The following is a 57,278-nucleotide window of genomic DNA, read 5'->3' on the forward strand; positions in this document are numbered from 1 at the left end:
GTCGCCAACCAGGTGACGGTGCACGAGGTCGTCGGTGACGTGAAGGGTCGCGTCTGCGTCCTGGTGGACGACATGGTCGACACCGGCGGCACGATCTGCGCGGCGGCCGAGGCGCTCTTCGCGCACGGTGCCGAGGACGTGATCGTGACGGCCACGCACGGCATCCTGTCGGGTCCGGCGGCGGACCGTCTGAAGAACTCGAAGGTGAGCGAGTTCGTCTTCACGGACACGCTGCCGGTGCCGGGTGCGCTGGAGCTGGACAAGATCACGGTGCTGTCGATCGCGCCGACGATCGCGCGCGCGGTGCGCGAGGTGTTCGAGGACGGTTCGGTGACGAGCCTCTTCGAGGAGCACTGAGCCTTTCCGTTCCCGTGCCGGAGGGCCGTCTTCCCCGAGGGGGAGGCGGCCCTCCGGCGTTCCCCGGTGGGTGATCCATTTGGGGGGCCGGGGGCGGGCGGGTAGACTGCCGGGGTTGCTCGGCGAGGGAGGCCGGTGCCCGTTCTCGGGTCGGCGCTCCGTTATCGACGCGCTCTTCGTAGCAGGCCATCGCCAGTCGGCGGCCGGGTGACAGTCACGACCGTCACCGCCCCCTACGAGGAGTGCACATGTCCGAGGTCAAGCTCGCCGCCACCGTCCGTACCGAGTTCGGCAAGGGTGCCGCGCGCAAGATCCGTCGCGCCGCCGCCGTTCCGGCCGTTCTCTACGGTCACGGCTCGGACCCGATCCACCTGACCCTGCCGGCGCACGACACCGCCATGGCGCTGCGTACCCCGAACGTCCTGCTCGCGCTGGACATCGAGGGCAAGGGCTCCGAGCTCGCCATCCCGAAGGCCGCCCAGCGTGACCCGCTGAAGGGCAGCCTGGAGCACGTCGACCTCCTCCTCGTGAAGCGCGGCGAGAAGGTCACCGTCGAGGTTCCGGTCGTCGCCGAGGGCGAGCTGGCCGCCGGTGGCAACCTGCTGGAGCACGTCCTCAACACCCTCTCCGTCGAGGCCGAGGCCACCCACCTCCCCGAGGCCGTGACGGTTTCCGTCGAGGGCCTGGAGGCCGGTGCCTCCGTCACCGCCGCCGAGATCGCCCTGCCGAAGGGCGTCACCCTGGTGACCGAGGCCGACGCCGTGGTCCTCCAGGTCCTGGCCGCCCAGGCCGAGGAGCCGGCCGCCGAGGCCGCCGAGGGTGACGAGGCCGCCGAGGCCTGAGCCGTAGGCTCTTGTCCGACGTGACGGGGTGACGGGCCGTGCGGCCCGTCGCCCCGTTTCTCTGTGTCCGGTGCGAATGGCGAATGAGGAGATCTCGATGACCGACGACGCGAACGCGCCCTGGCTGATCGTCGGCCTCGGCAATCCGGGGCCGGAGTACGCGGCCAACCGTCACAACATCGGTTTCATGGTGGTGGATCTGCTGGCGGAGCGGATCGGCGGGAAGTTCAAGCGGGCGCAGAAGGCGCAGGCGCAGGTCCTGGAGGGCCGGCTGGGTCCGGTGGGTCCGGCGGGGCGGCGGGTGGTGCTGGCGAAGCCGATGTCGTACATGAACCTGTCGGGCGGTCCGGTGACCGCGCTGCGGGACTTCTACAAGGTGCCGACGGCGCACGTGGTGGCGGTCCACGACGAGCTGGACATCGACTACGCGACGCTGCGGTTGAAGCTCGGGGGCGGGGACAACGGGCACAACGGTCTGAAGTCGATGACGAAGGCGATGGGCGCCGACTACCACCGGGTGCGGTGCGGAATCGGTCGTCCGCCGGGCCGGATGCAGGTGGCGGACTTCGTGCTGAAGGACTTCTCCTCGACGGAGCGCAAGGAGCTGGACTGGTTCGTGGACCGGTCGGCGGACGCGGTGGAGTGTCTGGTGACCGAGGGTCTGGAGCGGGCGCAGTCGGCGTACAACTCCTGAGTCCGGCGTGCGGCCCGTACGACTGTACGATCGCGGGTCATGACGCACGTCCGTAACGCCGCCATGGTCCTCGTCGCCGTCCTGCTCGTGGTGGCGGGGGTGTGGGCGTCGTGGGGTTCGGCGCAGCACGTCCTGCTGGCGAAGGGGCGTGAGCACGGGACGCTGACGGTGACGGGGTGCACGGACGAGCGGTGCAGCGGGACGTACGCGCCGGAGGATCCGGGGTCGTCGCGGCGGACGCTGACGATCGGGCGGTCGGTGGCGGCGGGTCCGGGGTCGGTGATCCCGGTGGTGGTGAAGCCGGGGACGGACGAGGGCGTGCGGACCGGCTGGGGCGGTGGGCTGCACGCGTGGCTGCCGCTGGGCGGGGCGCTGGTGCTGGCCGCGCCGCTGGTGGCGGGGGGTCTGCGGTTGCGGCGGACGGCGTGGTCGCTGGCGGGTGCGGGGGCGGCGTTGTGGGTGGCGGCCTTCCTGACGCTGTGAGGGGCGCCCGGGTGTGGCCGGGTCGGCGCCTGTTTCCGGCGGGATCGTTATGTGCCTCTGGGTTAAGCGGGGCTTAAGGCTGCGGATAGGCTGCGAGCGCCACCTCCCACGGCATCCCTCATTCCACAGATGGACGATTGCACATGCGACGCTCCCTCATACCCGCCGCCACGCTCGTCGCGGCCCTGGCGGGCTCCCTTGCTCTGGCGCCGATCGCCTCCGCGACCGGTGGCAAGTCGACGTACGAGCTTCCGCTGCACCAGCCGACGCCGATCACGGCGGCCGGCTTCAAGCAGGGTGAGTGCCCCGACACCATCCCCGCCGACCAGGACGGGTGGCACTTCGTGATCCCCGGCGGTGGCGTGAACTTCGTCAAGCTGACGGTCACGTTCAACGACGGTGCCCCGATCGAGATCACCTCGTTCGGTCCGCCGAAGGACGACCACGCGTACGTGGCCTCGGAGGCCGGTGCGAAGCTGACCTCCGCCGTGGCGATCGTGGACGGCAAGGTGGACCAGGGCTTCTTCAACCTCTCCCACACCTGCGCGGCGGAGGGCGAGGAGACCACCGGGGGCAACTCCACCGGTGAGACCTCGACCGGCGGGACCACCACGGGTGGGACCACGACGGGTGAGACCTCGACCGGCGGGACCACCACGGGTGGGACCACGACGGGTGAGACCACCACCGGCGGGACCACCACGGGTGAGACCACCACCGGCGGGACCACCACGGGTGAGACCACCACCGGCGGGACCACCACGGGTGAGACCACCACCGGTGAGACGACCACCGGCGAGTCCACCGCCACGGGTGAGACGACCGCCACGGGTGGGGCCTCCGCGACCGGTGGCTCCTCCGCCACCGGTGAGACGACCGCCACGGGCGGCGACGCCGCCACCACCGGTGACGTCAAGGGCAAGACCGACACCAAGGGCGGCTCCGAGGAGGGGAACCTCGCGGAGACCGGGGCCGGTGCGCCGATCGGCGTGATGGCCGGCGTCGCCGCCGCGCTCGCCGCGGCCGGTGCGTTCCTGGTGATGCGCCGCCGCAAGGCCGCGCAGAACTGACGCGCCCCGTCGTAGGACGGGAAGTGCCCCCGCGGGAGAGCCCGCGGGGGCACTTCTTCGTGTGCGGGGGTCAGCCGGTGTTGCGGAGGCCCGCCGCCACGCCGTTGACCGTCAGGAGCAGGGCCCGCGCGAGCAGCGGGTCCGGATCCTGGCCGGCCTCGGCGGCCGCGCGCTGGCGGGCGAGGAGGGCGACCTGGAGGTAGGAGATCGGGTCCAGGTAGGCGTCGCGGATGGCGAAGGTCTGCTGGAGGACCGGGTGGGAGTCGAGGAGCTTCTCGCCGCCGGTGACCCTGAGGACCTCCTCGACGGTGAGCGCGTGCTCCGCCTCGATGGCCTCGAAGACGTGCTTGAGCTCGTCGGGGACGAGGGTGTCGACGTAGTGGCGGGCGATCCGCAGGTCCGTCTTCGCGAGCGTCATCTCGACGTTGGAGAGGAAGTTGCGGAAGAAGTGCCACCGTTCGTGCATCTCGCCGAGGACCGCTTCGAGGCCGGCCTCGCGCAGGGCCTTGAGGCCGGAGCCGACGCCGTACCAGCCGGGGACGATCTGGCGGGACTGGGTCCATCCGAAGACCCAGGGGATGGCGCGGAGTCCGTCGAGGGAGACGCCGGAGCCGGGGCGGCGGGAGGGCCGCGAGCCCAGGTGCAGGTCGGCGAGCTGGTCGACGGGGGTGGAGGCGAGGAAGTACGCGGGCAGGCCCGGGTCCTCGACGAGCTTGCGGTAGGCGGTGTGGGCGGCCTCCGAGACGGTGTCCATGGCGGCGTCCCAGCGGGCCAGGGCCTCGTCGGACTGGCGGGGCGCCGTGTGCAGGGCGGAGGCCTGGAGGGTGGCCGCGACGGTCAGTTCGAGGTTCTCGCGGGCCAGCGACGGGATGAGGTACTTGTCGGAGATGACCTCGCCCTGCTCGGTGACCTTGATCTCGCCCTCCAGGGTGCCCCAGGGCTGGGCGAGGATCGCGTCGTGCGAGGGGCCGCCGCCGCGGCCGACGGTGCCGCCGCGGCCGTGGAAGAGGCGGAGGCGGACGCCGTAGCGGTGGGCGACGTCGCGGAGCCTGCGCTGGGCGCGGTGGATCTCCCACTGGGAGGTGGTGATGCCGCCGAACTTGGAGGAGTCCGAGTAGCCGAGCATGACCTCCTGGACGTCGCCGCGCAGGGCGACGAGGCGGCGGTAGGAGGGGTCGGCGAGCATGTCGTTGAGGATGACGTCGGCGGCGCGGAGCTCGTCGGTGGTCTCCAGGAGCGGCACGATGCCGATCTTGGCCCAGCCGGCGTGGAGGTCGATCAGGCCGGCCTCGCGGGCGAGGACGGTGGCGGCGAAGACGTCGTCGGCGCCCTGGCACATCGAGATGATGTAGGACTCGATGACCTCGGGGCCGAAGCGCTCGAAGGCTTCCTTGATTGTGTGGAAGACGCCGAGGGTCTTCTGGCCGTCGGCGTCGAGCGGTGCCGGGGTGGGGGCCAGGGGGCGGCGGGAGCGGAGTTCCTTGGCGAGCAGCCGCTGCCGGTAGTCGCGGGGCATGTCGGCGTAGCGCCAGGACTCCTCGCCGAGGCGGTCGAAGAGCTGGCCGAGGGCGTGGTGGTGGGCGTCGGCGTGCTCGCGGACGTCCATGGTGGCGAGCTGGAGGCCGAAGGCGGCGAGGGTGCGGATGGTGCGGTCCATGCGGCCGTCGGCGAAGAGGCCGCCGCGGTGCTCGCGCAGGGAGGTCTGGATGAGGGTGAGGTCGCGGATCAGTTCGGCGGTGCCGAGGTAGTCGCGGCCGTCCTGGTGGGGGGTGCCGGCGGCGAGGCGTTCGCGGGTGTTGAGGAGCTTCTGGCGGACGCAGGTGGCCTTGAGGCGGTAGGGCTCCTCGGCGTTGAGCCGCTTGTAGCGCGGGCTGATCTCGGGGAGGAGGTCGAGGTCGCGCTGGAGGGAGTCGAGGAGTTCCTGGGTGGCTCCGGTGTAGCGGATGGAGTTGGAGAGCAGGCCGCGGAGGAAGTCGATGAGTTCCAGGGCGTCGGTGATGCCGTGTTCGTGCTGGAGGATCAGGACGTCCCAGGTGACCTGGGGGGTGACGTTGGGGTTGCCGTCGCGGTCGCCGCCGATCCAGGTGCCGAAGGTGAGCGGGCGGGTGCCGGCGGGCAGCTCGTAGCCGACGCGTTCCAGTTCGGCGGCGAGGTCCTCGAGGACGTCGCCGACGGCGCCCGCGTGCAGCTCGTCGAGGTAGTAGATGGCGTTGCGGGCCTCGTCGGAGGGCTCCGGGCGGACGACGCGGAGTTCGTCGGTCTGCCAGATGAGGTCGATGTTCTCGGCGAGCCTGAGGTCGTGGCGGCGCCGGTCGGACTCGATGACCGGGCTTTCCAGGAGGGTGCCGATGCGGCGGAGCTTGTTGAGGACGGAGCGGCGGGCGGCCTCGGTGGGGTGCGCGGTGAAGACGGGGCGCACGTTGAGGTTCTTGACCGTCTCGCGCACGTGCGCGGGGTCGCCGTCCTTGAGCATGTCGGCGGTGCGGGCGAGGAGGCCGCCCTCGGCGGCGCGCTTCTCGCGGAGTTCGCGGCCGCGGTGGACCTGCTCGGTGACGTTCGCGAGGTGGAAGTAGGTGGAGAAGGCGCGGACGAGCTTGGCGGCCGTCTCCAGTTCGACGCCGCGCAGGAGCTCGGCGGCGGCGTCGCCGTCCTCGCGGGTGAGGCGGCGGACCTTCTCGACGAGGTCGAGGAGCTCGTGGCCCTCCTGGCGTACGAGGGTCTCGCCGAGGAGGTCGCCCAGTCGGCGGATGTCGGCGCGCAGCTCGGCGTTGGTGGTGGGAGTCTGGTCGGCACTGCTCACAGGTGCGGCTCCTTGCAGTGTTCAAGCACGTCTGGAGGGTTCTGGAGGCTTGCGGACCGCGCTGTCCGACGCTCCCAGGATAGGTGTCCATTCCCTGGACGTGGGGGAGCCCCCCGCTTGTGCCCTCTTGCCGCGTGCCGCCGCGCTGCCATACTTACGTCGCCGTAGGTTACGCATCCGTAGCCTCGGCCGGTCTTTTCCGGCCTCACCCTTCCCCTCACCCTCCAGGGACACGTATGACCATCACCCCCGAGGCGCCCTCGGCGTCCGAGTCGTCCAGTCAGGTCCGGGCGCTGCCCCCCGCCACGCTCGGCGGCGACAGCAAGGGCTCCGTCGAGCAGTTCGCGCTGGGGCTGTTCATCGTGGTGCCGTTCGTGGCGCTGCTCGCGGCGGTGCCGCTGGCCTGGGGCTGGGGGGTGAGCTGGCTGGACCTGGGGCTGATGACGGCGATGTACTTCATCGGCTGCCACGGCATCACGATCGGTTTCCACCGGTACTTCACGCACGGGTCGTTCAAGGCGAAGCGGCCGCTGCGGATCGCGCTGGCGGTCATGGGGTCGCTGGCGGTGGAGGGGCCGCTGGTGCGCTGGGTGGCGGATCACCGCAAGCACCACAAGTTCTCGGACGCGGAGGGCGATCCGCATTCGCCGTGGCGGTTCGGGGACACGGTCCCGGCGCTGCTGAAGGGCCTGTGGTGGGCGCACATCGGCTGGATGTTCGACGAGGAGCGGACGCCGCAGCACAAATACGCGCCGGATCTGATCAAGGACCCGGCGATCCGGCGGATCTCGCGGCAGTTCGTGCTGTGGACGGTGGTGTCGCTGGCGATTCCGCCGGTGGTCGGCGGTCTGGTGACGTGGTCGTGGTGGGGGGCCTTCACGGCGTTCTTCTGGGGTTCGCTGGTGCGGGTGTGTCTGCTGCACCACGTGACGTGGTCGATCAACTCGATCTGTCACGCGGTGGGCAAGCGTCCGTTCAAGTCGCGGGACCGTTCGGGGAACGTGTGGTGGCTGGCGGTGCTGTCCTGCGGCGAGTCGTGGCACAACCTGCACCACGCGGATCCGACGTCGGCGCGGCACGGCGTGCTGAAGGGGCAGGTCGACTCCAGTGCGCGGCTGATCCGCTGGTTCGAGCTGGCGGGCTGGGCGTCCGACGTGCGGTGGCCGGCGCAGTCCCGTATCGACGCCCGGCGGCAGGCCGCGCCCTCCGACGCGGCATGATGGAGGACGTGGCGATCGACGGCAGTTCCAGCAGCCCCAGTGGTACGAGCGGTTCCGGAGCGAAGCCCCGGCGGAGCCGCCGGGTGCGGATGACCGGTGCCGAGCGCCGGGAGCAGCTTCTGGACATCGGTCGGACGCTCTTCGCCGCGAAGGGTTTCGAGGGCACGTCGGTGGAGGAGATCGCGGCGAAGGCCGGGGTCTCGAAGCCGGTGGTGTACGAGCACTTCGGCGGCAAGGAGGGGCTGTACGCGGTCGTGGTCGACCGGGAGATGCGGCAGCTGCTCGACGGGGTGACGGGGGCGTTGACCGCCGGTCATCCGCGGGAGCTCCTGGAGCAGGCGGCCTTCGCGCTGCTGGACTACATCGAGAACTACACGGACGGGTTCCGGATCCTGGTCCGGGATTCGCCGGTGGCGCAGTCGACGGGTACGTTCGCGTCGCTGATCAGCGACATCGCGACGCAGGTCGAGGACATCCTGGGGCTGGAGTTCAAGGCCCGCGGCTTCGACCCGAAGCTGGCGCCGCTGTACGCCCAGGCGCTGGTGGGCATGGTGGCGCTGACCGGCCAGTGGTGGCTGGACGTCCGCAAGCCGAGGAAGGCCGAGGTGGCGGCGCATCTGGTGAACCTGGCGTGGCACGGCCTGGACGGCATGGAGCAGAAGCCCCGGCTGATAGGGCACCGGAAGAGCTGACCCTCTGCCGGGTCCTGCCTCCCGCCCGGTCCGGGCCGGTCCGGGCCGCCGGTGCCGGGCCCCGGCGCCGGACCTGACGGATCCCGAAAAGATTCGTTGCCGTCTCAACGATCAAGGTTATGATCCCCCCACATCCGGGGGGGTGTCCGCCCTCCGCACGTGCCGTTCCGCCGTGCGGAGCAGGCGCGGAGCCCTGCCCTGGAACCTGTTCTCACGTTCCCCAGGGGGGGATCACTTTGCGTACCGCTTTCTCCCTGCGCGGCCGCCGTCTCGCCGCGTGCACCGCGCTCGCCCTCTCCGCCGGCATGCTGCTGGCGACCCCCGCCGTGGCCGAGCCCGCGCCCCGGCCCTCCGCGGAGCAGCCGCGCCGCTCGGCGGAGCCGCTGCCCGAGCTCGACCTGTCGAAGCTGCGCGACGGCGCCCCGGCCCGGGCCGCGCAGGCCGCCCAGACGGCTCCGTCCCGGTTCGACGTGGACGGCGACGGCCTCACCGACCTGCTGGTCCGCAACTGGAACGGCGGGCTCGACGTCGTGACGAGCGGTTCGGGCGACGGCGGCGCGTGGGCCCGCTACGGCGCCGAGGAGGTCCCGCTCGACCTGGTCCCGCTCGGCGACCTGAACGGCAGCGGCCGGCCCGAGGTGCTGGTGCTGACCCAGTACGGCAAGGCGGAGCTGCACGGCGAGTCCTTGCTGGACGGCGGCTCGCACTACTGGACCGGCGGCGGCTGGGGCGTCTACAACAAGGTCTTCACGCCCGGCGACGTCGACGGTGACGGGCGCGCCGACCTGCTGGCCCGCAAGCACAACGGCGAGCTGTACTTCTACCGGAGCACCGGCAACCTCTACGCGCCGTTCTCGGCGCCGGTGAAGGCGGGTGTCGGCTGGGGCGCGTACGACCAGCTCGTCGGCATCGGCGACAACGACGGGGACGGCCGGGGCGACGTGGTGGCGCGGACGCCCCGCGGCGAGCTGTTCTTCTACAGCGGCACCGGTGTGAAGACCAGCCCGTTCAAGCCGAAGCGGTCCATCGGCCTCGGCTGGAACGCGTACAACCAGATCTTCTCCGTCGACGACGTGAACGGCGACGGCGTCGCGGACCTGTTCGCCCGGCGGGTCGACGGTTCCCTGTGGGTGTACAACGGCCGGGGCAACGGCACGTTCCTCGCCCCGGGCCGCCTGTCGGACGCCGGCGGCTTCATCGGGGTCGACCAGTTCGCGGGCTCCGGCTCGATCCCCTCGTCGGGCAAGAACGCGCTGCTGGCCCGGACGGCCGGGGGCGCCCTGTACTGGTACGGGGCGAAGAACAACGGCCGGCTGACCGCGCGCGACCCGCTGGAGGGGGGCGACTGGTCCGGTCTGGCGCTGGGCTACGCCTCCTCGCTCGACGCGGACTCGTACCCCGACCTCTACTTCACCCACGAGGGCACCTTCTACAAGAGCAACTTCACCGCCGGCGGCTGGGGTCCGTACAACCACGTCTTCGGTCCCGGTGACCTGAACGGCGACGGCAAGGGCGACCTGCTGGCCCGGGACCGCTCGGGCGTGCTGTACCTGATGCGCGGCAACGGCGAGGGGACCGGTTTCGCGTCCCGGATCCGGGTCGGTGCGGGCTGGGCCTCGTACAACCGCCTGGTCGGTGCCGGTGACGTCTCCGGCGACGGGCGGGCGGACATCCTGGCCCGGGACGGCTCGGGCACGCTGTGGCTGTACAAGGGCACGGGCGTCTCGACCCGTCCCTTCGCCACCCGCGTGAAGGTCGGCGGCGGCTGGAACGCGTACCGGCAGATCGTCGCTCCGGGCGACGTGGACGGCGACGGCCGCGCGGACCTGCTCGCGACGACGTCCGGGGGCACGCTGTACCGCTACCACTCGACGGCCGCGGCCGGCGTCTTCTCGGCGCGGGCCAAGGTCGGCGACGGCTGGCAGATCTACCCGAACCTGTACTAGGCCGGGGCTCCGGGGCCCTGTCACCGTCCGGTGGCGGGGCCCTCTCGTTCGGAAACCGTTCGCCTGGATGTCGGGGGCGGGCGTTACACTCACGCACACATCCGGGAGGGTGTTCGCCCTTCGGGCGCAGGTGCGCGCGGAGGCGGTGCGGAACCCGTCCCGGTACCCACATCTTCACGTTTCCCCAGGGGGGGATCCTTTGCGTTCCATGTTCTCCGGGCGTGGCCGCCGCGTCGCCGCGTGCACCGCTCTCGCCCTCTCCGCCGGCATGCTGCTGGCGACCCCCGCCGTGGCCGACACCCCGGCGCCGCGCGCCTCGGCCGAGAAGCAGGACCCGTCGTTCACCCCGCCGCAGCAGCTGCCGCGCGCCGGCCAGGACGGCGCCCGCGCGGGCGTCGCCGCCGCCGGGGCCGGCTCCTCGCTGCTGTCGGACCTGGACGGCGACGGCATCGACGACCTCATCTTCCGCGCCCTCGACGGCCAGCTGTACACGGACCTCTCCGAGGACCCGTTCGAGCTGTACCGCTACGAGTCCGGTGTCGCGAAGGACATCATCCCGATCGGCGACCAGGGTGGGGACACCACCCAGCCCGAGGTGCTCGTCGTCTCCGAGGACGGCACGCTCACGCTGTACCAGGACGCCGACCCGACGGGCACCCCGTACGAGCACCGGGTGGGCGGCGGCTGGCAGGTCTACAACAAGATCGTCTCGCCCGGTGACGTGAACGGCGACGGCCTCGCCGACGTGATCGCCCGCGCCTTCGACGGCCAGCTGTACCTGTACCCGGCCACCGGCGACCTGGACAAGCCGCTCGGCGGCCGCATCCCCGTGGGCGGCGGCTGGCAGGGCTACGACCAGCTGGTCGGCCTGGGCGACGGCAACGGCGACGGCCTCGGCGACCTCTACGCCCGCGACACCACCGGCACCCTCTGGTGGTACGCCGGCACGGGCAACACGACCCGCCCGTTCGCCACCCGCAAGTCCATCGGCGCCGGCTGGAACGCGTATAACCAGATCCTGCCCGCCGGCGGCGGCAGCCTGTTCGCCCGCACCCCCGCGGGCACGATGTACCTCTACCTCCCGAACGGCAACGGGACCCTCGGCGGCCGCACGATGTACGGCGAGGCGGGCCTCTTCGCGGGCATCGCGCAGTTCGCGGGCGCCGGCAGCATCCCGTACACCGGCAAGGAGGGCGCCATCGGGCGCGACTCCCAGGGCACCCTGTGGTGGTACGCCAACAACACCAAGGGCGGCCTCTACTCGCGCGACATGCTCTTCGACACGGGCTGGTTCCTGGGCGCCACCTACGCGCACCTGTCCTCGATGAACCCGGACGCGTCCTCCGACCTCGCCGTGGTCGAGGACGGAGAGCTGTACGTCGAGGGCAACCTCATCGGGGCCGGCTGGGGCGCCTACAACACCCTCGTCGGTCCGGGCGACCTGAGCGGCGACGGCAAGGCCGACCTGCTCGCCCGCGACAGGAGCGGGGTCCTGTACCTCTACAAGGGCAACGGCCAGGGCGACAAGTTCTCCGCGCGGATCCGCGTCGGCGCCGGCTGGGGCGCGTACAACAAGATCCTCGGCGCCGGCGACTACACCGGTGACGGCCGCACCGACCTGCTGGCCCGCACCACCGGCGGCGACCTGTACCTGTACGCCGGCACGGGCAAGGAGAGCGCCCCCTTCGGCGCCCGCAAGCTCATCGGCAGCGGCTGGAACACGTACAAGCAGCTGGCCGCCCCCGGCGACCTCAACGCCGACGGCAAGGCCGACCTGCTCGGCGTCGCCTCCAACGGCGACCTGTACCGCTACCTGGGCACCAGCCCGAGCAAGTTCTCCGCCCGTCTGCGGATCGGCACGGGCTACCAGATCTACAACAACTTCTCCTGACGCCTCACGGCTCCCGACGGGCCCCGCACCGGATTCCTCCGGTGCGGGGCCCGTCCGCGTCCCTCACGCCGGGGTGCGGGCCACCGCGAAGACGCGGCGGAAGGGGAAGACGGTGCCGTGCGGGCCCGGGGGGTAGGCCTCGCGGAGGAGGTCGCGGTACTGGGCGAGGAAGGCATCCGTCGCTTCGGGGTCGTCGGCGAGGGCGGTGAGGACGGGGCGCAGCGCGGTGCCCTTGACCCAGTCGAGGACGGGGTCCTCGCCCTGGAGGAGCTGGCAGTAGACGGTCTCCCAGACGTCCGTCTCGCAGCCGAGGGCGGTGAGCCGGGCGAGGTAGTCGGCGGGGGTGAGGATGTGGACGAAGCGCCGGCCCTGGCCGGCGAGGCGGGCGCGCCACTCGGGGCGGGCGCAGAGTTCGCCGAGGAGGGCGTGGCTGGGGGAGGTGAAGTTGGCGGGGACCTGGAAGGCGAGGACGCCGCCGGGGCGCAGGCCCCCGGTCCAGGCGGCGAAGGACTCGGGGTGGTTGGGGACCCACTGGAGGGCGGCGTTGGAGACGATCAGGTCGTAGGGCTCGGCGGGGGTCCAGTGGGCGGCGTCGGCGGGGCGGAAGTCGATCCAGCCGCCGCCCGAGGTGGTGCCGGACCAGTCCTTCCCGGCCCGTTCGAGCATCTCGGGCGAGAGGTCGAAGCCGGTGATGTGGGCGTCGGGCCAGCGCTCGGCGAGGAGGGCCGTGACGTTGCCGGGGCCGCAGCCGAGGTCGGCGATGCGGGCGGGGCGGTCGCCGTTCGGGAGCCGGGGTATTCGCTGGAGGAGGTCGAGGAAGGGGCGGGTGCGGTGGTGGGTGTGGCGGAGGTACTGCCGCGGGTCCCAGACGGGTGCGGCGACGGTTTCCACGGAATGCATGTTCGATGTCCCCTTGCAGGCGTGAGTCGGCCAAGCGGAACCGGGTTTCGGCCGGGTCCCTTCCCCTCTCACCCGGAAATTATATCTCGAAATCAAGATTCATGACATCGAGATACTCGAATGCAAGAGACTTTATGTCAACAGACCCACTACACTGATCACATGGAGGACGAGGTCGACCGGCTGGTCGCTGCATGGCGCCGTGAGCGCCCGGACCTCGACGTGGAACCGTTGGAGGTCCTCAGCCGCGTCTCCCGGCTGGCCCGGCACCTCGACCGCGCCCGGCGGCTCGCCTTCTCCGAGCACCAGCTGGAGCCGTGGGAGTTCGACGTCCTCACCTCGCTGCGCCGCGCCGGAGCCCCGTACCAGCTCTCCCCCGGCCAGCTCCTCACCCAGACCCTGGTCACCTCGGGCACCATGACCAACCGCATCGACCGGCTCACCAAGAAGGGCCTGGTCGAGCGGCTGCCCGACCCCAGCGACCGGCGCGGGGTGCTGGTCCGGCTCACCCCCGAGGGGCGGGACCGGGCCGACGAGGCGCTCGCCGGGCTGCTCGCCCAGGAGCGGGCCATCCTCGCCCAGCTCTCCCGCCCCCAGCGCGCCGAACTGGCCGCCCTGCTACGCCGGCTGACCGCCCCGTTCGACAACGTCCCCGGCTAGGGCCCGCTCCGGGAGCGGCGCCGGGCCCACGCCCGCCCGCCGGGCCAGCGCCACCGCCGCCAGCGTCGAGTGGACGCCCAGCTTCCCCAGCACGTTCTGCATGTGCGTGCGGACGGTGTGCGGCGAGAGGAAGAGCCGCTCGGCGACCGCCTTGCGGCCCAGGCCCGCCACCATGCAGCGCAGCACCTCCCGCTCGCGCGGGGTCAGCGACTCCACCAGCCGCTCGCTCTCCGTCCGGTGCTTCCGGACCGCCGTCAGCTCCCGCAGCACCCCGGTCAGCAGCGCCGGCGGCAGGTGCGTCTCGTCCCGCAGGACGCCGCGGACCACGGCGAGGAGCCGCTGGAGCGAGCAGTCCTTCGCCACCCAGCCGCAGGCCCCCGCCTGGAGCGCCAGCGCGGCGCGGCGGGCGTCGTCCTTCTCGGCGAGCACCACCGTGCGGACCGCGGGCTGGACCTTCCGCACCCCCGCGACCAGCGAGATCCCGTCCACGACGGGCCCGCCGTCCGGCCCCGGGGGCACGGCCGCCGGGGCCGCGGGCAGCCCGCCCAGGTCGGCGTCGACCAGCAGCACGTCGAAGCGGCGCCCCTCGGCGGCCGCCCGGTCCAGACAGCGCATGGCGGCGGGGCCGCTGCCCGCCGCGGCGACGTCGACGTCGGGCTCGGCCGCCAGCGCGGCCGCCAGCGACTCGGCGAAGACGCGGTGGTCGTCCACCACCAGGACCCGGATTCGTGCCACGGACACCCCCAAGTGTCGAGGAGAGACCGGCGCGGTACGGCGCCGGGGGCGGGTCCGTCCGGCGCACGGCCGCCGCCGTGCCCAGACTGCTACCCCCGCTCCCGGCGCCGTACCCGACGGGTCTCGCTCCCCTGAACGGCACCGGCCCCCACCGGTGCTGCCCACACATTAGGGGGGCGGCACGGCACTGCGGGGGCCGATTGGCGGAAGTGTCCGAACTCGGCGGTCCTTGGGGGTCCGTCGGACGCGGCCGGGCGTCGCCCGGCGTCAGAGGCGGCGGGCGCCCGCCGAGGGGACGGCCGGGAAGATCCCGGGCTCCGCGTACCCGGCGGCGGCGAAGGCCTTCCGCACGGCCGCGCCGATCTCCTCGGCCCGCTCCGCCTCCACGAGGACCACCGCGGAGCCGCCGAAGCCGCCCCCGGTCATCCGGGCGCCGAGCGCCCCGGCCCCGTTCGCCGCCTCGACGACGAGGTCCAGCTCCGGGCAGGAGACCCGGAGGTCGTCCCGGAGCGAGGCGTGCCCGTCGGTGAGGACCGGGCCGACCGAGCGGGTCGCCCCGGCGTCCAGCAGGGCGATCACCCGGACCACCCGGTCGTTGTCCGAGACCACGTGCCGGACGTACCGCAGAATCGTCTCGTCGGTCAGCCGATCGAGTGCGGCGGGCAGATGCGCGGCGTTGACGTCGCGCAGGGCGCGCACCCCGAGCGCCCGCGCGCCCGCCTCGCAGCCGGCGCGCCGCTCGGCGTACGCGCCGTCCCCGAGCGCGTGCTTCACCCGGGTGTCGACGACCAGCAGGGCCAGCCCCTCGGCGGCGAGGTCGAAGGGCACCTGCCGGTACGACAGGTCCCGGGTGTCCAGGTGGAGGGCGTGGCCCTCCCGGGCGCAGGCGGAGGCCATCTGGTCCATGACCCCGCAGGGCACGCCGACGAAGGCGTTCTCGGCACGCTGGGCGATCCGGGCCAGCTCGGGGCGGGTGAGTCCGAGGCCGAAGAGGTCGTTCAGGGCGAGGGCGGTGACGACCTCCAGGGCGGCAGAGGAGGAGAGCCCGGCGCCGGTCGGCACGGTGGAGACGAGGTGCACGTCGGCGCCGGACACCGGGTGCCCGGCCTCCCGCAGCGCCCAGACCACGCCGGCCGGGTAGGCGGCCCAGCCGCCGCCGGAGAGCGGGGCGAGGGTCTCGACGTCGAGCTGGACGATGCCGCCGTCGACGTCGCCGGAGTGCAGGCGCAGCACGCCGTCGTCGCGGCGGGAGACGGCGGCGACGGTGGTGTGCGGCAGGGCGAGCGGCAGCACGAAGCCGTCGTTGAAGTCGGTGTACTCCCCGATCAGGTTGACCCGCCCGGGGGCGGCCCAGACCCCGTCGGGCGCGGCGCCGTACAGCGCCTCGAAGTCGGCGGCGACGGTCACGGGCGGTCTCCTTCGCGCCGGCGGGCGAAGGCCCAGGCGTCGGCGACGACGTCGGCGAGGTCGGGGCGGGACGGCGTCCAGCCGAGCCGCTCGCGGGCGGCGTCGGCGGAGGCGACCAGGACGGCCGGGTCGCCGGGGCGGCGGGCGGCGGTGATCTCGGGGATCGGGTGGCCGGTGACCTTGCGGACGGTCTCGATCACCTCGCGGACGGAGAAGCCGTTGCCGTTGCCGAGGTTGCAGATCAGGTGCTCGCCCGCCGGGACGGTGCCGGCGGTCATCGCGTCGAGCGCCAGGAGGTGGGCCTCGGCGAGGTCGGCGACGTGGATGTAGTCGCGGACGCAGGTGCCGTCGGGGGTGGGGTAGTCGTCGCCGTAGACGGAGATGGCCTCGCGCTCGCCGAGGGCGACCTGGAGGACGAGCGGGATGAGGTGCGACTCGGGGTCGTGGCGCTCGCCGAGCCCGCCGTACGCCCCGGCCACGTTGAAGTAGCGCAGGGAGGCGGCGGCGAGGCCGTGGGCGGCGCACTCGCCGGTGATCATGTGGTCGACGGCCAGCTTGGTCGCCCCGTACGGGCTGGTGGGGGCGGTCGGCGCGGTCTCGGTGATCGGGACGGTCTCCGGCTCGCCGTAGGTGGCGGCGGTGGAGGAGAACACCAGCTTGCGGACGCCGGCCGCGCGCATGGCGGCGAGCAGCGCCAGGGTGCCGCCGACGTTGTTCTCCCAGTACTTCTCCGGCTTGGCGACGGACTCGCCGACCTGCGAGGAGGCGGCGAAGTGCAGGACGGCGTCGTAGGAGCCGTCGAGCCACCGGGCGGCGTCCTGGATCCGGCCCTCGACGAACTCGGCGCCGGCCGGGACGCCCTCCCGGAAGCCGGTGGAGAGGTCGTCGAGGACGGTGACCCGGTGGCCCCGCTCCAGGAGGTGGGCGGCGACCGTGCCGCCCACGTAGCCCGCTCCGCCCGTGACCAGGTACTTCTTGGCAGTCGTCATGCGCTTGCCACCTCTCGGATGCGCCGGGCCGCGTCCTCCGGCCGGATGTCGTTCATGAACGCCCCCATGCCGGACTCGGTGCCCGCGAGGAACTTCAGCTTGCCGGAGGCGCGCCGGACCGTGAACAGCTCCAGGTGCAGTCCGAAGTCCTCCCGCCGCTCGTCCGTGAACGGCGCCTGGTGCCAGGCGGCGATGTAGGGCGTCGGCGGCTCCGCCGGGCCGAAGATCCGGTCGAAGCGCCTCAAGAGTTCCAGATGGACCTGTGCGAACTCCGCGCGGGCCGCCTCGTCGAGGCCGAGCAGGTCGGGGACGCGCCGCTTCGGGTGGAGGTGGACCTCGTACGGCCACTTGGCGGCGTACGGCACGAAGGCGATCCAGTGCTCGGTCTCCAGGACCACCCGTTCGGCGTCGGCGCGCTCGCGGGCGACGAGGTCGTCGAAGAGGTTCCCGCCGGTGGCCCGGCGGTGCTCGTCGATGCGGCGGCGCGTCAGGGCCGTGCGGGGGGTGACGTAGGGGAAGGCGTAGATCTGGCCGTGGGCGTGCGGCAGGGTGACGCCGATCTCCCGGCCCCGGTTCTCGAAGCAGTAGACCTGCTGGACGCCGGGGAGGGCGGAGAGCGCGGCGGTGCGGTCGGTCCAGGCGTCGAGGACGAGCCGGGCCCGCTCCTCGGTGAGGTCGGCGAAGGAGGCGGTGTGGTCGTCGGTGAAGCAGACGACCTCGCAGCGGCCGACTCCGCCGGAGAGGGAGGGGAAGCGGTTCTCGAAGACCGCGACCTCGTAGTCCGGCTCGGGGATCTCGCTCTCGTGGCCGTCCCTGGCCGGGCAGAGCGGGCAGGCGTCGGCCGGCGGGAGGTAGGTGCGGCTCTGCCGGTGGGAGGCGACGGCGACGTGGTCGCCTGTCAGCTCGTCGTACCGGATCTCGGAGCGGGAGGCGACGGGGGCGAGGGGGCGCGGGTCGACGGCGGTGCGGACCGCGTCGTCGCGGCTGTCGTAGTAGATCAGCTCGCGCCCGTCGGCGAGCGTGGTGACGGTCTTCTTCACGGGGGTACCCTCCGGGCGCGATCAAACAGAACCAAGCACAAAGAACCACAACCGAACATCGAGGTCAAGGGCGGAGCGCGGCCCGCGGCTCCGCGGGCCCCGGGACCCCGCGGGATCAGCTCGGAATCGGCGTGGAATCGGCGCGGGATCAGCGCGGTCCGCGCTGCCCCGGCACCGCCCGGTCCAGGAGGCCCGTGCGGGCCGCCAGCGCCGCCGCCTCCAGCCGGGACCCGACGCCCAGCTTCATCAGCACCCGCTGCACGTGCGTCCGCGCCGTGCTCGGCGCGATCCCCATCCCCGCCGCGATCAGCCGGGTGTCCTCCCCCTCCGCGACCCGCACCAGGACCTCCACCTCCCGGTGGGTCAGCAGCCGCAGCAGCCGCTGCGCCTCGTCGTCCGGCTGCGCCGCCGGGTTCAGCAGCTCCGCGAAGGCCCCCGCGAGCAGCTGCGGCGCCACCGCCACCTCCCCCGCCCGGGCCTTCAGCAGCGCCCGCTCGACGCCCTCGATCCGCTCGTCGTGCCGGACGTACCCCGACGCCCCGGCCGCGAAGGCCGCCGCGATGCCGCGCGGCGAGGGCACCGGGCCCAGCACCACCACGGCCACCTGCGGACGCTCCCGCTTGATCCGCGCGACCGGCTCGAAGGTCCCGGGCTCGGCCGGCGCGGCCGTGCCGAAGAGGCAGACCTCCGGCGCCCGGCCCACCACCACCTCCGCCGCCCCCGCCGTCGGCGCGGCCGCCGCGAGCACCCGGTGCCCGCGCAGCTTCAGCGCCGAGGCGAGCGCCTCCGCGAGCAGGCGGTGGTCGTCCACGACCACGAGCCGAACGCCCATCCCGTCCTCCCCCGTCCCCCGGGCGTGCCGTCCCCCGGCACCCTGACCCGGCAAGCTACACGCTCCCCCGCCCCGCGGCGCGTCAACCTCCGCCGCACGAAAGGGGGACGGGCACGCGCGAAGGGCCTCCCCGGTGTGCCGGGGAGGCCCTTCGCGTCGGTCGCGGGCGTCAGTTCCGCGTGCTGAACGACACCGCGTGGTACTTCTTCGAGAGGCCGGAGTCGCCCTCCCGCGCCTTGCTCGCGTAGGTGGCCGAGATGAAGAACCGGCCGTCGCCGTAGAGGAGTTCGGCGCCGGTGATCGAGAAGCTGGTCTCGATGTCCCGGTTCGCCTTGTCCGACGGGTTCTCCAGGAGCAGGGTCGTCTTCATCGTGCCCGCGTGGACGGAGACGATCTGCCCGCCCTTGGAGTACGGGGGCACCTTGTACGCGATGAGGTCGCCGCCGTCCATGCGCAGCGGCATCAGCGTGTAGCCGTCGCCGGCGTCGGCCTTCTCGGGCGCCGTCCGGCCGTTGGCGAGGTCGAAGGCGATGATCTCGTTGGTCTCGTCGCCGTACTCGCCGGTGGAGCCCTCGTGCTCCTCGGTCGGCACGTAGAGCCGGTCGTTGCCGACGAGGACCTGCGAGCAGTCCTCCACCGAGGTGGAGCCGCAGCGGGCCGCGTAGCGGTCGGCGTTGGCCGTGATCTTGGTGCGCAGCTTCCCGGTCTTCTCGTCGATGGAGAAGAAGTCCGAGATGCCGCTGCCGTCGTCGGCGGCGTCGCCGACGTTGGCCGCGACCACCAGCGGCTTGGTCGAGACGACCGCCGCGTACTTCACGCCCTGCGGCATCTTGAACTGCGAGAGCGGCTTGCCCGACTTCGGGTCCAGGTTCTGGACGAGGACGGACTCGGCGCCGTACTGGCCGCACTTGCGGACGGCGACGAGGCCCTCGCCGCCGCCGTAGCCCATGTCGTAGCAGTTCTGGTCGTTGGACTGCGGCTTCCAGCGGACCTTGCCGGTGGCCGCGTCGAAGGCCGCGCCGCCGTCGGTGCCGCCGGCCGCGACGGTCGCGCCGCTGAGCGTGACCTCGCTGAAGCGGGCCTTCTCGTCGCCGCCGCCGCTGACGGAGGCGGACCAGAGCAGCTTGCCGGTGTTCAGGTCGACCATGCCGACCTGGTTGCAGCTCTGGTAGTAGCGGGGGGCGACCCGCTTGGACTGCTCGAAGAGGATCGGCACCTTGTTGTCGGCGGTCTTGTGCCGGGACGCGCCGCAGACCTGGCCGGCGAGCGGGAGGGTCCAGGAGACCGTGCCCTTGTCGATGTCGTAGCCGACGATCGAGTTGACGCCCGTCTTCACGAAGGTCTTGTCGGTGAGCCAGGAGCCGTCGACGGGCGTGGTGTCGGGCACCTTGGGCACGTCGACGCGGAAGGCCAGGGTGGCGCCGGTCTTGCCGCCGGGCTTCTCCTTGCCGTCGCCGCCCAGGCCGTTGCCGGCGCCGCCGTCGGTGCCGGTGTCGCCGCCGCCGGAGGGGGACTGGCCGGTGCCGCCCGTGGGCTTGGCGTCGGGCTCCGGGTCCGACCCGGAGTTGGCGTACCAGATGCCGCCGCCGACGATCAGGGCGACGGCCACGACCGCCGCGACGATGATCTGCGTCTGCGCGGACAGCTTGCCCCGCCCGCCCGGCGCGGGGACCTGCTGCTGGGGCGCGGTCGGGTAGCCGTACGACTGCTGGGGCTGGGCCGGGTAGCCGTACGGCGGCGGCACCGGCTGCTGGTGCCGGGGGTCCTGCTGCGGGTAGCCGTAGCCGGGCTGCGGGGTCCCCGGCGCGGCCGGGTAGCCGTAACCCGGCTGGCCCTGCGGCTGCGGCGGCGCGCCGTAGCCGGGCTGGCCCTGCGGCTGTGCCGGGGCACCGTAACCGGGCTGGCCCTGCGGCGGGGGCGGGGGCGTCGGCGCGCCGAAGCCGCCCTGCCCCTGGGCCGGGTCCTGCGGGGAGCCGAAGCCGCCCGGCGGCGGGTAGCCGCCGGGGGGCTGGTTCGGCGGCGGAGGGGGTGGCTGCGTCATCGGTCCGCGTACCTCACTTGCTGAAGCCCATCATCGTCTTGGTCTCCTTCTCCTCGGTGTCGTTGGACGCCGAGACGCGGCCCGCCGCGATCACGAAGGTGCCGTTGCCGTAGGCGTAGCCCGCGCTGAAGAAGCCGCTCTCGATCTGCGCGACCGAGACGGGGTGCTTGAGGAGGATCTTCGGCGCGCCGCCGGCCGGGGCGATCGTCGCGACCGCACCGCCCTTGTCGTACTTGGGCGCGACGTAGACGAGGACCTCGCCGCCCTCCATGCGCAGCGGCGACATCTGCTGCTCGTCGGGGGCCTTCGAGCGCCACTTCGGCTTGCCCGTGTCGAGGTTGAAGGCGATGACCTCGTTGGAGGTGCCGTAGTCGGTGTCGGTCGACATGTAGAAGGTGTCGCCCGCGGCGGCGACGCCGGAGCAGCCCTGGAGGTTGCGGCCGAAGATGATCAGGCCGCCGCCGCAGCGCGGGGCGAACGCGTCCTTGCCGCCCTGGAGCTGGGAGCGCACGGTGCCGTTCGGCTTGAGCGCGACGACCGCCCGCTTCTTCTGCTCGCGCTGGAAGATGGAGACGACCAGCGGGTTCACCGAGTAGACCTTGTCGACCTCCCAGGTGGCGGGCAGCCGGTAGGGCTGGTACTTGGGCTTGCCCGTGTTCGGGTCGACCTCGCCGATCGTGTGCTGTTCCTTGCTGGCGTCACCGGTGCGGCACTGGCTGGCCGCGACGAGCTTGGTGGCGTCGCCGGCGTACGCGTACGGCTTGCAGTCACCGGTGGGGCCGGTGAAGAGCTGCTTGCCGTCGGTGAGGGAGAAGCCGTAGGCGCTGCTGCTGCCGGCCGCGGTCACCGTGTTGCCGCCGATGGCGAGGGTGTTGTCGGAGAAGGCGAAGAGGCCCGTCGGCTTCGGGACGGCCTTCTTCCAGCCCGCCTTGCCCGTCTTCAGGTCGATCTGCTGGAGCATCGTGCACTTGGCGCCGTCCTTGGCGCTCTCCTCGTACCCGAAGACCATGAGACCGTTGGCGCCGGGCTGGGCCGGGGCCGCGCACAGCTTGAAGGGCAGGTCGACGGTCCACTTCTTGGCGCCGTCGGCGAGGCTGTAGCCGGAGACGCCCTTGTACATCGCCTTGACGACGGTGTCGCCGACGATCCAGGGGCCGAAGACCTCGGAGCCGTTGCGGGGCAGGTCGACGTCGTTGGTGGTGAGGAAGTTGACCTTCGCCTCACCCTCCTGGCGGGCCGCGTTGAGGTCGTCCTCGCCGCCCTTGTCGCCGTCGCCGGAGCCGTCGCCCTGGTCCACGGACTCGGTCGGCTTCGGGCCGGTGGTGGCGCTGGAGCTGCTCGTCGTCGGGTTCGCGACGGTCGGCTTGCCGTCGTCGCCCTTGCCGACGACGGCCCACGTGGTGACGGCCGCGACGACCACGACGGCCGCCGCGACGGCGGCGACGAGCGCGGTGCGGTTCTTGAACGGGCCGCCGCCCGAGCCGCCGGCCGGGGCGGGCGCGGCCGGGTACATCGGCTGCGTCTGACCCGGGTAGCCGCCGTAGGGGCCGGGCTGCTGGCCGTACGGACCGGGCTGCTGCCCGTAGGGGCCCGCCGGCTGCGTCGGCTGCTGCGGGTAGCCGTACGGTCCGGGCTGCTGGGGGTAGCCGTAACCGGGCTGGGCCTGCGGCGGCTGGCCGGGCGCCTGCGGCGGCTGGGCCGGGGCCTGCGGCGGGACCGGCGGCATCTGCGGCGGCTGACCGGGCATCTGCGGCGGGACGGGCGGCACGCCACCCTGGTTCGGGTCCTGGGGCGCTCCGAAGCCCCCCGGCGGCTGGTTGCTGGGCGGCTGGGTCATCAGCGCTTCCCCCTTGCTGTGAGCGGGTTTTCTTTCTACCACTCACGAGGTGGCGCAAAAGCGACCGGTCCGCCCCTTGTGCCCAAGGGAGGACCGGCCCGTGATGCCCTCGTTATGCGTTCTCCGCCAGTTCGAGCCAGCGCATCTCCAACTCTTCACGTTCTCCCGACAGTTCCCGCAACTCCGCGTCGATCTTCGCGACCTTCTCGAAATCGGTCGCGTTCTCGGCGATCTGCGCGTGGAGTTTCGTCTCCCGCTCGGAGAGCTTGTCGAGCTGCCGCTCGACCTTCTGGAGCTCCTTCTTCGCGGCCCGGGCGTCGGCGGCGGAGACCCCGGTCCTCGGCTGCTGCGCGGGGGCGGCGGCGGGCGCGGGCGCGGCCTCCTCGGTCATCCGCCGGCGCCGCTCCAGGTACTCGTCGATGCCGCGCGGCAGCATCCGCAGGGCGCGGTCGCCGAGCAGGGCGAAGGTGCGGTCGGTGGTGCGCTCCAGGAAGAAGCGGTCGTGGGAGATGACGACCATGGAGCCCGGCCAGCCGTCGAGGAGGTCCTCCAGCTGGGTCAGGGTCTCGATGTCGAGGTCGTTGGTGGGCTCGTCGAGGAAGAGGACGTTCGGCTCGTCCATCAGCAGGCGCAGCAGCTGGAGGCGGCGGCGCTCGCCGCCGGACAGGTCGCCGACGGGCGTCCACTGCTTCTCCTTGCCGAAGCCGAACTGCTCGCAGAGCTGGCCCGCGGTCATCTCGCGGCCCTTGCCGAGGTCGACCCGGTCGCGGATCTGCTGGACCGCCTCCAGGACGCGCAGCTGGGCGGGGAGCTCGGTGACGTCCTGCGAGAGGTAGGCGAGGCGCACGGTCTTGCCGACGACGATCCGGCCGGCCGGCGGCTGCTTCTCCCCCTGGGAGGCGGCCGCGTCCGCGAGCGCCCGCAGGAGTGAGGTCTTGCCCGCGCCGTTGACGCCGACGAGGCCGATGCGGTCGCCGGGGCCGAGCTGCCAGGTGAGGTGCTGGAGCAGCGTCTTCGGGCCGGCGGTGACGGTCACGTCCTCCAGGTCGAAGACGGTCCTGCCGAGCCGGGCGCTGGCGAACTTCATCAGCTCGGTGCTGTCGCGGGGCTCCGGCACGTCCGCGATGAGGGCGTTGGCCGCCTCGATGCGGAAGCGGGGCTTGGAGGTGCGGGCGGGCGCGCCGCGGCGCAGCCAGGCCAGCTCCTTGCGCATCAGGTTCTGCCGCTTGACCTCCTCGGTCGCGGCGATCCGCTCCCGCTCGGCCCGGGCGAAGACGTAGTCGGAGTAGCCGCCCTCGTACTCGTACACGTCACCGCGCTGCACGTCCCACATGCGGGTGCAGACCTGGTCGAGGAACCAGCGGTCGTGGGTGACGCAGACGAGCGCCGAGCGGCGGGTCTGGAGGTGGCCGGCGAGCCAGGCGATGCCCTCGACGTCGAGGTGGTTGGTCGGCTCGTCGAGGACCAGCAGGTCCTGCTCCTCGATGAGCAGCTTGGCCAGCGCGATCCTGCGGCGCTCGCCGCCGGAGAGCGGGCCGATGACGGTGTCGAGGCCGTGCTCGAAGCCGGGCAGGCCGAGCCCGCCGAACAGGCCGGTGAGCACGTCGCGGATCCTGGCGCTGCCGGCCCACTCGTGGTCGGCCATGTCGCCGATGACCTCGTGCCGGATGGTGGCCTTCGGGTCGAGCGAGTCGTGCTGGGTGAGCACCCCGAGCCGCAGCCCGCCGCTGTGCGTGACGCGGCCGGTGTCGGCCTCCTCCAGGCGCGCGAGCATCCGGATGAGGGTGGTCTTGCCGTCGCCGTTGCGCCCCACGACCCCGATCCGGTCCCCTTCGGAGACGCCGAGCGAGACCCCGTCGAGCAGGGCACGGGTGCCGTACACCTTGCTGACGTTCTCGACATTGACCAGGTTGACGGCCACGTTGACTCCAGTGCGGGGTGATCGATCGACGTACCAGGGTACGTCGCCGCGCCCGCCCGCGGCCCGGCCGTCGGCGTCAGGCCCGGGTCCGGCCCGGCCGGTCGACCAGGAGCCAGCCGGTCAGGGCCATGGCGATCGCCGCCGGGGCGGTGACCCGCACCGCGACCAGGGTCGCCGTGTGGCCCTCCAGAAGGCCGCCGAGGCCGGTCGTCGACAGGCCGAGGATCCCCAGCAGGGCGAGGGTGATGCCGAGGGCGGCGAGCGGGCCGGAGCCGCCGGCGCGGGGCACCGGGGACGGGGCCTCGAAGCGGCGGAAGACCGCGACGAGGAGGGCGGTCACCGCGACCGCGGCGAGGAGCCTGAGCGGCAGCTGCGCCCACCAGGCGGCGGTCGCCGGGGCCGGGAGCCGTACGCCGAGGCCGAGCACCGCCCCGTACACGCCGAGCATCGCCGTCAGGTGCCAGAGGAACGCGGTCATCGCGATGCCGTTCGCCGCGACCACGCCCCGCCAGACCCGCGCCCGGGCCGCGAACCGCGTCCCCGGGCCCCTCAGCAGCTCCACCGCGCCGACCAGCCACAGGCCGTGGCAGAGCAGGGCGAGGGTCGGCGGGGCCATGTTGGAGACCTTCTCGCCGGGCATCCCGACCATGGACAGCGGGTACGGGCCGAGGGCCACGAGCAGGGCCGCGCCCGCGAGGCCCGCGCCGGCGAGCAGGGCCGGGCGCCGGATCATGCCGTCGGCGCGGAGGAAGCCGAGCTGGTGGACGGCGAGCCAGACGAGGGCGAAGTTCAGGAACTCGACGTACGGCACGCCGGCGGCGAAGCGCAGGACGTCGACCGCTGCCGCCGCACCGGCGAGGGCCGCGAAGGCGCCCCAGCCGTACCGCTCGTGGGCCCGCAGCAGCGGCGGCGTGAAGGCGACCATCGCGAGGTAGATCCCGATGAACCACAGCGGCTGGGTGACCAGCCGCAGCGCGACGCCGGTCAGTCCGCCGTCCGCGCCGGCGGTCTGGAGCGCCAGCGCGGCCGCGCCCCACACCGCGACGAAGACCATCGTCGGCCGCAGCAGGCGGCGCAGGCGGGCCCGCAGGAAGTCCGCGTAGCCCGGGCGGGAGCGGTGGGCCAGGGCGTGCGCGAAGCCGCCCACGAAGAAGAAGACCGGCATCACCTGGAGCGCCCAGGTGGCCGCCTGGAGCTCCGGCACGACGGCCAGCAGGTTCCCGACGCCGTCGGCGGTCACCGCCGCCATCAGCCAGTGGCCGAGGACGACGACGCCGAGCGAGGCCACCCGCAGCAGGTCCACGTACCGGTCCCGTGCCGCCGGGGTGGCGGCGGCGAGTTCACGCGCGCTGATTCCCATGCGGGCACGGTCCCGCGCCAGGCCCCGGCTCCGACAGGGCGCGGATACTCATCCGGCCGCTGAGTACGGGGCCCGGCCGGGTCACGGGACGCTCGGCGCGGGGCGCGGGGCGCGGGGGCGGCGGCCCGGGCGTGGGGTCCTCGGCCCGGGCAGGGGCGCGGGGGATCCGGGCGCGGGGCCCGGAGGCGGCCGGCCCGGGCGGGGGCCCTCGGCGCGGGGCCCGGGCAGGGGGGCGGGGCGGCGGGGTCTAGAGGACCGTCGCTCCCGGGGCCGGGGAGGTGGCGGTGTGGGTGGCACGGCAGGTGCCGGAGGCGCGGAGGGCCCGCGCCACCTGCTCCGCCGACTCGGCGTCCTTCACCAGGAAGGCCGTCGTCGGGCCCGAGCCGGAGACCAGGGCCGCGAGGGCACCCGCCTCGGTGCCGGCCGCCAGGGTCGCGGCGAGCGAGGGGCGCAGCGAGAGCGCGGAGGCCTGGAGGTCGTTGGCGAGAGCGCCGGCCAGCGCGGTCGTGTCGCCGGTGCGCAGGGCCTCCAGGAGCGCCGGGGAGGCGGCCGGCGCGGGGACGTCGACGCCTTCGGTGAGGCGGTCGAACTCGCGGAACACCGTCGGCGTCGACAGGCCTCCGTCGGCGACCGCGAAGACCCAGTGGAAGGGCCCGCTCACCGGCAGCTCCGTCAGCTGCTCGCCGCGGCCGACGCCGAGCGCCGCGCCGCCGACGAGGCTGAAGGGCACGTCGGAGCCGAGTTCGGCGCAGAGGTCGAGGAGCACGTCGCGCGGGGTGCCGAGGGCCCACAGCGCGTCGCAGGCGAGGAGGGCGGCGGCGCCGTCCGCGCTGCCGCCGGCCATGCCGCCGGCCACCGGGATCGCCTTGGCGATGTGGAGGTGGACGTCCGGGGAGATGCCGTGCCGGGCGGCGAGGAGCGTGGCGGCGCGGGCCGCGAGGTTGGTGGCGTCCAGGGGGACCCCGTCCGCGTCGGGACCCTCGCAGGTGACCGTCAGCCGGTCGGCGGGGGCGGCCGTGACCTCGTCGTACAGCGACACCGCGAGGAAGACGGTGGCGAGGTCGTGGAAGCCGTCGGGGCGGGCGGCGCCCACCGCGAGCTGCGCGTTGACCTTGGCCGGGACCCGTACGGTCACGGCCGCCGTGCCCGTCGCGCCGCCGTTCACGCCTTCGCCTCGGCGATCCGCGCGAACTCCTCCACCGTCAGCGACTCGCCGCGCGCCTGCGGCGAGACGCCGGCCTTCACCAGGGCCTCCTCGGCGGCGGCGGGCGAGCCGGCCCAGGTCGCGAGGGCGGCCCGCAGGGTCTTGCGGCGCTGCGCGAAGGCGGCGTCGACGACCGCGAAGACCTCGGTCTTGGAGGCGGTGGTCGCGACCGGTTCGGCGCGGCGGACCAGGGAGACGAGGCCCGAGTCGACGTTGGGCGCGGGCCAGAAGACGTTGCGGCCGATGGAGCCGGCCCGCTTGACGTCGGCGTACCAGTTCGCCTTCACCGAGGGGACGCCGTACACCTTGTTGCCCGGTCCGGCGGCGAGCCGGTCCGCGACCTCGGCCTGGACCATGACGAGGGTCCGCTCGATGGTCGGGAAGCGGTCGAGCATGTGGAGCAGGACGGGCACGGCCACGTTGTACGGGAGGTTGGCGACGAGCGCGGTCGGCGCCGGGCCCGGCAGCTCCTGGACGAGCATGGCGTCGGAGTGGACCAGCGCGAAGCGGTCCTTCCGCTCCGGCATCCGCGCGGCGATCGTCGCGGGCAGCGCGGCGGCCAGGACGTCGTCGATCTCGACGGCGGTCACCCGGTCGGCGGCCTCCAGGAGCGCCAGGGTGAGGGAGCCGAGTCCGGGCCCCACCTCGACGACCACGTCGTCCGGGCGCACGCCGGCGGTGCGGACGATGCGCCGGACGGTGTTGGCGTCGATGACGAAGTTCTGGCCCTTCTGCTTCGTGGGGCGCACGCCGAGGGCGGCGGCCAGCTCACGGATGTCGGCGGGGCCGAGGAGGGCGTCGGGGCCGTCGGGGCCGGTGGTGGTGCTCACCGGTACAGCCTAGGCCCTGTCCCGCCCCGCACCCGAAAGGCCCGCGCCCGGGGCCCGGAGTGCGGGCCCGGGCGCGGGCCCGCACCGGCCGGGGGGACCGCCCCGGCCGGCGGCTCATCCGAAGAGGCGGCGTCCGCAGTGCGGCCAGGGGCCGGCGCCGCGCTGGACGTACAGCTTCTTCGCCCGGAAGGTCTGCTCGGCGGCGGGGGCGTCCTGGGCGACGCCGGTGCCGCCGAGGGAGCGCCACGTACCGGGGTCGAACTGGTAGAGCCCGCCGTACGTCCCCGAGGGGTCGACCGCGTTCGGCCGGCCGCCGGACTCGCAGGCGGCGAGCGCGCCCCAGTCGAGGCCGTCGGCGCCCTCGACGGAGGTGGGCAGCGGGCGGGTGCCGACGCGGACCTTGCGGGAGACGGGGTCGCGGACGATCTCCTCGCCGGTGCGGCGGGGCCGCTGCTCGACGCCGTTGACGGAGCGCAGGTGGTACGTGATGCGGCGCAGGCCCGGGACGCCCTGGCGTTCGACGACCTCGGTACCGGCGAAGAGCCCCGGGTCGCGGATCCGCTCGACGGCGTACGGCACGGCCTCGTCGCGGGTCCGGGTGGAGCCGGTGATCCGCAGCACGGTGACGGTCTGCCCGTCGCGGGGGAAGGCGTCCCGGGGCACCGAGGTGGTGTCCTCGCCGCCGAGGGTGATCCCGGCCTCTTCGAGGGCCTCGCCGACCGTGGCGGCGTTGGTGCGGACGGTCCGCTCGCGGCCGTCGGCGAGGAAGGTGACCGCGCGTTCGGTGCGGACGTCGAGCGCGAGGCCGGTGCGGGAGATCGCGGCGGACCGGGAGACCGACAGGTAGGCGCCCTCGGCGCGGACGCCGAGCTGGCGCAGGGCGCCGTCGACGGTGTCGGCCGTGGTCCACACCTGGCGGCGGTGCCCGTCGAGGGTGAGGGAGACGGGCCGGCCGTAGCGGAGGACGACCTCGTCGCCGCTGGCCAGCGCCTCGCCGGGGGCGGGCGCGACGAGGTCGTGCTCGCCGATCTCCAGGCCCTCCTCGGCGAGGAGTTCCCGCACGTCGTCGGAGAACGTGTGCAGGGTGCGCGGGACGCCGTCGACGGAGAGCCGCACGGCCTTGTCGTCGGCGACGAAGGCGCTGGTGCCGCCGGCCAGGAAGGCGACGACGAGGGCCTGCGGCACCAGCCGCCGCAGCCCGTCGCCGGCCGGCCGGGCGGCCTTGCGGCGGCGGGCCCCGCGCCGGGCGGCGGCCCGGCCCTGGGCGGGCACGGCCGGGGGCGCGGCGACGGGCAAGGCGGCGAGGGTGGGCGGGGGCCCGGGCGGCGGGGCGGCCCGGGTGGGCGGGGGCGCGATCAGCGGGGCGGCCTGGGTGGGCTGCTCGTGGACGGGCAGCGTGGCCGAGGCGCCCCGCCGTGCGGCGCGGTGACTGCCCTGGGAAGTGCTCACGAGGCCGGGACCCTAGCCCCGGTGGCGGTCACTCTCCACGGCGACGCGACTACACCACGTAACCGTTATGGATCGGTGATGCTCCGCCCCGCCCTGCCCGGTGGTCGACCGGCTCGGTGGCCGCCCGGCTCGGTGGCCGTCCGGCTCGGCGGTCGACCGGCTCGGTGGCCGTCCGGATCGGCGGTCGACCGGCTCGGCGGTCGACCGGCTCGGCGGTCGACCGGATCGGCGGTCGACCGGATCGGTGGCCGTCCGGATCGGCGGTCGTCCGGATCAGTAGTCGAAGGCGCGGGCCGTGTTCACCGCGAGCGCCTCCGCCATCGCGTTCTCGTCGATGCCGCGCACCGCCGCCATCGCCCGGACGGTGACCGGGATCAGGTACGGGGCGTTGGGGCGGCCGCGGAAGGGCGCGGGGGTGAGGAAGGGCGCGTCGGTCTCGACCAGGACGAGGTCGAGCGGGGCGACGGCGAGGGCGTCCCGCAGCGGCTGGGCGTTCTTGAAGGTCACGTTGCCGGCGAAGGACATGTAGTAGCCCTTGGCGGCGCAGATCTCCGCCATCTCCGCGTCGCCGGAGTAGCAGTGGAAGACGGTCCGCTCGGGGGCGCCCTCCTCGTCGAGGACGCGGAGCACGTCGGCGTGGGCCTCGCGGTCGTGGATGACGAGGGTCTTGCCGTGCCGCTTGGCGATCTCGATGTGGGCGCGGAAGGAACGCTCCTGCGCGGCCGTGCCATCGGGGCCGGTGCGGAAGAAGTCGAGGCCGGTCTCGCCGACGCCGAGGACGTGCGGGAGGGCGGCGAGCCGGTCGATCTCGGCGAGCGCGTCGTCGAGCGCCGCGTCGCCGCCCGCGTCCCTGGCCCCCTGCCGCGACCAGCCGTCGGGGTCCCCGAGGACGATCCGGGGGGCCTCGTTGGGGTGCAGGGCGACGGCGGCGTGCACGCTCGGGTGGGCGGCGGCGGTCTCGGCGGCCCACCGCGAGCCCTTCACGTCGCAGCCGACCTGCACGACCGTCGTCACGCCGACGGCCGCGGCCCTGGCCAGCGCCTCCTCGACGGTGCCGGACTGCATGTCGAGGTGGGTGTGCGAGTCCGCGACCTCCACGAGGAGAGGTTCGGGCAGCGGCGGCGGGGCGTCCTTGGCACTCATGGCCCCGATCGTACGAGGGCCATGAGCGGGACCGCGCGGCGGTTCCGGCGCCGGGGCGCGGTCTCAGTGACGGGAACGGGACGGTCTCAGTGACGGGAACGGGACGGTCTCAGTGACGGGAACGGAAGGGGTGGAGCAGGTCGGAGAGGTGCCAGTGGTGCGGGACCGGCGGCGGGGCCTCCTCGCCCTCGGTGAGCTCCTGGCCGATCGGTCCGGCCGCCGAGACGGGCCTGGTCTCCTTCGCCCCGCGCCCGTGGTGCTCCATGGACGCGATCAGGTCGAGCACGGTGGACACCTGGCCGGCGCGCATGATGCGCACCACGTGGCCGCCGCAGTTCATGCAGGTCGGACTCGACAGCGGGGAGGGGACCCGCTCGCCTTCCGCCTTGTACACGACGAACGCCTGACCCCGCGCGTCCGTGTGGTGCTCGATCTCGTAGGACTGCTCCCAGCCGTACCCGCACCTCATGCAGGCGAAGGCGTAGGCCTCATGGGCGACGGGCGTTCCGGTGCCGGTGGTCTCGCTCATGCCAGCTCCTCTCCACTGGTCCAGTGGACGCCTTTTCGGGCCGGAGCGCATCAGCACGGAAGAAACCATGGAAGGACCGTGGAGCGGTTTTTGGCGTTCCCTTGCCAAGCGCCCCGCACAGCTTCCCGGCGCCGGTTTCGGCTTTGCCTTTCAGATTAGCCCTTTACCGTTTCCGGGGCTCGCAGACCTTTTTCACGACGCGTTCTTTGCCGCCACCACCGCATCGAAGACCTCCCGCTTGGGCAGCCCCGCATCGGCGGCGACCGCGGCGATCGCCTCCTTGCGCCGCTCCCCCGCCTCCTCGCGCACCCGCACCCTGCGCACCAGCTCGGCCGCGTCCAGCTCCTCCGGGCCGGTCTCCGGGGCTCCCTCGACGACGACCGTGATCTCGCCGCGCACCCCTTCCTTCGCCCAGGCCGCCAGCTCGCCCAGCGGGCCCCGCTTGACCTCCTCGTACGTCTTGGTCAGCTCGCGGCAGACGGCGGCCCGGCGGTCCGTGCCGAAGACCTGGGCCATCGCGTCGAGGGTGTCGTCGAGCCGGTGCGGGGCCTCGAAGTAGACGAGGGTGCGCCGCTCGGCCGCGACCTCCTTCAGCCGGCCGAGCCGCTCGCCCGCCTTGCGCGGCAGGAACCCCTCGAAGCAGAACCGGTCGACCGGCAGCCCGGAGAGCGCAAGCGCGGTGAGCACGGCGGACGGGCCGGGGACGGCCGTCACCCTGATGTCCGCCTCGACGGCGGCGGCGACCAGCCGGTAGCCCGGGTCGGAGACGGACGGCATGCCCGCGTCGGTCACCAGGAGCACCCGGGCGCCGCCGGCCAGCGCCTCGACCAGCTCCGGCGTCCGGGCGGACTCGTTCCCCTCGAAGTAGGAGAGGACCCGGCCCGTCGTGTGCACGCCCAGCGCCCGGGTCAGCCCGCGCAGCCGGCGGGTGTCCTCGGCCGCGACGATGTCCGCCCCCTCCAGCTCGGACACGAGCCGCGGCGGCGCGTCCGCGATGTCGCCGATGGGGGTCCCTGCGAGTACCAGCGTTCCAGTCACCCACCCATCCTCCCAGCCCGCGCGCGCCGGGGGGCACGCCCCGCGCGCCCGGACCGGCCGGGAGGCGCGCCCCGCGCCCCCGGACAGGCGACGCGCACAGGCGCAGTCCCTACGATGGCGCGGTGACCCGTACCGCACCCGAGGCCCTGGAGGGCCAGCACCCCGTGGCGCCGACCGTGGCAGAGCCCTCGTCGTGGCAGCTGCGGCTGCGGCGCTTCGGTTACCGTCCGCCCGCCGCCGGCACGCTCTCCATCGGCACGAGGGACCGGCTCGACCCGCCGTACACCCGGCCCTCGCCGCGGGTCATGTCGCTGCTCGGGCTCGGCCCCGCCGCGGCCGACCGGCTGTGGCGGCTGGCCGCCTGGGGCGGTCCGCTGCTGGTCGCGGCCGTCGCGGGCGTGCTCCGGTTCTGGAACCTGGGCAAGCCGCACGCGGTGATATTCGACGAGACGTACTACGCCAAGGACTCGTGGGCCCTGATCAACCAGGGGTACGAGGGGGCGTGGCCCAAGGACATCGACAAGACGATCCTGAAGGACCCCGGTTCGGTCCTGATCCCGACCGACCCCGGTTACGTCGTCCACCCGCCGATGGGCAAGTGGGTCATCGGCCTCGGCGAGAAGGTCTTCGGCTTCGAGCCGTTCGGCTGGCGGTTCATGGTGGCGCTGCTCGGGACGCTCTCCGTCCTGATGCTCTGCCGCATCGGCCGCCGCCTCTTCCGCTCCACCTTCCTCGGCTGCCTGGCGGGCCTGCTGCTCGCCGTCGACGGCCTGCACTTCGTGATGAGCCGCACCGCGCTCCTCGACCAGGTGCTGATGTTCTTCGTGCTGGCCGCGTTCGGCTGCCTGGTCCTCGACCGGGACCGCACCAGGAAACGGCTCGCGGCGGCGCTCCCGGAGGACGGGGAGGGCGTGCTGCGGCCCGACGCGGAGGTCGCCGAGACCCTGCGCCTCGGCCGGCGCCCGTGGCGGATCGCGGCCGGTGTGATGCTGGGCCTGGCGGCGGCCACCAAGTGGAACGGCCTGTACGTGATGGTCGGCTTCGGCCTGATGACGGTCCTGTGGGACGTCGGTGCCCGCCGTACGGCCGGCGCGGTCCGCCCGTACCTGGCGGTGATCAAGAAGGACGTGCTGCCCGCGTTCGTGTCGGTGGTGCCGGTGGCCCTCGTGACGTACCTGGCGACCTGGACGGGCTGGCTCGTCACCGACAAGGGCTACTTCCGCGACTGGGCCGAGAAGCAGGACGCCCTGCCGAACGGCGGCGGCACCTGGTCCTGGCTGCCGGACTGGCTGCGGAGCCTGTGGCACTACGAGACCGAGGTCTACAACTTCCACGTGGGCCTGACCTCGCCCCACACCTACGAGTCGAACCCCTGGTCCTGGATCGTCCTCGGCCGCCCGGTCTCCTACTTCTACGAGTCCCCCGCCCCCGGCACCGGCGGCTGCCCGGCCTCCGCCACGGAGAAGTGCGCCCAGGAGATCCTCGCCCTCGGCACCCCGCTCCTGTGGTGGGCCGCCTGCTTCGCCCTCGTGTACGTGCTCTGGCGCTGGGCCTTCCGCCGCGACTGGCGGGCGGGCGCGATCGCCTGCGCGGTCGCCGCGGGCTGGGTGCCCTGGTTCCTCTACCAGGAGCGCACGATCTTCCTCTTCTACGCCGTCGTCTTCGTCCCCTACCTGTGCCTGGCGGTGGCGATGATGATCGGCGCGATCATCGGCCCGAAGGGCGCCACCGAGAAGCGCCGCACCTTCGGCGCGGTGGCCGCGGGCTGCCTGGTCCTCCTGATCGTCTGGAACTTCATCTACTTCTGGCCGATCTACACGGCGACCCCGATCCCGCTGGACCAGTGGCGGGCACGGATGTGGCTGGACACGTGGGTCTAGCGGGGCGAACGTGACGAGAGGGCGCGGCCACTGGCCGCGCCCTCTCGGTTGTTATCGGTGGCCATTGGTGAGTGCTGGCGGCCCCCGGACGGCCCACAGACGGCCCAGCGCAGCGGCCCGCTTTCCGGCCTGGTCAAAGGACGCGTCCAGTGGACGTGCTGCTGGTTCAATAACAGTCCACGCGACTGAGGGGGGACACATGACTCAGCAGGTGGTCCTTAAGTACGTCTGGGAGGACGGCACTTCAGGGCAGCACACGTGCAACAACAGGGCCGACGCTGAGAGGCTGCGCCAATCGATCGTCTCCCACGCAGCGAGCACCAAGAAGAAGGTGTCCATCGACATCACGGGCGTTGGCCCGTCGAACCTGACGCCGCCCTCGAGCGCCCCCCAGGCGCAGCCGCTGGCGGCCGGGAGACCTCACCTCCTCCTCGCCGTGCTCGTCTTTGTGGTTCTTGCGGTCGCCATCGCTGTCAGCAGCGGCAACGACTCGGATCCGCGCCCCACCAAGCCGCAGAACCGAGAAGAGTGCGAGCGGGCCTACGAAGGCGTTGGAGATGGGACCGTGGACTGGCGCGGCATCTGTCCTGCCATGCACCCATGAGACCTGCCGTTGATAGCAGGTGCCCCCGCTAACGTTAGCGAGAGCGCTAACGGCTCAAACCACCCGTGAGCAGGGCGGTAGCGGTTAGCGGCCGGTCCTCCCGGCAGGCCCAGGCAGGCGTCAGGCCGGGAAGGGGCCGCGTCGACATGCCGCTATCGCTCGGTCTCTGGACGAGCTGGAAGGGCCGCACCCGGAAGCCGATCGACGTTCTGTTCGCCCCCGCCGAGGGACCGCAATCTGCTACAGCAAAACCTCGCGTCTTGTATCCCGGTTGGGTAGAGACTTCACTCGTGGACCAAATCGCAGAACCCGACTGGGCTGTGGAACAGCTCACGAACTTCATAGTCGTGGCGGAGAGCTACCGCCGATCGCCAAACGGTGTGGCTACTACTGCCGCAGCAGCCCTTGCGCTGGAGGCGCTCGGCGGAGGCCGCAGCGTAGACGAAGCAATCCTCGAAATGGCGCACGTGGTCGAGCAAATTTTCGACCGCGTGGATCCCCGGTGGCGCGAGACTCAAACTGAGTGGTTCGGCCCTCAGAGGCGCTGGGAGGGGCATCGCGAGACCGCGATCCGGGCGCGCACGACCATCCTGCGCGATGCCGAAATTCGCGAGAAACTGGGTGATAATGCACCACGATTGAGTGCGGGCTCCATGCATCCCTGGGCATGGGAGGGCGCGAAGTCACTCTGGCAGAGCGGACACTACCGCGAGGCCATCACGGGAGCCGCCAAGAAGGTGAACGCCGAGACTCAGAACAAGCTCGGCCTTCGCAACCTCTCCGAGAAGAACCTCTTCGTTCAGGCCTTCTCGGAGGATGCGCCAGCCGTAGGTAGGCCTCGCCTTCGCATCGTTCCCGACGACGGCGGCGACACGTATCGCAATGTGCATCGCGGGGCGCGTGCCCTGGCTGAGGCCTGCTTCGCGGGAATCCGGAACCCTAATAGCCATGAGGCAGACCTCGCTGATCTGCCAGAGCATGAAGCTTTGGAACAGCTGGCTGCGTTCAGTCTCCTTGCCAGGTGGGTCGATGGAGCAGCGATTCTTACCGCGTCTTAGATGAGCCCGGACGGCCCACAGGCGGCCCAGCGCAGATTCCGCTTGCACCTTTTGGAGGTATCTGTGCTGGTCACACGACTGACGGGGGCTGCACAACGCACTTCATCTACTTCTGGCCGATCTACACGGCGACCCCGATCCCGCTGGACCAGTGGCGGGCGCGGATGTGGCTCGATACGTGGGTCTAGCTGCGGGGACGTGAGAAGAGGGCGCGACCGGTGGTCGCGCCCTCTTTCCGTCGCCCGGGTGCGTCACTTCTCGGGGGTGTCCGCCGGGATCGTGCAGCGGGCGTCCTCGTGGGCCTGCTCGGCGGCGATCCCGGCGAGGCGGCGGAGGTCGTCGAGGCGGTCGGCGGGGGCGGGGCGGTCGAGCTCGACGGACGTGCTCAGACCGGCGTCCTGGTCCGGCAGGCAGGCGGAGAAGACGGCCCCGACCCGCAGGATCTCGGGGGTCGAGGTGAAGGCCCAGCGCCCGGCGTCGAAGGGCTCCGGCCGCCTGCCGTTGGTGGTGTCGAGCACGTCCTTCCGCCAGCTCTCCTCGCTGCTCCAGGAGGCGAGTTCCGTGCGGAGGGTCAGCAGCCGGCCGCCGTCGCCGCTGATGGTGCAGCTCGACGTGTGGTGCGCGTCGGTGGGGGCGGCGCCGCGGGGCGTGCCCTCCTCCCGGGGGATCCGGTAGGAGGAGGCGTACGGGAGGAGTCGGTTCAGGATGTCGGCGGCCTCCTGCGACTGCCCGAGGGACGGGCAGAGGTCGGCCGCCTCGATCGTGCCCCGCGGCTTCTTGAAGGGCGGGGTGTTGGTGGCGTAGCTGATGCCGGCCCAGACGGCGACCAGCACCAGGACGACGAGGGCGACGATGCCGCGCTTCTTCGTCGGGTTCACGGTCACTTGTCCTTCTCCAGCTCGTTCGGGACGCCCACGCCCTCGCAGTAGTCGCGGATGTTCGTCTGGGCGGAGGTGAAGCCCGCCTCGGCCTGTCCCGCGATCGAGGACACCACGCTCGGGTAGGACACGCCGGTCTTCTTCTCCGACTCCTGGGCGGCCTTCTCCACGAGGGTGAAGGTCGACTCGCGGGTCGCGTTGATCTCCTCGCCGTTGCGGTAGATGACCTCGCCCGAGCTGTCCTTCATCAGCCCGTCGGTGAGGCTGCCGATGATCTCGCCCGCCACCGTCTCCGCGACGCCGCCGACGATGACCCCGCCCGGGCCCACCATCGAGGCGGTGCCGACGCCGACGCCGATGCCGACGAGGGACTCGCCGAGCTCGCCCGCCTTCGTGATGGCGTCGTTGAACTCGGCGTCCTTGTTGCCCGCGTCCAGCTCGGCGGCGTACGCGCGGCCGGCTCCGAGCATGCCCTGGATCTCGCCGGCGTTGTGCGCGATGGCGCCGGTGGCCTTCTCCAGGTTCTGCGCGGGGGTGTTGCCCTTCTCGTCGACGAAGGCGTCGGGGTGGGCGAAGTGGTACTCCAGCATCCCGGAGGTGTAGGCGTGCTGGCCGACGCTGACGGCCGCGTACCCCTCGGGGTTCTGTCCCACGGTGTAGAGGAAGCGGGTGAGGTCCTGCTCGTTGAGGGGCGCGGCCGCTCCCGCGATCGGGTAGAGCCTGTCCTCGCCGGCCTCGCCGGCGCGCAGCCCGCGGTGGATGTCCGCCATGTACTCCGCCGAGATCTGGCCCATGCTGTCCGACATGAAGCTGTTGTCGGTGAGGCGGGAGGGGTTCTCGGAGACGGACTTGACGATGTCGCCGTACAGCTTCGCCTGCTCCTCCGAGTGGATGCTGGTCGCGGAGGTGGGCAGTTCGCCGGCCGGGTGGCCCGTCGTCGCCGCCTCCAGCGCCGCCGCCAGGTAGTTCTTGCCGGAGATGCTGTCCTCGCCCTTCGAGTCCTCCTCCTGCATCCACTCCCGCTCCTCGAAGAGGTACTGGAAGTTGGAGAGGCCGATGTGGCCCTTCTTGCCGTTCCCGTCGGTGTCGCGGGTGAAGGGGTTGTTCTCGGTGTCCTTGGCGATGAACTCGGAGTTGAAGAACTCGGTGGCCGCGTCGGGGCTGTTGGAGAGGGCCTTCATGTAGCCGGTCATCGGGTCGAAGCCGAAGTCGGTGCCGGTGGTGTTCAGGTGGGGCCAGAGGCCGCCGCCGTGGTAGCCCCAGATCTGCTCGGGGCGGGAGCCGTTGCGCACGCCCTCCTGCTCCTTGGCCAGCATGTTGCTGCCGTAGCTGGTGAGGAAGTCGTCGTCGAAGTCGCCCCAGCGCATGAGGTTGCTCATCACGACGTAGCCGGAGACGCCGTAGTTGCCGCCGACCGGCTTCTCGACGGCCTGGAGCATGTCGAACTTCCAGCGCGACATGTCCGTGCTCGCGCTCTGCGTGGCGTTGGCGAGGGTGAGGCCGAGCTGCTTCTGGAGGTCCTTGTACTGGTCGTAGCGCTTGCCGTCGGCGGCGTGGTCGCGGCTGTTGGGGTCGTTCAGCTGGGACCAGAAGTCGAGGGTGCCCTGGGCGCCGAGCTTGTGGGCGAAGGTGGAGGCGAAGAGGTCGTCGCCGCTGTACTTGGTGAGGCCGGCGAGCAGTCGGTCGAACTCGGCCTCCGACATCTTGCTCGGGTCCTTCTTCGCCAGCGCCGCGAGGTCCTCCGCGGTCTTCATGGCGTCGGCGGCCTGGTCCCGGTCGGCGTACTTGGCGTCGCCGAAGCCCTTCTCGGCCTGGTCGACGAGGGCGCGCAGGACCTTGGCGGCGGAGCTGTCGCTCTCGGCGGCACTGTTGATGATCTTGTCGATCTCGTCGCGCACGCCGTCGACGGTGGCCTGGGTGACGTCCTTGCCGGCGTCGCCGTCGGCGGCCTTGGCCATGTAGTTCTTCCCCGAGGGGACGACGGAGACGTTGCGCTGCCGGGCCGAGGAGATGGCCTGCTCCAGGTCGCCCTTGAACTTCTTCAGCTCGCCGAGGGTGTCGCGGAGGATGTTGCGTATGGAGGTGGCCTGGGTGTGCGCGTCGCCGAACTCGCCGGCGGTCTTGTCGATGAACCTCCGGCCGACCTCGGAGTTCACGCCCTGCCAGTCGGCCTTGGCGGCGGCGCCCTTGAGGCCCTCGTTCGCGTCCTTCTCCAGCTTCTCCAGGTTGGTGACGAGGGTGTTCCAGTCGGTCAGCGCGGTGTCGAGCGTGCCGAACTTGGCGTGCAGCAGGGTGTCGAAGTCCATCACTCGCCGTCCTTCTTGTCGCCCTTGTCTTCCTTGTCGCCGTAGACGAGGTCGTTCGGCTTGCCCGGTTCGGACGCCCGCTCGTCGAAGCCGCCGTCGAGCATGGCGATGCTGCTCATGCGCCGTTCGATGAAGATCTCGTCGCCCGCGTGGGCGTTCTTCGTGTAGTCCATGTGGTTCGAGATGTGGGCGCAGGCGTCCATGAGGTCCGTCAGCGCCGACATCCACTTGATGGAGACGTGGGACAGCGCGCCGCCCAGTTCGAAGCCCTGCCCGGAGAGGTCGGAGGCGGCGGAGTCGGTGGTGGCCTCGGCCACCCGGCCCTCGCGCCACAGCCGGTTGTAGAGGCCGAAGGCGTGGTCGCCGATCTTGGAGAGGTGCTCGTTGACGACCTTGAGGTCGCCCTGCCGGTTCGTGGGCATCGACTTGCCGTCCGGGTCGTCGGGGACCCGGTTCAACTGCATCCGGGTCGATGACGACCCGGCCGCCTCGGCCTTGAGCTGGTTCCATTCGTCCCACGCCACGGTGGCTCCTCCCCGTCGATGCGGTAGCAACGCCAGGCGGCATCCTAATGAGGGACGCGGCAGGCATCACCGATGGGACCGCGGCTTCCCCCGCCTTCACGGGTCCTTCGCACCAGGGAACGCTTTTTGTCGCGGATGTGACAGGTGTGAGCCGCCGTCCTCGACAGGTGTCGGTGGCGGCTGCTTGACTCGACGGTCCACACGGGGAGGGGAACCCAGTCATGCGCAGTGGAGTGAAGGTCGGGATCGTCGGAGGCGTCTTCGCCGTCGTCGCCGGCGGGGTGGCGTACGGGGGCTACAACCTCTGGAACGGGGTGACGGGCGGCTCTTCGCCGGACGTCGGGACGCGGGCGGCGCCGAAGACCGGGCCCCTGAGCGCCGACGAGGTCTCCACCACCGCACGGGACTTCCTCGCCGCCTGGGCGGCCGGGGAGGCCGAGCGGGCCGGTCAGCTGACGAACGATCCGGTGACGGCGGGCCCCGCGATCGCCTCGTACCGGGAGGGGGCCGGGGTCTCGGAGGCGAGGATCACGCCCGGGACGCCGACGGGCGCGGTGGTGCCGTTCACGGTCGAGGCGACCGTGACGTACGACGGGGTGTCGAAGCCGTGGAGGTACGAGTCGAAGCTCAGCGTCGTCCGCGGCGAGTCCACCGGCCGGCCGCTGGTGCGCTGGACGCCCGCCGTGCTGCACCCGAAGCTGACCGCCGGCGCCACCCTGCGGACCGGCACCGCGAAGACGCCGCCGGTGAAGGCGCTCGACCACGAGGGCGTCGCGCTGCCGCCCGAGAAGTACCCCTCGCTGGTGCCCGTCCTGGACGCGCTGCGGCAGCGGTACGGGGGGAAGGCCGGCGGGAAGGCGGGGATCGAGACCTGGATCGAGAACGCGAACGGCACGCCGACCGCCACCCTCCTCGTCCTCTCCGCCGGCAAGCCCGGCGAGCTGCGGACGACGATCGACGCGGGCGTGCAGGCGGCGGCCGAGAAGGCCGTGAAGGAGTTCCCGAAGGCGGCGGTGGCGGCGGTCGAGCCGTCGACGGGCGCGATCCGGGCGGTCGCCAACAACCCGGCGTCCGGCTTCAACACGGCGTTCCAGGGGAAGCAGGCGCCCGGCTCCACGATGAAGATCGTGACGGCGGCGATGATGATGCGGTACGGGGTGGCGCAGCCGGGGACGGCGGTGGAGTGTCCGTCCTACGTGAACTGGGACGGGACCCGCTTCGAGAACCTGGGCGAGTTCTCGACCGACGGCGACCTCACCAACGCCTTCGCGATGTCCTGCAACACCGCCTTCATCAAGGCGATCAACCCGCTCAAGGCCAAGGGCGTCCACAACACCGCCCTCGGCGACACCGCCCGCAAGTGGTTCGGGATCGGCGAGGTGTGGTCGGTCGGCGTGCAGACCGAGGACGGGTCCGTGCCCGAGTCCAGCGGGTCCGAGACGGCGGCCTCGTACATCGGGCAGGGCAGGATCACCATGAACGCGCTCAACATGGCGTCGGTCTCCGCGACGGTGCAGAACGGCGGCTTCCTCCAGCCGTACCTCATCCCGGAGGACGTGGACGGCCGCGAGTTCGCGAAGGCCGAGCCGCTGCCGGGCGAGGTGGCCATCGGGCTGCGGAAGATGATGAAGGCGGCCGCCACCGGGCCGCGCGGGACCGCCGTCCGGTCCATGGCCAGCGTGCCGGGGTCGAAGGGCGCGAAGACGGGCTCGGCGGAGGTCGACGGGCAGACGTCCAACAGCTGGTTCACCGCCTACTCCGGCGACCTCGCCGCCGCGGCCGTCGTCGAGGCGGGCGGCCACGGCAGCGACGCGGCGGGTCCCGTGGTGGCGTCGGTGTTGAAGGCGGGCTGAGACGCCCCTGGCGGGCGGGGGCGGGCCGGGCGTACGGGGCCGGGGCGTACGGGACCGGGCGGGCGTACGGACGTGCGGGGCCCGGGTGGGCGTACGGAGCACGGCGACGCGCTCCGGCCCCGTCTCGGGGCCCGGGCCCGGGGACCGGAAAGGCGTCGCGTGCCTCGTACACGTACCGCTACGGTGCGGGGCATGACGACCGACGCCCCTGACGCCACCGCCTCCTCCGCCGCCCACCCCCGGTTCGCCGCCGCGCTCGCCGAGCTGGGGCTCGACGTCGAGGTCCGGCGCTTCCCGGACGAGACCCGCACCGCGCAGCAGGCCGCCGACGCGATCGGCTGCGCGGTCTCCGAGATCGTGAAGTCGCTGATCTTCGCGGCCGACGGGGAGCCGGTGCTGGTCCTCATGGACGGCGCCTCGCGGGTGGACGTCGAGCGGGTGCGGGAGGCGCTGGGCGCCGGGAAGGTCACCCGGGCGGACGCGCGGGTGGTCCGGGAGACGACCGGGTACGCGATCGGGGGCGTCCCGCCCTTCGGGCACCTCACCCGGACCCGCGTGCTGGCCGACGAGGGCCTGCTCGGCCACGCCCTGGTGTGGGCGGCGGCCGGCACCCCGCACTCCGTCTTCGCCCTCCCCCCGAAGGAACTGGTCGCCCACGCGGGCGCGACCCTCGTGGACGTGCGCGAGCGCACGGCGTGAACCGCACCTGACCCGCACCGGGGCCGCGCCCGAACCGCGCCGGACCGTCAGGAGCCGTCGAGGATCTCCCGGAAGTGGCGGTTCACCGCCAGTAGGCCGCCGTCGACGCGGAGGGTGGTGCCGGTGATCCAGGCGGCTTCGGCTGAGGCGAGGAAGGCGACGGCGGCGGCGATGTCGTCGGGGGTGCCGACGCGGCCCAGGGGGTAGGCGCGGGCCGCGAGGGCCGCGAGGGCCTTCTCGCGGCCCGACCAGGAGGGGGTGGCGACGGTGCCCGGGTTGATCTGGTTGACGCGGACGCCGAGGGGGGCGGCCTCGCCGGCGAGGGTGCGGGTGTAGGAGCCCAGGGCGGCCTTCGCCGCGCTGTAGGCGTGGTCGCCGAAGTCGGTCTCCGCGTTGACGGAGCCGATGGTGACGATCGCGCCCCCGGTGGCCGTCAGGTGCGGGAGGGCGGCCCGGGAGCAGTGGACGGCGCCCAGGAGGGTGCCGTCGAGCTGGCGGCGCCAGTTCTCGTCGGGATCGTCGACGAAGGGGACGAAGGCGTTGTTGACCAGCACGTGGAGGGCGGGGAGGCCGCCGATCAGCCGGTCGGCCGCCTCGCGGTCGGTGATGTCGAGGCGGTGCGGGGTCGCGTGCGGGAGGGCGGCGGCCACCTCGCGGGCGGCGTCCTCGTCGACGTCCGTGACGAGGACGTGCGCGCCTTCGGCGGCGAGGCGGCGGGCCGTGGCCGCGCCGATGCCGCTGCCCGCGCCGGTGATCAGGGCCGTCTGTCCTTCGAAGCGGTTCATGTGCCCCATCAGAGCAGGGACTTGACCGACCTCACCAGGGCCTGGGCGCGCGGGTCGGAGGTGACGGTCCTCCGCATGCCGTTGGTGACGTAGGCGAAGGCGGTGCCGGACTCCGGGTCGGCGAAGGCGAGGGAGCCGCCGCGGCCGGGGTGGCCGAAGGAGGTGGGGCCGAGGAGCGGGGAGGCGGGGCCGTGGAGCATGTGGCCGAGGCCGAAGCGGGTGCCGACGAGGAGGACGCGGTCCGTGCCGGCGGACTCCTCGGTGCGGGCCAGGGCGAGGGTCGCGGGGGCGAAGAGGCGGGGGGTGCCGTCGGGCAGCGGGCCGAGGGTGGCGGCGTAGAAGCGGGAGAGGGCGCGGGCGGTGGCGACTCCGGCGGAGCCGGGGAGTTCGGCGGCGCGGTAGGCGGGGTCGTTCTCGTCGGGCTTCGGGGTGATGACCTCGAAGGCGCGGCGGGTGAGGGAACGGGGGTCCTCCCACGCCTCCGTGACCGAGCGCTTGGGGCGCAGGCGGAGCGCGCCGGTGTCCTCGGGGGCGTCGACCGGGGCCAGGCGGCCGGCCCGGTGGCCCTCGGAGGCCGGGAGGCCGATCCACAGGTCCAGGCCGAGGGGGGCGGCCAGTTCCTCCGCGACCCAGCGGCCGATCGTGCGGCCGGTGACGCGGTGGACCAGGCCGGAGAGCAGCCAGCTGAAGGTGTGGGCGTGGTAGCCGTGGGCGGTGCCGGGCTCCCAGACCGGGGCCTGGGCGGCGATCGCGGCGGTGGACGTCTCCGGGTCGACGGCCTCGGCGAGGGTGAGGGGGCGGTCGAGGACGGGGACGCCCGCCTGGTGGGCGAGGAGCTGCCGTACGGTCACGCGGTCCTTGCCGGCGGCCTTGAACTCGGGCCAGTACGTGGCCACCGGGGCGTCCAGGTCGATCCGGCCGCGCTGGTGGAGGAGGAGCGGGACGGCGGCGGCGACGCCCTTGGTGGCCGAGCGGACGACCTGGGCGGTGCCCTCCGTCCAGGGGGCGGTGCCGTCGGCGTCCCGCGTGCCCGCCCACAGGTCGACGACCTTCACGCCGTCGCGGTGGACGGCGACGGCCGCGCCCCGCTCGCCGCGCTGCTCGAAGTTGCGCAGGAAGGCGTCCCGGACCGGCTCCCAGCCGGGTGCCACCGTGCCCTGGACCTGGACGTCCACCTGATCCACTTCCGTCCTTCCGTACGAACCGGGTCCCATCGTCTCAGGCGACGGAACCCGGCACGAAACCGAAGGGCAGTTCGAGGCGGTGGCGGGCCATGAGCTCCTCGTCGGAGAGGATCTCGCGGGTCGGGCCGTCGGCGGCGATCACGCCCTCGCTGAGGACGAGCGAGCGCGGGCAGAGCTCCAGGGCGTACGGCAGGTCGTGGGTGACCATGAGGACGGTGACGTCCAGCGCGCGCAGCACGTCGGCGAGTTCGCGGCGGGAGGCCGGGTCCAGGTTGGAGGACGGCTCGTCGAGGACGAGGATCTCCGGCTCGGTGGCGAGGACTGTCGCGACGGCGACCCGGCGCCGCTGGCCGAAGGAGAGGTGGTGCGGGGGCCGGTCGGCGTACTCCGCCATGCCGACCCGGGCGAGGGCCTTCTCCACGACCGCGTCGAGTTCGGCGCCGCGCAGGCCGGCCGCGGCGGGGCCGAAGGCCACGTCCTCGCGGACGGTCGGCATGAAGAGCTGGTCGTCGGGGTCCTGGAAGACGATGCCGACCTTCCGCCGGATCTCCGCCATGTGCTTCTTGCCGACGGGCAGCCCGGCGACGGTGACGCCGCCCGCGCCGGCCGCGAGGATGCCGTTGAGGTGGAGGACGAGGGTGGTCTTGCCCGCGCCGTTGGGGCCGAGGAGGGCGACCCGCTCGCCCCGCCCGATGGTCAGGTTCACGCCGAAGAGGGCCTGGTGGCCGTCGGGGTAGGCGTAGGCGAGGCCGGAGACTTCCAGCGAGGGAACGGTCATGGTGGTCATCCCAGGAGGGCGAGGAGGCAGATCGGGAGGGCGGCGACGGGCAGCGCCAGGGCCGCCGCCCACTGGGCGCGGGCGACCGGGCGCTCGTCGAGGACGGGCATGGTGCCGGTGTAGCCGCGGCTGACCATGGCGAGGTGGACGCGTTCGCCGCGCTCGTACGAGCGGATGAAGAGCGCGCCCGCGGACTTGGCGAGGACGCCCCAGTGCCGGACGCCGGACGCCTCGAAGCCGCGGGAGCGGCGGGCGACGGACATCCGCCGCATCTCGTCGGTGACGACGTCCCCGTAGCGGATCATGAAGGAGGCGATCTGGACGAGCGGCGAGGGCAGGCCGAGGCGCTGGAGGCCGAGGATCAGGGCGCGCAGCTCGGTGGTGGCGGCGAGGAGCACGGAGGCGGCGACGCCGAGGGTGCCCTTGGCGAGGATGTTCCAGGCGCCCCAGAGGCCGGGGACGCTCAGGGAGACGCCGAGGAAGGTCGTCTGCTCGCCGGGCACCACGAAGGGCATGAGCAGGGCGAAGGCGACGAAGGGGACCTCGATGGCGAGCCGGCGGAGCAGGAAGCCGGCCGGGATCCGGGCGAGCGCGGCGACCGCGCCGAGCAGCGCCGCGTAGAGCGCGAAGGCCCAGACGGCCTCGCGGGGGGTGGTGACGACGACCAGGACGAAGCCGAGGACGGCGACGAGTTTGGTGTGCGGGGGCAGGCCGTGGACCGGCGAGTCCCCCCGCCGGTACAGCCGGTGCGCGTGCCCCGCTCCCACGTCAGACCCGGGCGCCGGTGTCGGCCGTGCGCCTGCGGCGGCGGACCGCCCAGAAGGCGCCGGTGCCGACGGCCAGGGTGGCGCCGACGCCGATGACGCCGGCGAGGCCGCCGGAGAGGCGGGCGGACTCGACGCCCTCGACGCCGTAGTCGGCGAGCGGGGAGTCGGCGGTGGCGTGCTCGTACTGGTCGGCCTCGGCGTCGATGCCCTGGTCGGCGGCGACCTTCTCCAGGCCGTCGGGGCTGGCGGAGGCGTAGAAGGAGACGACGCCGGCGAGGAGGAGGGCGGTGGCGACGCCGGCGGCCCACAGCTTCCGCGGGGAGCCCGCGGGCGCCGGGGCCGGCGCGGCGGCCGGGGCGGCGTCGACCAGTTCGCCGTCGACGCGGAGCTTCAGCGGGGCGGTGAGGCCGCGGGCGCCGTGGACGAGGTCGGGGCGGACGGCGAGGACGGCGCCGACGGTGAGGGCGGTGATGACGGCCTCGCCGACGCCGATGAGGACGTGGACGCCGAGCATCGCGGTGAGGACCTTGCCGATGGGCACGTCCGTGGTGCCGCCGATCGCGTAGATCAGGGTGAAGGCGGCGGCCGAGGCCGGTACGGAGACGAGCGCGGCGACGAAGGTCGCGGCGGTGACGCCGCCCCGGGTGCGGGGCAGCACGAGCCGCAGGCCGCGGAAGACGGCGTAGGCGGTGACGACGGTCACCACGCCCATGACGGTGATGTTGACGCCGAGGGCGGTGAGACCGCCGTCGGCGAAGAGGACGCCCTGCATGAGGAGGACGACGGCGATGCACAGCACGCCGGTCCAGGGTCCGACGAGGATCGCGGCGAGCGCGCCGCCGAGGAGGTGGCCGCTGGTGCCGGCGGCGACCGGGAAGTTGAGCATCTGGACGGCGAAGACGAAGGCCGCGACCAGGCCCGCGAGCGGGGCGACCCGCTCTCCTCCGAGGCCGTCGGCCGGGGCGTCGCCCCCCAGTTCCCTGCGGGCGCCGCGCAGGCTCGCGGCGACCGCGGCCGCGGCGACGACGCCGGCGGCGGCCGACACGGGGGCGTTGATGAATCCGTCGGGTACGTGCACGTACCGAATGATGAGCGCAGCTGCAAAAGACTTGCAAGAGCGCCCGGATCACAAGATGGCGATGTGAGGCCGGACACGTCGGGAGTGAGCCCGGCTCCTGCGGGGAAGAATCCGACATCAAGGAGCAAATCCACTCGCTATCGCTGAGGAGCCCTGTGATGCGCGCCGTCGAGGACCACGCCCGAGGCCGCCTGATCAGCGACGCGCCGGTCGCCCGGGCCGTCCCCGTCGCCCTCCGCTACGACCCCGGCTTCTCCCCCGCGACCGTCCGCTTCGTCCTCCCCGGCGGCGTGGAGTGGTCCTTCCCCCGCGCCCTCCTGGAGGACGGGCTGCGGGAGCCCGCGCACCGCGGCGACATCGCGGTGTGGCCGTGCGGGCGGGCGCAGACGGTGGTCGAGTTCCACGGCGAGGGCGCGGTCTCCGTCGTCCAGTTCGACTGCGCCGCCCTGACGCGGTTCCTGGAGCACACGTACGCCGCCGGCGCGTCGTCGCTCACGACACGCTGACGGCGTACGGCCGCGTCGGCTCCCCGTCCCCACAGGTCCCGGCGCGGTCCGGGGCGCGCCCCCCGCTCAGGGGCCGCCCCGGGGTCTACGGGGGCGTCACGCCTTCACGAGGTCCGGCTTCCGGTCCGCTCCGGCGTCCCGGGCCGCCAGCCCCTCGCCCTCCACGTCCACGTTGGGCAGCGCCCGGTCCAGCCACTTCGGCAGCCACCAGGCCTTGTGGCCGAGGAGCGCGAGGACGGCGGGGACGATCGCCATGCGGACGACGAAGGCGTCGAAGAGGACGGCGACGGCGAGGCCGAAGCCGATCATCTTGATCATCTGGTCGGTCATCCCGATGAAGCCGGAGAAGACCGCGATCATGATCACCGCGGCGGCGGTGACCACCCGGGCGCTGTGCCGGAAGCCGGTCACGATCGCCTCGCCGGGCCGCTCGCCGTGGACGTACGCCTCGCGCATCCGGGTGACGAGGAAGACCTCGTAGTCCATGGCGAGGCCGAAGACGACGCCCACCATGAAGATCGGCATCATCGACATGATCGGGCCGGTCTGCTCGACGCCGAACAGGCTGCCCAGCCAGCCCCACTGGAAGACCGCGACGACGGCGCCGAGGGCGGCGACCACCGAGAGCAGGAAGCCGAGGGCGGCCTTGAGCGGCACCAGGACCGAGCGGAAGACCACGGTCAGCAGGACGAAGGCGAGGCCGACGACGAGGGCCAGGTAGGGCACCAGGGCGTCGTTCATCTTCTGCGAGAAGTCGATGTTCATCGCGGTGGCGCCGGTGACGAGGACGTCGTCGCCGGTGGCGCCGCGGATGTCGTGGACCAGGGTCTCGGTGGCGCCGGAGGACGGGCGGTCCTTCGGGATCACCGTGATCATGGCGGCGTCGCCGGCCTTGTTGGGCGTGGCCGGGGTGACGGCGGCGATGCCGTCGAGGCCCTTGATGGTGGCGACCGTCTTGTCGGCGGTGGCCTTGTCGCCGTCGACGACGACGAGCAGCGGGCCGTTGAAGCCGGGGCCGAAGCCGTCGGAGAGCAGGTCGTAGGCGCGGCGCTCGGTCGCGGAGACCGGCTTCACGCCGTCGTCGGGCAGGCCCATCTCCAGCGAGGCGGCCGGGATCGCGACGGCGCCGAGGCCGAGGACGCCGGCGAGCAGGACGAGGACGGGGCGGCGGATGACGAAGCGGGCCCAGCGGGTGCCGGCGTTCGGCTTCGCGGCCTTCCCGGCCTCCTCGGTGCTCCCGGGGTTTCCGGCGCCCTTGCGCTGCTTGCGGCCGATCACCTTGTCGCCGGCGAAGCCGAGCAGGGCCGGGATCAGGGTGAGGGCGATCAGGACGGCGATGACGACGGTGCCGGCGGCGGCGAAGCCCATCTTCGTCAGCATCGGGATGTTGACGACGGCGAGGCCGACGAGGGCGATGACGACGGTGAGTCCGGCGAAGACGACGGCCGAGCCGGCGGTGCCGGTGGCGCGGCCGGCGGCCTCCTCCTTGTCCCGCCCGTCGGCCAGTTCGGCGCGGTAGCGGGAGACGATGAAGAGGGCGTAGTCGATGCCGACGGCGAGGCCGATCATCATCGCGAGGGTGGAGGTGGTGGAGCCGAGGTCCAGGACGTTCGCGAGCGCGGTGATCGTGGAGACGCCGATGCCGACGCCGATGATCGCGGTGAGCAGCGGCAGTCCGGCCGCGACGAGCGAGCCGAAGGTGACGACGAGGACGATGCCGGCGATGACCACGCCGACGATCTCGCCGGCGCCGGTCTCGGGCATGGTCTGGAGGGCGTCGCCGCCGAGCTCGACGGTCAGGCCCTTGCCCTGGGCCGCGCGTCCGGCCTGCTGGAGGGCCTCACGGGTCTCGTCGGTCAGCTCCATCCCGTTCACCTTGTAGGCGACGGAGACGTAGGCGGTGGAGCCGTCCCGGGAGACGGCCTGGGCCGTGTAGGGGTCGGTGACGGAGACGATCTGGTCCGAGCCGGACCTCAGCGCGGCGACGGTCTCCTCGACGACGGCCTTGGAGGCCGGGTCGTTCATCGTGCCGCCGTCGGGGGCCTTGAAGACCACCCGGGCGGTGGCGCCGTCGGCGCCGGCTCCGGGGAAGCGCTCTTCGAGCAGGTCGAAGGCGCGCTGGGCCTCGGTGCCGGGGATGGAGAAGGAGCTGGAGGTCGCGGCGGGCGCGGTGGCGGCGCCGACTCCGGCGAGCGCGAGGAGCGCCACCCAGAGGAGGGCGACGAGCCGTCGGCGCCGGAAGGCGGTGCGGCCCAGCTTGTACAGGAAGGTGGCCACGGGTGCGTACTCCCATTGTGGGGCGGGACAGGGCATGGGGAGCCGGCCCGACGGCGTGAGCGGTGCGCAGTCAGGTGGAGCGGGGACGAACGGTGGTGCGGGTCAGACGCCGAGTGAGGGGAGCACGACGGCGTCGACGTAGGCGCTGAGGAAGGCGTGGTCGACCGGCTGGTCGTCGACCAGCGGGCGGGCGACGAACGCCCCGATCAGCATGTGCGGGACGAGCTTGAGCGCCGGGTTGTCCGGGGCGATCTCGCCGCGCCGGACCGCACGGGCGAGGACCTCGTCGAAGCTGTTCAGCTCGGGTTCGATGAGCAGCTCGCGCAGGGCCCGGTGCAGGTCCGGGTTGTCGTGGACGGCATGGGCCAGACCCCGCATCAGCGCGGTGTCCTTCTCCATCTGGCAGTCGTCGGTCAGCTCCATGAGGGCCTGGAAGTCGCCGCGCAGCGAGCCGGTGTCGATCTCGGTGATGTTGACCGGCTTGTTGGAGCGCAGGGCCCGGGCGACCAGCTCCGGCTTGCTCCCCCACTGGCGGTAGAGGGTGGCCTTGCTGGAGTGGGTGCGGGCGGCGACGGCGTCCATGGTGAGGGCGTCGTAGCCGACCTCGCGGAGGAGGTCGAGCACGGCCGCGTACAACTCGGACTCCCGCTCGGGAGTGAGTCTGCTGCGGGCCATGCCGTACCTCCGGACCGAACGAAACGGTTTCGTACTCTTCGTACGGTACGAAGGTACCCCGGCTTCCAGCGAAACGAAACCGTTTCGTACGTGTCCTGGGCCACACGCCCCGCCCGCGGATCCTCCCGTACGGGTTGCCGCACCCCCTCCGCGCGGAAAGCATGAACGGGTGAGTGACGACGTGGCCTACCTCCGCTTCCCGCACCTCCACGACGACCTGCTGTGCTTCACGGCCGAGGACGACCTCTGGGTCGCCCCGCTCGCCCCCGAGGGGCGCAGTCCCGGCCGCGCCTGGCGGCTCACCGTCGACCGCACCCGGGCCGGACACCCCCGCTTCTCCCCCGACGGGCGCCACATCGCCTACACGAACTGGCGCAGCCTCGACCCCGAGATCCACCTCGTGCCGGTCGACGGCGGCCACGCCCGGCAGCTCACCCACTGGGGCTCCGCCGACACCCGCGTCTGCGGCTGGTCGCCGCCCGGCGAGGACGGGCGCTCCGACATCCTCGCCGTCTCCTCGCACGGCCAGCCCTTCTCGTACTTCTCCTGGGCCTACACGGTCGCCACCGACGGCTCCCCCGGCAGCAAGATGCCCTGGGGACCGGTCTGCGACATCGCCGTCCGGGACGTCGACGGCGAGCGCCGCACCCTCCTGCTCACCGGCACCCCGCCGCACGAGCCGGCCGCCTGGAAGCGCTACCGGGGCGGCGCCACCGGACGCCTCTGGCTCCACGGCCAGCGGCTCCTGCCGGACCTCGGCGGCCACCTCGCCGACCCCATGTTCGTCGCCGCCCCGCCCGGCGAGGAGGGGTACCGGATCGCCTTCCTCTCCGACCACGAGGGCATCGGCAACCTCTACTCCTGCCGCCCCGACGGCACGGGCCTGCGCCGCCACACCGACCACGCCGACTTCTACGCCCGGCACGCCTCCTCCGACGGGCGCCGGATCGTCTACCAGTGCGCCGGCGAGCTGTGGATCGCCGAGGACCTGAGCGCCGGCGGCACACCGCGCCGCCTGGAGGTGCGGCTCGGCGGGCAGCGGGCCGGCCGGCGGCCGTACCAGGTGCCCGCCGCCCAGCACGTCGACGCGCTCTCCGTCGACGAGACCGGCCGGGCCAGCGCCGTCGGCGTGCGCGGCAGCCTGTACTGGCTCACCCACCGGGACGGGCCCGCCCGCGCCATCACCGACACCCCCGGCGTCCGCGTGCGGCTCCCCGAGATGCTCGGCAGCGGCGGCCAGATCGCCTACGTCACCGACGCCGAGGGCGAGGACGCCGTCGAGATCGCCTACCTCCCCCGGGCCAGCGGCGACCGGCCGCCGCGCCGGCTCGCCGCCGGGGAGCTCGGCCGGGTCGAGGAACTCGTCGCCGACCCCGACGGCGAACGCCTCGCCATCGCCTCGAACGACGGCCGCCTCCTCCTCGTCGACGCCACGGAGGATTCCAACGGCGAGGTCACCGAACTGATCCGCTCCGTCAACGGCCCCGTCCGCGACCTCGCCTTCTCCCCCGACGGCGCCTGGCTCACCTGGTCCCACCCCGGCATCGGCCGCTCCCTGCGCTCCATCAAGCTGGTCCGCATCTCCGGCCCCGGCCCGCGCACGGTCATCGACGTCACCAACGGCCGCTTCGAGGACGAGAACCCGGTCTTCACCAGCGACGGCCGCTACCTCGCCTTCCTCTCCTGGCGCGGCTTCGACCCGGTGTACGACGTCCACACCGGCGACCTGTCGTTCCCGCTCGGCTGCCGCCCCTACCTGGTCCCGCTCTCCTCCGCGACCCCCTCCCCCTTCGCGCTGCTGCCCGACGGGCGGCCGGCGGCCGGCGGCATGGACCCGGCCGACGACGGCGCCGACAGCGGCGACGGCACGGTCACCGTGGAGATCGAGGGCCTGCCCGACCGGGTCACCCCCTTCCCGGTCGCCGCCTCCAAGTACTCGGCGCTCGCCCCCGTCACCGGCGGCGGGCTCGTCTGGCTGCGCTGGCCCATCTCCGGCGCCCTCGGCGAGACCTTCGCCAACCCCGCCGACACCTCCGGCCGCCCCACCCTGGAGCACTTCTCCGTCGTCAAGGCCCGCCGCACCGAACTCGCCCGCGACCTCGACTGGTTCGCCGTCAGCGGCGACGGCACCCGGCTCGTCGTCTTCGACGAGGGCGAACTGCGGGCCGTGCCCGCCACCGAACCCGGCGACAACGACTCCACCGTCTACCTCGACCTGCGCCGCATCCTCCACGACGTCGACCCCGGCGCCGAGTGGCGCCAGTCCTACGCCGAGGCCGGCCGGATCGTCCGCGCCTACTTCTGGGAGCCCGGCATGGGCGGCGTCGACTGGGACGCCGTCCTCGACCAGTACCGGCCGCTCCTCGAACGGGTCGCCTCCCCCGACGAGTTCGCCGACCTGCTCCGCGAGGTCATGGGCGAACTCGGCACCTCCCACGCCTACGTCACCCCCGCCCGGCGCAACGAGGGCCCCCCGCACTACCAGCGCCCCCAGGGCCTCCTCGGCGCCAACCTCGTCTGCCGGGACGGCGGCTGGGTGGTGAAGCGGATCCTGCCCGGCGAGTCCTCCGACTCCAAGGCCCGCTCCCCGCTCGCCGGCACCGGCATCCGCGAGGGCGCCGTCCTCACCCACGTCGACGGCCGGCCCGTCGACCCCGTCGCCGGCCCCTACCCGCTGCTCGCCGGCACCGGCGGCACCACCGTCGAACTCACCTTCACCCCGGCCGGCGGCGAGGGCCGCTCCCGCCGGGTCGCCGTCGTCCCCCTGATCGACGAACGCCCCCTCCGCTACCAGGACTGGGTCGCCAAGCGCCGGGCCGTCGTCCGCGAACTGAGCGGCGGCCGCTGCGGCTACCTCCACATCCCCGACATGGGCGGCTCCGGCTGGGCGCAGTTCAACCGCGACCTGCGGATGGAGGTCTCCCGGCCCGCCCTCATCGTCGACGTGCGCGGCAACGCCGGCGGGCACATCAGCGAACTCGTCGTGGAGACCCTCACCCGGAGGATCATCGGCTGGGACCTCACCCGGGGCGCCCAGCCCGTCAGCTACGCCTCCAACGCCCCGCGCGGCCCCGTCGTCGCCCTCGCCGACGAGGCCACCTCCTCCGACGGCGACATGATCACCGCCGCCTTCAAGCTCCTCGGCCTCGGCCCCGTCGTGGGCCAGCGCACCTGGGGCGGGGTGGTCGGCATGACCGGCCGCCACAAGCTCGGCGACGGCACCCTGATCACCGTGCCGATGAACGCGGCCTGGTTCACCGAGTGGGGCTGGTCCGTGGAGAACCACGGCGTCGAACCCGACCTCGCCGTGCTGCGCACCCCCCTCGACTGGGCCGAGGGGCGGCACGCCCAGCTCGACGACGCCGTCCACCGGGCCCTCGCCCTGCTGGAGGCCGAGCCCGCGGCGAGCCCGCCCGGCTACGACTCCGTGCCGGACCGCTCCCGGCCCGAGCTGCCGCCGAGGTCCAGCTCGTAGGCGGTGCCGAGTTCGCCGTCCTCCAGCGTCACGGCGCCCACGGCGCCGAAACCGGTGCGGGCCAGGACCGCCCGGGAGGCGTCGTTGCCGTGGGACACGACGGCCGTCAGCCGGCGGAGCCCGTACTCCCCGGCCGCCCGCCGGATCACCTCGCGCACCCCGAAGGTGGCGAGGCCCCGGCCGGTCGCCTTCTCGGCGAGCCGGTAGCCGAGTTCGGCGGTGCCCGCCTCCGGGTCCACGTGGTTCAGGTTGATCCGGCCCAGGATCTCGCCGTCCCCGGTGACGAGCACGTGGAAGTGGAGCTCCCCCGCCTCCTGGGCCTCGACCAGCTCCCGGTGCCGGGCGTCGAACTCGGCGAAGTAGGCGTCCCCCCGGTCGGGCACGCGGCCGGCGAAGAAGGCCCGGTTCCCGGCCTCGAAGGCGAGGAGGGCCGGGGCGTGGTCGGAACGTATGCGTTCGAGTGCGACGGACATGCGGTGAGCGTACGAAGATCCTCGCGCCCGCGCGCGTGAGTTACGCCACGGCCCGCGCACGCGCGGAAGGCGCACCCGGCGTCCCGGGTGCGCCTTCCGTGGCAGGACGGGCTTCAGGCGCCGTCGCGACCGGTGCGCTCGCGCAGCTCGCGCTCCGCGCGCTCCTTCGCGTCCTGGGCGCTGTCGCGGCCCTGGGAAGCGCGCTGGGACGCCTCGTCCTTGGCGTTGGCGTCCTTGCCCTTGCCCATGGCGTCCTTGGCGCGCTCCTGGAGCTCCTGCGCCTTGTCCTGGAACTGGTCCTTGATGCCCATGAAGGTTCACTCCTAGACGGGTGTGAGGGGTGCGGGGGCGGCTTGCCCCCGGGCCTCGACCAGCCTTGCACGAGCGAACACTCCACGCATGTCGATCAGTTACTGTCCGTGGCGGACGCGCTCACGCCCTCTCCGTCCGCGCCTGCTCGTCCGCCGCGCCGCCCGCGCCCACCAGGCCCTTGGAGACCGAGGCCAGCCGGGGCTCGAAGCGCTTCATCTCGCGCTGCCCGACGGTGGCGATGACGCCCGGCAGATAACCGCGGATCGACTGCATCCCGCGCAGCCACCACTGTGCGTACACGTGGGCCGAGCGGCGCTCGATGCCCGCGACGATCCGGTCGACGGCCGGGCCGAGCGGGTAGGTGCGGTTCGACGGCCACGGCAGCCGCTGCCGCAGCTCCTTCATCACGTCGTCCTGGTCCGCGCCCCGCACCATGTCGGTGTCGGTCCACGAGAGGTAGCCGACGCCGACCTTCACGCCCTTGTACGCCACCTCGGCGCGCAGGCTGTGCGCGAAGGCCTCGACGCCCGACTTGGAGGCGCAGTACGCCGTCATCATCGGGGCCGGGGTGATCGCGGCGAGCGAGGCGATCTGGAGGAAGTACCCCCGGGACTCCATGAGGACCGGAAGGAAGGCGCGGCCGGTGACCGCCCCGCCGATCAGGTTGACCTCGATCACCCGGCGCCACGCGACCGGGTCGGAGTCGACGAACGGGCCGCCCGCCGCGACGCCCGCGTTGGCGACGACGATGTCGACCTTGCCGAACCGCTCCTTGACCTCGGCGGCCACCCGGGCCATCGCCTCGTGGTCGGTGACGTCCGCCTCCCACCAGTCGGCCTCGGTGTGCAGCCGGCCGGCGACCTCCTTGAGGAGCTCCGGCTCCAGGCCGACGAGGGCGATCCTCGCGCCGCGCGCCGAGAGCTTGCGGGCGAGCAGCTCGCCCACGCCGCGGGCGCCGCCGGTGACGACCGCCACCTGCCCTTCCAGACTGACCCTGCTCATGCTCCTGCCTCCTTGCCGGTCGGGTGCGCTCCGAGGTACGTGAGCGTCAGTTCGCGGATCTGCGCGGTGACGGCCTCCGGGGCCTCGACCGGCGTCATGTGGCCCATGCCGGCCAGTTCGGTCAGGCCGGTGCAGTGCGGCAGCGCCTCGGCCATGGCCCGGGAGTGGACCGGCGGGGTGAGCCGGTCGGCGGTGCCGACGAGCACGGCGGCCGGCACCCGCAGCTCCCGCACGGCCGCCTCCAGGTCGAGGCCGGCCAGCACCTGCGACCAGCCGTACCGGGAGGGGCGCGGGCAGGCGTGCACGATCCGGGCGCAGGCCTCGACCCGGTCGGGCGCCGAGCCCGGTCCCATCGTCGCGTACTTGAGGACCTTCTTCGAGATGCCGTTGACCGGGCCCAGCGGCGCCTTCGAGCCGAGGACGGCGCCGGTCAGCCGGGTCCGCAGCCCGCCGGGGCCGAGCGGCACCACGGTCGCCTCGGAGGTCAGCCGGGACGGTCCGGTCGAGCAGAGCAGGACGGCGGCGACGTGGTCGCGGAAGCCGGGGCGGCCGGCCGCGGCCATGATCGTCATGCCGCCCATGGAGTGGCCGGCGACGACGGCCCGCTCGCCGGGGCCGAGGGTGGCGGCGAGCACCGCCTCCAGGTCGTCGGCGAGCGCGGTGGTCGAGTAGCCGCCGGGGGCGGGGACCGGGGAGCGGCCGTGGCCGCGCTGGTCGTAGGCGATCACCCGGTGGTCGGCGGCCAGGGCGCGGATCTGCTCGGCCCAGAAGGATATGGAGCAGGTCCAGCCGTGGGCGAGGACGACGGCGGGCGCGCCCTCGGGGCCGTACGCCTCGGCGTGCAGGGCGGCGCCGTCGGCGGAGCGGACGGTGAGCACGCGGGGTTCGGGGAGCCGGATCACGAGGCGGCCTCCTTCTTGCGGGCGGCGCGGCGGGCGGCCGGCTCGGGGGTGGCCCTGACGGGCTCGGGGGCGCGGAGCACCTCGTACTCGGAGAGGTCGACCTGCCGGGTCTCGCGGCGGAACTCGCCGGTGGTGCCGGGCCACAGGGTGGTGTTGCGGCCGTTGGCGTCGAGGTACCAGCTGTCGCAGCCGCCGGCCTTCCAGACGGTCCGCTCCATGCGGTTCTGGACCTTGCGGTTCCAGGCGTTCACGGCGGAGGGGCGGGCGGCGAGCGCGGCCCGGCCGCCCAGCACGTTCAGCTGGCGGAGGTAGTCGGCCATGTAGTTCAGCTGGGACTCGATCATGAGGATCATGGAGGAGTTCCCGAGGCCGGTGTTGGGCCCGATGATCGTCATCCAGTTGGGGAAGCCGTCGACGGTGGCGCCGCGCAGCGACTGGACGCCGTCCTTCCAGTGCTCGGCGAGCGAGCGGCCGTCGGCGCCGAAGACGAGGTCGGCGACCGGCATGTCGGTGACGTGGAAGCCGGTGCCGAAGACGATCGCGTCGACCTCGGTCTCGCTGCCGTCGGAGCCGACGACGACGTTGCCGCGGACCTCCTTGAGGCCGCCGGCGACGACGTCGACGTTGGGCCGGGCGAGGGCCGGGTAGTAGGCGTTGGAGAGCAGGATCCGCTTGCAGCCGATGCGGTACGAGGGGGTCAGCTTGGCCCGCAGCGCCGGGTCCTTGATGGACTTGGCGATGTTGGCCTTGGCCAGCTTCTCGACCAGGCCCAGCTCGCCCGGGTGCTTGGTGAAGGCGCCGACCTGGAGCTCCCGGATGCCCCACAGGATGCCGCGGCGCAGGGTGGCGGTGACGGGCAGCTTGCGGTGCAGCCAGCGCTCGGGGCCGCTGATGGCCCGGTCCATGCGGGGCATCACCCAGGGGGGCGTGCGCTGGAAGAGGGTCAGCTTCGCGACGTCGGGCTGGATGGCGGGGACGATCTGGATGGCGGAGGCGCCGGTGCCGATCATGGCGACGCGCTTGCCGCGGAGGTCGTAGTCGTGGTCCCAGCGGGCCGAGTGGAAGACCTTGCCGGTGAAGCCGTCGAGCCCCGGGACGTCGGGGATCTTGGGGTCGGAGAGCGGGCCGGTGGCGGAGACGACGACGTCGGCGCTGAAGGAGCCGGAGCTGGTCTCGATCCGCCAGCGCAGCTCGTCGGCGTCCCACTCCATCCGTTCCACCTCGTGGTTCAGCCGCAGGTGCGGCCGGAGTCCGAAGGTGTCGGTGACGTGCTCCAGGTAGGCCCGGATGTGCCGCTGGCCGGAGAAGGTCCGGGGCCAGTCGGGGTTGGGCGCGAAGGAGAAGGAGTACAG

The 57,278-nt window shown here is 73.0% G+C and carries 48 protein-coding genes and 1 pseudogene (2 of these 49 running past the window's edge); 17 read left to right on the forward strand and 32 right to left on the reverse strand.

Annotated features, from left to right (window positions below; genetic code table 11):
• The 5 genes from ACFW6A_RS06940 to ACFW6A_RS06960 form a co-directional block, all read left to right on the forward strand.
• Positions 1–357 carry the end of a ribose-phosphate diphosphokinase gene (locus ACFW6A_RS06940; protein WP_043227344.1) on the forward strand. The gene continues 618 nt to the left of window position 1, outside the view, so only the last 357 of its 975 coding nucleotides appear in the window; its start codon lies beyond the left edge, outside the window; its stop codon occupies positions 355–357.
• 248 nt (positions 358–605) lie between these two features.
• Positions 606–1,199 carry a 50S ribosomal protein L25/general stress protein Ctc gene (locus ACFW6A_RS06945; RefSeq protein ID WP_351843533.1) on the forward strand — a complete coding sequence of 198 codons (594 nt, stop codon included), beginning with the start codon at positions 606–608 and terminating at the stop codon, positions 1,197–1,199.
• A gap of 97 nt (positions 1,200–1,296) precedes the next feature.
• Positions 1,297–1,893, forward strand: coding sequence for an aminoacyl-tRNA hydrolase (gene pth / locus ACFW6A_RS06950; RefSeq protein WP_351843531.1), 597 nt, complete (start codon positions 1,297–1,299; stop codon positions 1,891–1,893).
• A gap of 39 nt (positions 1,894–1,932) precedes the next feature.
• Positions 1,933–2,376 carry a hypothetical protein gene (locus ACFW6A_RS06955; RefSeq protein ID WP_351843528.1) on the forward strand — a complete coding sequence of 148 codons (444 nt, stop codon included), beginning with the start codon at positions 1,933–1,935 and terminating at the stop codon, positions 2,374–2,376.
• Positions 2,377–2,519: 143 nt separating this feature from the next.
• Complete coding sequence (locus ACFW6A_RS06960; RefSeq protein WP_386639190.1) at positions 2,520–3,446, forward strand: LPXTG cell wall anchor domain-containing protein; 927 nt, start codon at positions 2,520–2,522, stop codon at positions 3,444–3,446.
• Positions 3,447–3,516: 70 nt separating this feature from the next.
• Here the strand turns inward: ACFW6A_RS06960 and ppc are convergent, their stop codons facing one another.
• A complete protein-coding gene (ppc, locus tag ACFW6A_RS06965) occupies positions 3,517–6,246 on the reverse strand; it encodes a phosphoenolpyruvate carboxylase (protein ID WP_351843523.1) in 2,730 nt (909 codons plus the stop codon).
• Positions 6,247–6,482: 236 nt separating this feature from the next.
• Between ppc and ACFW6A_RS06970 the strand changes: the two genes are divergently transcribed.
• From ACFW6A_RS06970 to ACFW6A_RS06985, 4 genes and pseudogenes are all read left to right on the forward strand, one after another.
• Positions 6,483–7,466 carry a fatty acid desaturase gene (locus tag ACFW6A_RS06970; protein ID WP_351843520.1) on the forward strand — a complete coding sequence of 328 codons (984 nt, stop codon included), beginning with the start codon at positions 6,483–6,485 and terminating at the stop codon, positions 7,464–7,466.
• Positions 7,463–8,158: a TetR/AcrR family transcriptional regulator gene (locus ACFW6A_RS06975; protein WP_351843518.1), complete on the forward strand. Its 696-nt coding sequence runs from the start codon at positions 7,463–7,465 to the stop codon at positions 8,156–8,158. The genes ACFW6A_RS06970 and ACFW6A_RS06975 overlap by 4 nt, the downstream gene beginning before the upstream one ends.
• A 236-nt stretch (positions 8,159–8,394) precedes the next feature.
• Entirely contained in the window at positions 8,395–10,104 is a 1,710-nt protein-coding gene (locus ACFW6A_RS06980) for a VCBS repeat-containing protein (RefSeq protein ID WP_351843515.1), read from the forward strand.
• Positions 10,105–11,428: 1,324 nt separating this feature from the next.
• A pseudogene (locus tag ACFW6A_RS06985) lies at positions 11,429–11,824 on the forward strand (FG-GAP repeat domain-containing protein); the annotation flags it as partial.
• 234 nt (positions 11,825–12,058) lie between these two features.
• Here the strand turns inward: ACFW6A_RS06985 and ACFW6A_RS06990 are convergent.
• Positions 12,059–12,895 carry a trans-aconitate 2-methyltransferase gene (locus ACFW6A_RS06990; RefSeq protein WP_351843510.1) on the reverse strand — a complete coding sequence of 279 codons (837 nt, stop codon included), beginning with the start codon at positions 12,893–12,895 and terminating at the stop codon, positions 12,059–12,061.
• 162 nt (positions 12,896–13,057) lie between these two features.
• Between ACFW6A_RS06990 and ACFW6A_RS06995 the strand changes: the two genes are divergently transcribed.
• Positions 13,058–13,555 (forward strand): MarR family winged helix-turn-helix transcriptional regulator, encoded by a 498-nt coding sequence (locus tag ACFW6A_RS06995; protein ID WP_030494707.1) that lies wholly within the window; start codon positions 13,058–13,060, stop codon positions 13,553–13,555.
• Here the strand turns inward: ACFW6A_RS06995 and ACFW6A_RS07000 are convergent.
• The 15 genes from ACFW6A_RS07000 to rsmI all read right to left on the reverse strand — a co-directional run bounded on the left by ACFW6A_RS07000 (position 13,514) and on the right by rsmI (position 31,910).
• Positions 13,514–14,290 (reverse strand): response regulator transcription factor, encoded by a 777-nt coding sequence (locus tag ACFW6A_RS07000; protein ID WP_351843506.1) that lies wholly within the window; start codon positions 14,288–14,290, stop codon positions 13,514–13,516. The two genes, ACFW6A_RS06995 and ACFW6A_RS07000, sit on opposite strands and share 42 nt — an antisense overlap.
• Positions 14,291–14,557: 267 nt before the next feature.
• Complete coding sequence (galK, locus tag ACFW6A_RS07005) at positions 14,558–15,697, reverse strand: galactokinase (protein WP_351843503.1); 1,140 nt, start codon at positions 15,695–15,697, stop codon at positions 14,558–14,560.
• Entirely contained in the window at positions 15,694–16,686 is a 993-nt protein-coding gene (galE, locus tag ACFW6A_RS07010; RefSeq protein WP_351843501.1) for a UDP-glucose 4-epimerase GalE, read from the reverse strand. The genes galK and galE overlap by 4 nt, the downstream gene beginning before the upstream one ends.
• Positions 16,683–17,726 (reverse strand): galactose-1-phosphate uridylyltransferase, encoded by a 1,044-nt coding sequence (gene galT / locus ACFW6A_RS07015; RefSeq protein ID WP_386639197.1) that lies wholly within the window; start codon positions 17,724–17,726, stop codon positions 16,683–16,685. Before galT ends, galE begins: the two co-directional genes overlap by 4 nt.
• Before the next feature lie 148 nt (positions 17,727–17,874).
• On the reverse strand, positions 17,875–18,558 hold the full coding sequence (locus ACFW6A_RS07020) for a LuxR C-terminal-related transcriptional regulator (protein WP_351843497.1): 684 nt from the start codon (positions 18,556–18,558) through the stop codon (positions 17,875–17,877).
• Between the two features lie 169 nt (positions 18,559–18,727).
• Complete coding sequence (locus ACFW6A_RS07025; RefSeq protein ID WP_351843495.1) at positions 18,728–20,599, reverse strand: PQQ-binding-like beta-propeller repeat protein; 1,872 nt, start codon at positions 20,597–20,599, stop codon at positions 18,728–18,730.
• A gap of 13 nt (positions 20,600–20,612) precedes the next feature.
• Positions 20,613–22,436, reverse strand: coding sequence for a PQQ-binding-like beta-propeller repeat protein (locus ACFW6A_RS07030; RefSeq protein ID WP_351843493.1), 1,824 nt, complete (start codon positions 22,434–22,436; stop codon positions 20,613–20,615).
• 112 nt (positions 22,437–22,548) lie between these two features.
• Positions 22,549–24,357, reverse strand: a complete 1,809-nt coding sequence (locus tag ACFW6A_RS07035) for an ABC-F family ATP-binding cassette domain-containing protein (protein ID WP_351843491.1) — start codon at positions 24,355–24,357, stop codon at positions 22,549–22,551.
• Between the two features lie 76 nt (positions 24,358–24,433).
• Positions 24,434–25,717, reverse strand: a complete 1,284-nt coding sequence (locus ACFW6A_RS07040; protein WP_351843488.1) for an acyltransferase — start codon at positions 25,715–25,717, stop codon at positions 24,434–24,436.
• Positions 25,718–25,964: 247 nt separating this feature from the next.
• Positions 25,965–26,882, reverse strand: a complete 918-nt coding sequence (locus ACFW6A_RS07045; RefSeq protein WP_351843486.1) for a 4-(cytidine 5'-diphospho)-2-C-methyl-D-erythritol kinase — start codon at positions 26,880–26,882, stop codon at positions 25,965–25,967.
• Positions 26,879–27,751 (reverse strand): 16S rRNA (adenine(1518)-N(6)/adenine(1519)-N(6))-dimethyltransferase RsmA, encoded by an 873-nt coding sequence (gene rsmA / locus ACFW6A_RS07050; RefSeq protein WP_351843484.1) that lies wholly within the window; start codon positions 27,749–27,751, stop codon positions 26,879–26,881. Before rsmA ends, ACFW6A_RS07045 begins: the two co-directional genes overlap by 4 nt.
• 114 nt (positions 27,752–27,865) lie before the next feature.
• The gene (locus ACFW6A_RS07055) at positions 27,866–29,200 is read right to left on the reverse strand and encodes a ubiquitin-like domain-containing protein (RefSeq protein WP_386479823.1); all 1,335 of its coding nucleotides are present in this window, start codon (positions 29,198–29,200) and stop codon (positions 27,866–27,868) included.
• 273 nt (positions 29,201–29,473) lie between these two features.
• Entirely contained in the window at positions 29,474–30,343 is an 870-nt protein-coding gene (locus tag ACFW6A_RS07060; protein ID WP_386639202.1) for a TatD family hydrolase, read from the reverse strand.
• A gap of 109 nt (positions 30,344–30,452) precedes the next feature.
• Positions 30,453–30,872 carry a hypothetical protein gene (locus tag ACFW6A_RS07065; RefSeq protein WP_351850656.1) on the reverse strand — a complete coding sequence of 140 codons (420 nt, stop codon included), beginning with the start codon at positions 30,870–30,872 and terminating at the stop codon, positions 30,453–30,455.
• A gap of 192 nt (positions 30,873–31,064) precedes the next feature.
• A complete protein-coding gene (rsmI, locus tag ACFW6A_RS07070) occupies positions 31,065–31,910 on the reverse strand; it encodes a 16S rRNA (cytidine(1402)-2'-O)-methyltransferase (RefSeq protein WP_386639205.1) in 846 nt (281 codons plus the stop codon).
• A gap of 122 nt (positions 31,911–32,032) precedes the next feature.
• On the opposite strand from rsmI, the gene ACFW6A_RS07075 reads away from it, so the two are divergent.
• The 3 genes from ACFW6A_RS07075 (at position 32,033) to ACFW6A_RS07085 (ending at position 35,452) form a co-directional block, all read left to right on the forward strand.
• A complete protein-coding gene (locus ACFW6A_RS07075) occupies positions 32,033–33,790 on the forward strand; it encodes a phospholipid carrier-dependent glycosyltransferase (RefSeq protein WP_351850653.1) in 1,758 nt (585 codons plus the stop codon).
• Positions 33,791–33,989: 199 nt separating this feature from the next.
• Positions 33,990–34,394, forward strand: a complete 405-nt coding sequence (locus ACFW6A_RS07080) for a hypothetical protein (protein WP_386479829.1) — start codon at positions 33,990–33,992, stop codon at positions 34,392–34,394.
• A 290-nt stretch (positions 34,395–34,684) separates the two neighbouring features.
• Positions 34,685–35,452: a TIGR02391 family protein gene (locus tag ACFW6A_RS07085; protein WP_386479832.1), complete on the forward strand. Its 768-nt coding sequence runs from the start codon at positions 34,685–34,687 to the stop codon at positions 35,450–35,452.
• A gap of 251 nt (positions 35,453–35,703) precedes the next feature.
• Here the strand turns inward: ACFW6A_RS07085 and ACFW6A_RS07090 are convergent, their stop codons facing one another.
• From ACFW6A_RS07090 to ACFW6A_RS07100, 3 genes are read right to left on the reverse strand one after another with little or no spacing between them, the layout of a single operon-like run.
• Entirely contained in the window at positions 35,704–36,330 is a 627-nt protein-coding gene (locus ACFW6A_RS07090; protein ID WP_386639208.1) for a hypothetical protein, read from the reverse strand.
• A 2-nt stretch (positions 36,331–36,332) separates the two neighbouring features.
• Positions 36,333–38,636 carry a DUF6571 family protein gene (locus tag ACFW6A_RS07095; protein ID WP_351850649.1) on the reverse strand — a complete coding sequence of 768 codons (2,304 nt, stop codon included), beginning with the start codon at positions 38,634–38,636 and terminating at the stop codon, positions 36,333–36,335.
• Positions 38,636–39,160: a hypothetical protein gene (locus ACFW6A_RS07100; protein ID WP_351850648.1), complete on the reverse strand. Its 525-nt coding sequence runs from the start codon at positions 39,158–39,160 to the stop codon at positions 38,636–38,638. Before ACFW6A_RS07100 ends, ACFW6A_RS07095 begins: the two co-directional genes overlap by 1 nt.
• Positions 39,161–39,381: 221 nt before the next feature.
• Here ACFW6A_RS07100 and ACFW6A_RS07105 point away from each other — a divergent pair, with 221 nt between their 5' ends.
• Both ACFW6A_RS07105 and ACFW6A_RS07110 read left to right on the forward strand, forming a co-directional pair.
• Positions 39,382–41,013, forward strand: coding sequence for a penicillin-binding transpeptidase domain-containing protein (locus tag ACFW6A_RS07105; protein ID WP_351850646.1), 1,632 nt, complete (start codon positions 39,382–39,384; stop codon positions 41,011–41,013).
• 192 nt (positions 41,014–41,205) lie between these two features.
• Positions 41,206–41,712 carry a YbaK/EbsC family protein gene (locus tag ACFW6A_RS07110; RefSeq protein WP_351850645.1) on the forward strand — a complete coding sequence of 169 codons (507 nt, stop codon included), beginning with the start codon at positions 41,206–41,208 and terminating at the stop codon, positions 41,710–41,712.
• Positions 41,713–41,759: 47 nt separating this feature from the next.
• Here the strand turns inward: ACFW6A_RS07110 and ACFW6A_RS07115 are convergent, their stop codons facing one another.
• From ACFW6A_RS07115 to ACFW6A_RS07135, 5 genes are read right to left on the reverse strand one after another with little or no spacing between them, the layout of a single operon-like run.
• Entirely contained in the window at positions 41,760–42,497 is a 738-nt protein-coding gene (locus tag ACFW6A_RS07115) for an SDR family NAD(P)-dependent oxidoreductase (protein ID WP_386639213.1), read from the reverse strand.
• A gap of 8 nt (positions 42,498–42,505) precedes the next feature.
• Positions 42,506–43,672, reverse strand: coding sequence for a serine hydrolase domain-containing protein (locus ACFW6A_RS07120; RefSeq protein ID WP_351850664.1), 1,167 nt, complete (start codon positions 43,670–43,672; stop codon positions 42,506–42,508).
• Between the two features lie 43 nt (positions 43,673–43,715).
• A complete protein-coding gene (locus ACFW6A_RS07125) occupies positions 43,716–44,459 on the reverse strand; it encodes an ABC transporter ATP-binding protein (protein WP_351850641.1) in 744 nt (247 codons plus the stop codon).
• A gap of 5 nt (positions 44,460–44,464) precedes the next feature.
• Positions 44,465–45,226, reverse strand: a complete 762-nt coding sequence (cbiQ, locus tag ACFW6A_RS07130) for a cobalt ECF transporter T component CbiQ (RefSeq protein ID WP_351850640.1) — start codon at positions 45,224–45,226, stop codon at positions 44,465–44,467.
• Position 45,227: 1 nt separating this feature from the next.
• On the reverse strand, positions 45,228–46,304 hold the full coding sequence (locus ACFW6A_RS07135) for an energy-coupling factor ABC transporter permease (protein WP_351850638.1): 1,077 nt from the start codon (positions 46,302–46,304) through the stop codon (positions 45,228–45,230).
• A 158-nt stretch (positions 46,305–46,462) separates the two neighbouring features.
• Here ACFW6A_RS07135 and ACFW6A_RS07140 point away from each other — a divergent pair, with 158 nt between their 5' ends.
• Positions 46,463–46,810 (forward strand): SsgA family sporulation/cell division regulator, encoded by a 348-nt coding sequence (locus tag ACFW6A_RS07140; protein WP_351850636.1) that lies wholly within the window; start codon positions 46,463–46,465, stop codon positions 46,808–46,810.
• Between the two features lie 96 nt (positions 46,811–46,906).
• Here the strand turns inward: ACFW6A_RS07140 and ACFW6A_RS07145 are convergent, their stop codons facing one another.
• Both ACFW6A_RS07145 and ACFW6A_RS07150 read right to left on the reverse strand, forming a co-directional pair.
• Complete coding sequence (locus ACFW6A_RS07145) at positions 46,907–49,087, reverse strand: MMPL family transporter (protein WP_351850634.1); 2,181 nt, start codon at positions 49,085–49,087, stop codon at positions 46,907–46,909.
• 102 nt (positions 49,088–49,189) lie between these two features.
• Positions 49,190–49,762 carry a TetR/AcrR family transcriptional regulator gene (locus ACFW6A_RS07150; RefSeq protein WP_351850632.1) on the reverse strand — a complete coding sequence of 191 codons (573 nt, stop codon included), beginning with the start codon at positions 49,760–49,762 and terminating at the stop codon, positions 49,190–49,192.
• A 169-nt stretch (positions 49,763–49,931) separates the two neighbouring features.
• On the opposite strand from ACFW6A_RS07150, the gene ACFW6A_RS07155 reads away from it, so the two are divergent.
• Positions 49,932–53,237 (forward strand): S41 family peptidase, encoded by a 3,306-nt coding sequence (locus ACFW6A_RS07155; RefSeq protein ID WP_351850630.1) that lies wholly within the window; start codon positions 49,932–49,934, stop codon positions 53,235–53,237.
• On the opposite strand, the gene ACFW6A_RS07160 is transcribed toward ACFW6A_RS07155, so the two are convergent.
• The 5 genes from ACFW6A_RS07160 to ACFW6A_RS07180 all read right to left on the reverse strand — a co-directional run.
• The gene (locus tag ACFW6A_RS07160) at positions 53,180–53,710 is read right to left on the reverse strand and encodes a GNAT family N-acetyltransferase (RefSeq protein ID WP_351850628.1); all 531 of its coding nucleotides are present in this window, start codon (positions 53,708–53,710) and stop codon (positions 53,180–53,182) included. The two genes, ACFW6A_RS07155 and ACFW6A_RS07160, sit on opposite strands and share 58 nt — an antisense overlap.
• A 113-nt stretch (positions 53,711–53,823) precedes the next feature.
• On the reverse strand, positions 53,824–54,021 hold the full coding sequence (locus tag ACFW6A_RS07165) for a hypothetical protein (protein WP_200425745.1): 198 nt from the start codon (positions 54,019–54,021) through the stop codon (positions 53,824–53,826).
• A gap of 121 nt (positions 54,022–54,142) precedes the next feature.
• Positions 54,143–55,024 carry an SDR family oxidoreductase gene (locus tag ACFW6A_RS07170; protein ID WP_351850626.1) on the reverse strand — a complete coding sequence of 294 codons (882 nt, stop codon included), beginning with the start codon at positions 55,022–55,024 and terminating at the stop codon, positions 54,143–54,145.
• The gene (locus ACFW6A_RS07175) at positions 55,021–55,926 is read right to left on the reverse strand and encodes an alpha/beta hydrolase (protein ID WP_351850624.1); all 906 of its coding nucleotides are present in this window, start codon (positions 55,924–55,926) and stop codon (positions 55,021–55,023) included. The genes ACFW6A_RS07170 and ACFW6A_RS07175 overlap by 4 nt, the downstream gene beginning before the upstream one ends.
• Positions 55,923–57,278, reverse strand: the 3' portion of a protein-coding gene (locus ACFW6A_RS07180) for an NAD(P)/FAD-dependent oxidoreductase (protein WP_351850622.1). 183 nt of this gene lie beyond the right edge of the window; only the last 1,356 of its 1,539 coding nucleotides appear in the window; its start codon lies beyond the right edge, outside the window; it ends in the stop codon at positions 55,923–55,925. Before ACFW6A_RS07180 ends, ACFW6A_RS07175 begins: the two co-directional genes overlap by 4 nt.

The sequence above is a fragment of the Streptomyces sp. NPDC058758 genome, from assembly GCF_042746075.1.
In the GTDB taxonomy this organism is placed as follows: Bacteria; Actinomycetota; Actinomycetes; order Streptomycetales; family Streptomycetaceae; genus Streptomyces.

Bases quoted from the DNA above. Each gene is read 5' to 3' on its own strand.
- ACFW6A_RS07040 (WP_351843488.1), bottom strand. From the start codon at position 25,717: ATGGGAATCAGCGCGCGTGAACTCGCCGCCGCCACCCCGGCGGCACGG.
- ACFW6A_RS07080 (WP_386479829.1), top strand. From the start codon at position 33,990: ATGACTCAGCAGGTGGTCCTTAAGTACGTCTGGGAGGACGGCACTTCA.
- ACFW6A_RS06960 (WP_386639190.1), top strand. From the start codon at position 2,520: ATGCGACGCTCCCTCATACCCGCCGCCACGCTCGTCGCGGCCCTGGCG.
- ACFW6A_RS07140 (WP_351850636.1), top strand. From the start codon at position 46,463: ATGCGCGCCGTCGAGGACCACGCCCGAGGCCGCCTGATCAGCGACGCG.
- ACFW6A_RS06990 (WP_351843510.1), bottom strand. From the start codon at position 12,895: ATGCATTCCGTGGAAACCGTCGCCGCACCCGTCTGGGACCCGCGGCAG.
- ACFW6A_RS06955 (WP_351843528.1), top strand. From the start codon at position 1,933: ATGACGCACGTCCGTAACGCCGCCATGGTCCTCGTCGCCGTCCTGCTC.
- ACFW6A_RS07020 (WP_351843497.1), bottom strand. From the start codon at position 18,558: ATGGGCGTTCGGCTCGTGGTCGTGGACGACCACCGCCTGCTCGCGGAG.
- ACFW6A_RS07165 (WP_200425745.1), bottom strand. From the start codon at position 54,021: ATGGGCATCAAGGACCAGTTCCAGGACAAGGCGCAGGAGCTCCAGGAG.
- ACFW6A_RS07170 (WP_351850626.1), bottom strand. From the start codon at position 55,024: ATGAGCAGGGTCAGTCTGGAAGGGCAGGTGGCGGTCGTCACCGGCGGC.
- ACFW6A_RS07125 (WP_351850641.1), bottom strand. From the start codon at position 44,459: ATGACCGTTCCCTCGCTGGAAGTCTCCGGCCTCGCCTACGCCTACCCC.
- ACFW6A_RS07115 (WP_386639213.1), bottom strand. From the start codon at position 42,497: ATGAACCGCTTCGAAGGACAGACGGCCCTGATCACCGGCGCGGGCAGC.
- ACFW6A_RS06975 (WP_351843518.1), top strand. From the start codon at position 7,463: ATGATGGAGGACGTGGCGATCGACGGCAGTTCCAGCAGCCCCAGTGGT.
- ACFW6A_RS07110 (WP_351850645.1), top strand. From the start codon at position 41,206: ATGACGACCGACGCCCCTGACGCCACCGCCTCCTCCGCCGCCCACCCC.
- ACFW6A_RS07150 (WP_351850632.1), bottom strand. From the start codon at position 49,762: ATGGCCCGCAGCAGACTCACTCCCGAGCGGGAGTCCGAGTTGTACGCG.
- ACFW6A_RS07105 (WP_351850646.1), top strand. From the start codon at position 39,382: ATGCGCAGTGGAGTGAAGGTCGGGATCGTCGGAGGCGTCTTCGCCGTC.
- ACFW6A_RS06995 (WP_030494707.1), top strand. From the start codon at position 13,058: ATGGAGGACGAGGTCGACCGGCTGGTCGCTGCATGGCGCCGTGAGCGC.
- ACFW6A_RS06970 (WP_351843520.1), top strand. From the start codon at position 6,483: ATGACCATCACCCCCGAGGCGCCCTCGGCGTCCGAGTCGTCCAGTCAG.
- ACFW6A_RS07160 (WP_351850628.1), bottom strand. From the start codon at position 53,710: ATGTCCGTCGCACTCGAACGCATACGTTCCGACCACGCCCCGGCCCTC.
- ACFW6A_RS06945 (WP_351843533.1), top strand. From the start codon at position 606: ATGTCCGAGGTCAAGCTCGCCGCCACCGTCCGTACCGAGTTCGGCAAG.
- ACFW6A_RS07030 (WP_351843493.1), bottom strand. From the start codon at position 22,436: ATGACCCAGCCGCCCAGCAACCAGCCGCCGGGGGGCTTCGGAGCGCCC.
- ACFW6A_RS07025 (WP_351843495.1), bottom strand. From the start codon at position 20,599: ATGACGCAGCCACCCCCTCCGCCGCCGAACCAGCCCCCCGGCGGCTAC.
- ACFW6A_RS07095 (WP_351850649.1), bottom strand. From the start codon at position 38,636: ATGGACTTCGACACCCTGCTGCACGCCAAGTTCGGCACGCTCGACACC.
- pth (WP_351843531.1), top strand. From the start codon at position 1,297: ATGACCGACGACGCGAACGCGCCCTGGCTGATCGTCGGCCTCGGCAAT.
- ACFW6A_RS07060 (WP_386639202.1), bottom strand. From the start codon at position 30,343: ATGAGTGCCAAGGACGCCCCGCCGCCGCTGCCCGAACCTCTCCTCGTG.
- ACFW6A_RS07065 (WP_351850656.1), bottom strand. From the start codon at position 30,872: ATGAGCGAGACCACCGGCACCGGAACGCCCGTCGCCCATGAGGCCTAC.
- galE (WP_351843501.1), bottom strand. From the start codon at position 16,686: ATGACGACTGCCAAGAAGTACCTGGTCACGGGCGGAGCGGGCTACGTG.